51 protein-coding genes (1 of these 51 running past the window's edge) are annotated in these 57,671 nt (G+C 35.2%); 27 read left to right on the top strand and 24 right to left on the bottom strand.

Going from position 1 to position 57,671, the window contains the following annotated elements; translation table 11 throughout:
* Window positions 1–200: 200 nt before the first annotated feature.
* On the bottom strand, window positions 201–629 hold the full coding sequence (locus VB264_RS12600) for a YybH family protein (RefSeq protein WP_323249867.1): 429 nt from the start codon (window positions 627–629) through the stop codon (window positions 201–203).
* Window positions 630–835: 206 nt separating this feature from the next.
* Between VB264_RS12600 and VB264_RS12605 the strand changes: the two genes are divergently transcribed.
* Both VB264_RS12605 and VB264_RS12610 read left to right on the top strand, forming a co-directional pair.
* On the top strand, window positions 836–1,702 hold the full coding sequence (locus tag VB264_RS12605) for a diacylglycerol/lipid kinase family protein (RefSeq protein ID WP_323249869.1): 867 nt from the start codon (window positions 836–838) through the stop codon (window positions 1,700–1,702).
* The gene (locus VB264_RS12610; protein ID WP_323249871.1) at window positions 1,695–2,039 is read left to right on the top strand and encodes a translation initiation factor; all 345 of its coding nucleotides are present in this window, start codon (window positions 1,695–1,697) and stop codon (window positions 2,037–2,039) included. The genes VB264_RS12605 and VB264_RS12610 overlap by 8 nt, the downstream gene beginning before the upstream one ends.
* Here the strand turns inward: VB264_RS12610 and scpA are convergent, their stop codons facing one another.
* Together scpA and VB264_RS12620 are read right to left on the bottom strand one after the other, a co-directional pair.
* Window positions 2,040–4,172, bottom strand: a complete 2,133-nt coding sequence (scpA, locus tag VB264_RS12615; RefSeq protein WP_323249872.1) for a methylmalonyl-CoA mutase — start codon at window positions 4,170–4,172, stop codon at window positions 2,040–2,042.
* A 15-nt stretch (window positions 4,173–4,187) separates the two neighbouring features.
* A complete protein-coding gene (locus VB264_RS12620; protein ID WP_323249874.1) occupies window positions 4,188–5,579 on the bottom strand; it encodes a methylmalonyl-CoA mutase family protein in 1,392 nt (463 codons plus the stop codon).
* A 317-nt stretch (window positions 5,580–5,896) separates the two neighbouring features.
* Here VB264_RS12620 and dnaA point away from each other — a divergent pair, with 317 nt between their 5' ends.
* Both dnaA and VB264_RS12630 read left to right on the top strand, forming a co-directional pair.
* Window positions 5,897–7,339 (top strand): chromosomal replication initiator protein DnaA, encoded by a 1,443-nt coding sequence (gene dnaA, locus VB264_RS12625; RefSeq protein ID WP_309920157.1) that lies wholly within the window; start codon window positions 5,897–5,899, stop codon window positions 7,337–7,339.
* Window positions 7,340–7,465: 126 nt separating this feature from the next.
* Entirely contained in the window at window positions 7,466–7,759 is a 294-nt protein-coding gene (locus tag VB264_RS12630; protein ID WP_323249876.1) for a hypothetical protein, read from the top strand.
* Between the two features lie 37 nt (window positions 7,760–7,796).
* Here VB264_RS12630 and VB264_RS12635 read toward each other — a convergent pair whose 3' ends face one another.
* Both VB264_RS12635 and recA read right to left on the bottom strand, forming a co-directional pair.
* On the bottom strand, window positions 7,797–9,398 hold the full coding sequence (locus VB264_RS12635; protein ID WP_323249878.1) for a DUF3667 domain-containing protein: 1,602 nt from the start codon (window positions 9,396–9,398) through the stop codon (window positions 7,797–7,799).
* A gap of 124 nt (window positions 9,399–9,522) precedes the next feature.
* Entirely contained in the window at window positions 9,523–10,599 is a 1,077-nt protein-coding gene (gene recA, locus VB264_RS12640) for a recombinase RecA (protein WP_323249880.1), read from the bottom strand.
* Between the two features lie 196 nt (window positions 10,600–10,795).
* Here recA and VB264_RS12645 point away from each other — a divergent pair, with 196 nt between their 5' ends.
* Both VB264_RS12645 and VB264_RS12650 read left to right on the top strand, forming a co-directional pair.
* Window positions 10,796–11,917, top strand: coding sequence for a hypothetical protein (locus VB264_RS12645; RefSeq protein ID WP_323249882.1), 1,122 nt, complete (start codon window positions 10,796–10,798; stop codon window positions 11,915–11,917).
* Window positions 11,918–11,983: 66 nt separating this feature from the next.
* Window positions 11,984–12,427 (top strand): DUF4920 domain-containing protein, encoded by a 444-nt coding sequence (locus tag VB264_RS12650; RefSeq protein ID WP_323249884.1) that lies wholly within the window; start codon window positions 11,984–11,986, stop codon window positions 12,425–12,427.
* A 145-nt stretch (window positions 12,428–12,572) separates the two neighbouring features.
* Here the strand turns inward: VB264_RS12650 and VB264_RS12655 are convergent, their stop codons facing one another.
* Together VB264_RS12655 and apaG are read right to left on the bottom strand one after the other, a co-directional pair.
* Window positions 12,573–13,346, bottom strand: coding sequence for an O-methyltransferase (locus VB264_RS12655; protein WP_323249886.1), 774 nt, complete (start codon window positions 13,344–13,346; stop codon window positions 12,573–12,575).
* A 284-nt stretch (window positions 13,347–13,630) separates the two neighbouring features.
* The gene (gene apaG / locus VB264_RS12660; RefSeq protein WP_309920139.1) at window positions 13,631–14,017 is read right to left on the bottom strand and encodes a Co2+/Mg2+ efflux protein ApaG; all 387 of its coding nucleotides are present in this window, start codon (window positions 14,015–14,017) and stop codon (window positions 13,631–13,633) included.
* A 99-nt stretch (window positions 14,018–14,116) separates the two neighbouring features.
* Here apaG and ung point away from each other — a divergent pair, with 99 nt between their 5' ends.
* The 9 genes from ung to VB264_RS12705 all read left to right on the top strand — a co-directional run bounded on the left by ung (window position 14,117) and on the right by VB264_RS12705 (window position 20,757).
* Window positions 14,117–14,782, top strand: a complete 666-nt coding sequence (ung, locus tag VB264_RS12665) for a uracil-DNA glycosylase (protein WP_309920136.1) — start codon at window positions 14,117–14,119, stop codon at window positions 14,780–14,782.
* A 22-nt stretch (window positions 14,783–14,804) separates the two neighbouring features.
* Complete coding sequence (locus VB264_RS12670) at window positions 14,805–15,458, top strand: GDSL-type esterase/lipase family protein (protein ID WP_323249889.1); 654 nt, start codon at window positions 14,805–14,807, stop codon at window positions 15,456–15,458.
* Window positions 15,459–15,766: 308 nt separating this feature from the next.
* Complete coding sequence (locus tag VB264_RS12675; RefSeq protein WP_323249891.1) at window positions 15,767–17,209, top strand: TlpA disulfide reductase family protein; 1,443 nt, start codon at window positions 15,767–15,769, stop codon at window positions 17,207–17,209.
* Window positions 17,210–17,327: 118 nt separating this feature from the next.
* Window positions 17,328–18,029: a uracil-DNA glycosylase family protein gene (locus tag VB264_RS12680; RefSeq protein ID WP_323249893.1), complete on the top strand. Its 702-nt coding sequence runs from the start codon at window positions 17,328–17,330 to the stop codon at window positions 18,027–18,029.
* Window positions 18,030–18,084: 55 nt separating this feature from the next.
* Entirely contained in the window at window positions 18,085–18,705 is a 621-nt protein-coding gene (locus VB264_RS12685) for a hypothetical protein (RefSeq protein WP_323249895.1), read from the top strand.
* 183 nt (window positions 18,706–18,888) lie between these two features.
* Entirely contained in the window at window positions 18,889–19,491 is a 603-nt protein-coding gene (locus VB264_RS12690) for a Crp/Fnr family transcriptional regulator (protein ID WP_323249897.1), read from the top strand.
* A 78-nt stretch (window positions 19,492–19,569) separates the two neighbouring features.
* Window positions 19,570–19,923 (top strand): YciI family protein, encoded by a 354-nt coding sequence (locus VB264_RS12695; RefSeq protein WP_323249898.1) that lies wholly within the window; start codon window positions 19,570–19,572, stop codon window positions 19,921–19,923.
* Window positions 19,924–19,935: 12 nt separating this feature from the next.
* Window positions 19,936–20,352 carry a DoxX family protein gene (locus tag VB264_RS12700; protein WP_323249900.1) on the top strand — a complete coding sequence of 139 codons (417 nt, stop codon included), beginning with the start codon at window positions 19,936–19,938 and terminating at the stop codon, window positions 20,350–20,352.
* Between the two features lie 18 nt (window positions 20,353–20,370).
* Window positions 20,371–20,757, top strand: coding sequence for a VOC family protein (locus tag VB264_RS12705; protein WP_309920116.1), 387 nt, complete (start codon window positions 20,371–20,373; stop codon window positions 20,755–20,757).
* A gap of 84 nt (window positions 20,758–20,841) precedes the next feature.
* Here VB264_RS12705 and VB264_RS12710 read toward each other — a convergent pair whose 3' ends face one another.
* Together VB264_RS12710 and VB264_RS12715 are read right to left on the bottom strand one after the other, a co-directional pair.
* On the bottom strand, window positions 20,842–21,795 hold the full coding sequence (locus VB264_RS12710; RefSeq protein WP_323249902.1) for a 3',5'-cyclic-nucleotide phosphodiesterase: 954 nt from the start codon (window positions 21,793–21,795) through the stop codon (window positions 20,842–20,844).
* 103 nt (window positions 21,796–21,898) lie between these two features.
* Complete coding sequence (locus VB264_RS12715; protein WP_323249904.1) at window positions 21,899–23,122, bottom strand: hypothetical protein; 1,224 nt, start codon at window positions 23,120–23,122, stop codon at window positions 21,899–21,901.
* Window positions 23,123–23,752: 630 nt separating this feature from the next.
* Between VB264_RS12715 and VB264_RS12720 the strand changes: the two genes are divergently transcribed.
* The 3 genes from VB264_RS12720 (at window position 23,753) to VB264_RS12730 (ending at window position 30,880) form a co-directional block, all read left to right on the top strand.
* A complete protein-coding gene (locus VB264_RS12720) occupies window positions 23,753–25,588 on the top strand; it encodes a DEAD/DEAH box helicase (RefSeq protein WP_323249906.1) in 1,836 nt (611 codons plus the stop codon).
* Between the two features lie 671 nt (window positions 25,589–26,259).
* Window positions 26,260–29,367: a SusC/RagA family TonB-linked outer membrane protein gene (locus VB264_RS12725; RefSeq protein WP_323249908.1), complete on the top strand. Its 3,108-nt coding sequence runs from the start codon at window positions 26,260–26,262 to the stop codon at window positions 29,365–29,367.
* 19 nt (window positions 29,368–29,386) lie between these two features.
* Window positions 29,387–30,880 carry a RagB/SusD family nutrient uptake outer membrane protein gene (locus VB264_RS12730; protein WP_323249910.1) on the top strand — a complete coding sequence of 498 codons (1,494 nt, stop codon included), beginning with the start codon at window positions 29,387–29,389 and terminating at the stop codon, window positions 30,878–30,880.
* Between the two features lie 98 nt (window positions 30,881–30,978).
* Here VB264_RS12730 and VB264_RS12735 read toward each other — a convergent pair whose 3' ends face one another.
* The 6 genes from VB264_RS12735 to VB264_RS12760 all read right to left on the bottom strand — a co-directional run bounded on the left by VB264_RS12735 (window position 30,979) and on the right by VB264_RS12760 (window position 36,490).
* The gene (locus VB264_RS12735) at window positions 30,979–32,001 is read right to left on the bottom strand and encodes a nucleoside hydrolase (protein WP_323249912.1); all 1,023 of its coding nucleotides are present in this window, start codon (window positions 31,999–32,001) and stop codon (window positions 30,979–30,981) included.
* Window positions 32,002–32,446: 445 nt separating this feature from the next.
* Entirely contained in the window at window positions 32,447–33,262 is an 816-nt protein-coding gene (locus tag VB264_RS12740; protein WP_323249914.1) for an RpnC/YadD family protein, read from the bottom strand.
* Window positions 33,263–33,455: 193 nt separating this feature from the next.
* Window positions 33,456–33,896, bottom strand: coding sequence for a hypothetical protein (locus VB264_RS12745; protein ID WP_323249916.1), 441 nt, complete (start codon window positions 33,894–33,896; stop codon window positions 33,456–33,458).
* A 227-nt stretch (window positions 33,897–34,123) separates the two neighbouring features.
* Window positions 34,124–35,224 (bottom strand): serine hydrolase domain-containing protein, encoded by a 1,101-nt coding sequence (locus tag VB264_RS12750; RefSeq protein WP_323249918.1) that lies wholly within the window; start codon window positions 35,222–35,224, stop codon window positions 34,124–34,126.
* Between the two features lie 264 nt (window positions 35,225–35,488).
* Complete coding sequence (locus tag VB264_RS12755) at window positions 35,489–35,950, bottom strand: EVE domain-containing protein (protein WP_323249920.1); 462 nt, start codon at window positions 35,948–35,950, stop codon at window positions 35,489–35,491.
* A gap of 114 nt (window positions 35,951–36,064) precedes the next feature.
* Entirely contained in the window at window positions 36,065–36,490 is a 426-nt protein-coding gene (locus tag VB264_RS12760; protein WP_309920083.1) for a response regulator, read from the bottom strand.
* Between the two features lie 182 nt (window positions 36,491–36,672).
* On the opposite strand from VB264_RS12760, the gene VB264_RS12765 reads away from it, so the two are divergent.
* Both VB264_RS12765 and VB264_RS12770 read left to right on the top strand, forming a co-directional pair.
* Window positions 36,673–37,362, top strand: a complete 690-nt coding sequence (locus VB264_RS12765; protein ID WP_323249922.1) for a pseudouridine synthase — start codon at window positions 36,673–36,675, stop codon at window positions 37,360–37,362.
* Window positions 37,363–37,424: 62 nt separating this feature from the next.
* On the top strand, window positions 37,425–39,599 hold the full coding sequence (locus tag VB264_RS12770; RefSeq protein ID WP_323249924.1) for a S9 family peptidase: 2,175 nt from the start codon (window positions 37,425–37,427) through the stop codon (window positions 39,597–39,599).
* Window positions 39,600–39,706: 107 nt separating this feature from the next.
* Here VB264_RS12770 and VB264_RS12775 read toward each other — a convergent pair whose 3' ends face one another.
* A complete protein-coding gene (locus VB264_RS12775; protein WP_323249926.1) occupies window positions 39,707–41,371 on the bottom strand; it encodes a hypothetical protein in 1,665 nt (554 codons plus the stop codon).
* Between the two features lie 284 nt (window positions 41,372–41,655).
* Here VB264_RS12775 and ggt point away from each other — a divergent pair, with 284 nt between their 5' ends.
* Window positions 41,656–43,452 carry a gamma-glutamyltransferase gene (gene ggt, locus VB264_RS12780; protein ID WP_323249928.1) on the top strand — a complete coding sequence of 599 codons (1,797 nt, stop codon included), beginning with the start codon at window positions 41,656–41,658 and terminating at the stop codon, window positions 43,450–43,452.
* Window positions 43,453–43,518: 66 nt separating this feature from the next.
* Here the strand turns inward: ggt and VB264_RS12785 are convergent, their stop codons facing one another.
* From VB264_RS12785 to VB264_RS12820, 8 genes are all read right to left on the bottom strand, one after another.
* Window positions 43,519–44,523 (bottom strand): LLM class flavin-dependent oxidoreductase, encoded by a 1,005-nt coding sequence (locus tag VB264_RS12785; RefSeq protein WP_323249930.1) that lies wholly within the window; start codon window positions 44,521–44,523, stop codon window positions 43,519–43,521.
* Window positions 44,524–45,002: 479 nt separating this feature from the next.
* Complete coding sequence (locus VB264_RS12790; protein WP_323249932.1) at window positions 45,003–45,479, bottom strand: hypothetical protein; 477 nt, start codon at window positions 45,477–45,479, stop codon at window positions 45,003–45,005.
* A 75-nt stretch (window positions 45,480–45,554) separates the two neighbouring features.
* A complete protein-coding gene (locus VB264_RS12795; RefSeq protein ID WP_323249933.1) occupies window positions 45,555–46,940 on the bottom strand; it encodes a sensor histidine kinase in 1,386 nt (461 codons plus the stop codon).
* Window positions 46,937–47,635 (bottom strand): response regulator transcription factor, encoded by a 699-nt coding sequence (locus tag VB264_RS12800; protein ID WP_323249935.1) that lies wholly within the window; start codon window positions 47,633–47,635, stop codon window positions 46,937–46,939. The genes VB264_RS12795 and VB264_RS12800 overlap by 4 nt, the downstream gene beginning before the upstream one ends.
* Before the next feature lie 61 nt (window positions 47,636–47,696).
* The gene (locus tag VB264_RS12805) at window positions 47,697–48,443 is read right to left on the bottom strand and encodes a Dph6-related ATP pyrophosphatase (protein WP_323249936.1); all 747 of its coding nucleotides are present in this window, start codon (window positions 48,441–48,443) and stop codon (window positions 47,697–47,699) included.
* Window positions 48,444–48,494: 51 nt separating this feature from the next.
* The gene (locus VB264_RS12810; RefSeq protein ID WP_323249938.1) at window positions 48,495–49,007 is read right to left on the bottom strand and encodes a hypothetical protein; all 513 of its coding nucleotides are present in this window, start codon (window positions 49,005–49,007) and stop codon (window positions 48,495–48,497) included.
* A 67-nt stretch (window positions 49,008–49,074) separates the two neighbouring features.
* Complete coding sequence (locus VB264_RS12815) at window positions 49,075–49,758, bottom strand: VIT1/CCC1 transporter family protein (RefSeq protein WP_323250009.1); 684 nt, start codon at window positions 49,756–49,758, stop codon at window positions 49,075–49,077.
* A 414-nt stretch (window positions 49,759–50,172) separates the two neighbouring features.
* Complete coding sequence (locus tag VB264_RS12820; RefSeq protein ID WP_323249940.1) at window positions 50,173–51,618, bottom strand: POT-type proton-dependent oligopeptide transporter; 1,446 nt, start codon at window positions 51,616–51,618, stop codon at window positions 50,173–50,175.
* 507 nt (window positions 51,619–52,125) lie between these two features.
* Here VB264_RS12820 and VB264_RS12825 point away from each other — a divergent pair.
* From VB264_RS12825 to lepB (VB264_RS12850), 6 genes are all read left to right on the top strand, one after another.
* Window positions 52,126–52,905, top strand: a complete 780-nt coding sequence (locus tag VB264_RS12825) for a ParA family protein (protein ID WP_309920033.1) — start codon at window positions 52,126–52,128, stop codon at window positions 52,903–52,905.
* A gap of 62 nt (window positions 52,906–52,967) precedes the next feature.
* Window positions 52,968–53,912, top strand: coding sequence for a ParB/RepB/Spo0J family partition protein (locus VB264_RS12830; protein ID WP_309920031.1), 945 nt, complete (start codon window positions 52,968–52,970; stop codon window positions 53,910–53,912).
* Between the two features lie 120 nt (window positions 53,913–54,032).
* Complete coding sequence (locus VB264_RS12835) at window positions 54,033–54,662, top strand: DUF5683 domain-containing protein (RefSeq protein ID WP_323249942.1); 630 nt, start codon at window positions 54,033–54,035, stop codon at window positions 54,660–54,662.
* A gap of 59 nt (window positions 54,663–54,721) precedes the next feature.
* Window positions 54,722–55,438: a 4-hydroxy-tetrahydrodipicolinate reductase gene (gene dapB, locus VB264_RS12840; protein WP_323249944.1), complete on the top strand. Its 717-nt coding sequence runs from the start codon at window positions 54,722–54,724 to the stop codon at window positions 55,436–55,438.
* A 156-nt stretch (window positions 55,439–55,594) separates the two neighbouring features.
* Entirely contained in the window at window positions 55,595–56,767 is a 1,173-nt protein-coding gene (gene lepB, locus VB264_RS12845; protein WP_323249946.1) for a signal peptidase I, read from the top strand.
* A gap of 175 nt (window positions 56,768–56,942) precedes the next feature.
* Window positions 56,943–57,671, top strand: the 5' portion of a protein-coding gene (gene lepB / locus VB264_RS12850) for a signal peptidase I (protein ID WP_323249948.1). The gene runs 471 nt beyond the window's last position; only the first 729 of its 1,200 coding nucleotides appear in the window; the start codon lies at window positions 56,943–56,945; its stop codon lies beyond the right edge, outside the window.

Consider the following 57,671-nt stretch of genomic DNA (forward strand, 5'->3'; position numbering starts at 1 on the left):
AATGATTCACTAAAAATACGTCGTTGACGAATTTTTAAACTTGTACTTTTTTTAGAATCTGATTTCGATTTGCTCATAAATAAGTTGAAATTTATGTCAACCTATTTTAGGCAAGCACAGGTAAACAGTCCGCCGTCGTGATAGCCTTTCAAATTATAAGCCTTAAATGCTTTAAGCTCACTGCTCAAAGCTCATAGCTTTTATGACGAATGGTCAGCAACAATTACCCATTCTCCTTTTATTTTGCGCCAAAGCAAGGTATAATGTCCGCCAATATCTCCTTTTTCAGGGCGAGTTAAATGCCATTTGCCTACAACAAAACAGGCATCTTTCGCTATAAAATTTACCTTAATAATATCAAATTTCAATTGCCCCATCGTGGCTTTATCGGGGTAGTTTTTACGGTAACTTTCTAAGGTTGCTTTGTAGCCATATTTAACGCCACTTTTGCCAATGTACATTAATGAATCTGAAACCCAGTAGCCATGCATGAAGTTTTCAACATCGCCATTGTTCCATGCTTTTGTCTGAGCATCCAAAATGTTTAAAATTATTTCCTTGTCTTTGCCCGTCTGAGCGAACACATTCAGTGATATGAATGTTAATGAAAGTAAGAGTAATTTTTTCATCCCTTAATTTTTGTGTAAATTTGAATAGATATTAAAAATGTTATTCAAATATAATAATATGTTTAAATACTCTTGATGAAGAGTTTGCTTCCTTATGAAATTCAAAGAATTTTACGAAAAATACAAAGATTATTATTTAGTTGACGGAATGATGTATTTATCATTCATCATTATGATAATATTGATGTTTATCTTTTTTAGCTGATATGGTTTGGTTTGTGATGAATCCTAAGTCGGGGACTACTACACCCGCACAAAAAAATAAGATTACTAGTTTAGTAGGAAAACAGGCAAATACAAAGTTGTTTTTTACTGACTATAGTGGGCATGCTACAGAAATTGCCCAACAAGCAGTTAAAGAAGGTATTGTTAAAGTAATAGCTGTTGGTGGAGATGGCACTGTAAACGAAGTAGCACGTGGCTTGGTAGGTTCGCATACGGCTTTAGGTATTGTACCGATTGGTTCAGGCAATGGTTTGGCTAGACATTTAAAAATTCCATTAAAGATAGAAAAGGCTATTAATTTTGCGCTTTCAGCACATTTGTCTGCCATAGATGTATGCTTTTTGAATGAGATTCCTTTCTTTTGTACGGCAGGAGTAGGCTTTGATGCGTATGTAGCCAATGAATTTGCACAGCAAGATTCGCGTGGGCTAAAGACCTATGCAAAGATGTCTTTGAAATCCTTTAGAACATACAAAGCTGAATCGTATCATTTAGAATCGAAAGAAAGCACAGCCATTAAAAATGCTTTTTCGGTTACCTTTGCCAATGCAACACAGTATGGTAACAATGCTTTGATTTCGCCAAAATCTAAAATTGATGATGGTTTAATTGAAATGGTTATCTTAAAGCCCTTTCCATTTGGTGCCGCACCAATCATTGGCGTACGTTTATTCAGAGGAACACTACCAAACTCAAGGTATATTGAAACGGCATCTGACACAGAATTTATCTTGAAGGCAGATGAAAATTTATTGATACATTATGACGGAGAACCTTTGCAGTTATCTACTAATGTGTTGAAAATTACGTTGAAACCCAAAGCTTTAAAAGTAATTGGTTATGTCTAAAAATAAAAAAATACCAGTTGGAGTAGTATTTTCTACCAATCCAGATTTTGATTTTTCCTTTGAAAATGATGCAGAAGTTGAAACTTTAGCACCCAATCAGCAAAATCTAAAAGTCCAGTTAGACAAAAAAGCACGTGCTGGAAAACAAGTAACGCTAATTTCGGGCTTTATTGGCAAAGATGATGACTTAGAAGTATTATCTAAAAAACTCAAGAACCTTTGTGGTTGTGGAGGCTCTGCCAAAGATGGTGAGATTTTGATACAAGGAGATTTTAGAGACAAGATATTAACATTCTTGACTACCTCAGGATATAAAGCTAAAAAAGTAGGAGGGTGATTAGCCCTCCATTAAATCTTTCAAGATTTTCTGTGCTGCAATCGAGATAACCGTACCTGGACCAAAAACGCCAGATACGCCAGCATCATAGAGGAATTGATAATCCTGAGCAGGAATTACGCCACCAGCAATCACCATTATATCTTCACGGCCATATTTTTTCAATGCTTCAATCAACGCAGGAATCAGCGTTTTATGGCCTGCTGCTAAACTAGAAGCACCCACAATATGCACATCGTTTTCAATCGCTTGTTTGGCTACTTCCTCAGGCGTTTGAAAAAGTGGCGTAATATCTACATCAAAACCAAGGTCGGCAAAACTAGTTGCTATTACTTTAGCCCCACGGTCATGCCCATCCTGTCCCATTTTAGCCACCATTATTCTTGGTCGCCTGCCATCCATTTTGGCAAATTCGTTGGCCATTTCTCTGGCTATTCTAAAGTTTTCGTCGTCTGTCACTTCTGCTGAATATACTCCTGAAATAGAGCGAATAATGGCTTTATGTCTGCTAAATACTACTTCTAACGCATCTGAAATTTCCCCTAATGTCGCCCTTAAACGAGCCGCTTCGATAGCTAATTGTAATAAATTTCCCTTGCCAGTTTTAGCCGAATCAGTTAATTTTTCTAAGGCATCCTTAACAGCTAAGGTATTTCTGGTGGCTTTAATGTGGTTTAATCTTTCAATTTGTGAAAGCCTCACTGCCTGATTATCTACATCTCTTACTTCCAGTTTGGTTTCTGTATCAATTTTAAAACGATTCACACCCACAATAACATCTTTTCCTGCGTCAATCCTTGCTTGTTTTCTAGCGGCTGCTTCTTCAATCCTCATTTTGGGTAAGCCCGTTTCAATGGCTTTAGCCATCCCGCCCAATTCCTCTACTTCTTCAATTAGTTTCCAAGCTTTTCTAGCCAACTCTTGCGTTAAATATTCAAGATAATAGGAGCCACCCCAAGGGTCGATTACTTTCGTAATGCTGGTTTCCTGTTGAATGTATAACTGTGTATTACGGGCGATTCTTGCTGAGAAATCAGTCGGCAATGCGATGGCTTCATCTAGTGAATTGGTATGCAAACTTTGCGTATGCCCTAATGTGGCAGCCATCGCTTCAATACAAGTACGCGCAACGTTATTGAATGGGTCTTGTTCAGTAAGCGACCAGCCAGAGGTTTGGCAGTGTGTTCTGAGCATCAAAGATTTATCATTCTTAGGGTTAAATTTCTTGACTATTTTTGCCCACAGCAGTCTGCCCGCACGCATTTTAGCGATTTCCATAAAATGATTCATGCCTATCGCCCAAAAGAACGATAACCTTGGCGCAAAATTGTCAATGTCCAATCCTGCCTGAATACCAGTTTTTAAATATTCTAGTCCATCCGCTAAGGTATAAGCCAATTCTAAATCTGCTGTAGCTCCTGCCTCTTGCATATGGTAGCCAGAAATAGAAATAGAGTTGAATTTAGGCATATTTTTGGCGGTAAAAGCAAAAATATCAGCAATGATACGCATAGAAGGAATAGGCGGATAAATGTAGGTATTCCGCACCATAAATTCCTTTAAAATATCATTCTGAATAGTACCAGACAGCTTTTCTGGCGATACGCCTTGCTCTTCGGCTGCAACAATATAAAATGCCATAATGGGTAAAACAGCCCCATTCATCGTCATCGAAACCGACATTTCGTCTAAGGGAATCTGATTGAAGAGTATTTTCATATCTTCCACAGAATCGATGGCTACCCCTGCTTTCCCGACGTCTCCTGTCACTCTCGGATGGTCTGAATCATAACCACGATGAGTTGCCAAATCAAATGCGACAGAAAGCCCTTTTTGTCCAGCCGCTAAATTCTTGCGGTAGAAAGCATTCGATTCCTCAGCCGTTGAAAAACCAGCATATTGGCGGATTGTCCAAGGTTGTTGGGTGTACATTGTAGCATACGGCCCTCTCAGAAAAGGAGATAAGCCTGCCCCAAAACCAAGATGTTCGGACTCTTTTACATCTTCAGCATTAAAGTAAGGTTTGATAAAAATACCTTCTGACGACCGCCACTTCTGCGTAGAAATAGTACTCGTCTTTTCTTCGTCCTGACTTTGATTATCCAACGATATTTTTGATAGATTCGGTCTCATGGCTTTGCTTCGTTACTATACTTCAAAAATGGCTGATAGATGTAAATTCGGGAGTAAGACTAAATTACTATCATGATTAGGCGAACTCGTTGCCTTTTTTTGAAAAGGCTTTTCATCAAACCTGAATTTATTTACACCCACCATTATATATTTGTTTTGTGCTAATTCCGCTTGTTTTCTCAGGTGTTCAAGGCTGATTTGCTCTTGGATAAATCCTTTTTTGAAAGCTTCCATAATGCCACCCATTTCTTCTACCTCTTGAAGGAGCTTAAAAGCTTCATCGGCTATTTCTTTGGTAAGTACCTCAATGAAATAACTACCTGCCGAAGGGTCAATTACTTTATCAAAATAGCTTTCTTCCTTCAATATAATAGAAATGTTGCGTGCTATTCTATCACCAAAATCGTCAGCATCTTCATCTTCGCTATCATAAGGCAATATGCTGATGGCATCGCACCCACCAATAATGGCAGACATGGCTTCGGTAGTAGTTCTTAATAAGTTGGTTTGTGGGGTGATTGACGCATGATAATAGGAAGATGTTTGACAGTGAAACGAAGTCGAGTTAGTCAAAGACGCATCAACGTCATAGCCTTCTATTACTATTTTTTTCCACAAGAATTTAAACGCCCTAAGCTTGGCAATTTCAACAAAATAATTGGTGCCTACAGATACGGAAAATTCAATATTTTTAAGAATATCTTGTATCGCTACCCCTTCTTGGCTAAGCTTATCTAGCACTTCAATAGCTTGAGCTAACGAGAAAGCCAAGTCTTGAACAGCATTTGCACCAGCATTATGGTAATGATGACTAGATAAATTAATGGCTTTAAATTGAGGATAATCTTGTACTTTTCTAAGAAGTTCTGCGGTGTTTTTCCAGTGATTTTCATCCCAATTGCCCGTATACATCCATCTTTCAAAGGGATTATTTACGATGCCCCCTTTTAATTGATAGGGTGCAACCTTTTGTAACTCATTTACTAAATTAGATGCTTGATTTTTTACTTTAAAAAAAAAGGGTGTGTCAGATAGTTTGATATTGTGTAACAATTTCTTAATTTCAACATCAGAAAGTAACACGTCGCTTAAGTCAATCAGAAAAGAATCAACACCCGATTTTAACAGTTTGAGTATCAATGAATTAGTCTCTTTCTCTGATGAATATCTAACCATTTCCCGATATTGCCAATTGAAGTTAACTCTTTGGTTTTGAGCTTGTTGTATGTGTTTTGTAGATTGAAAGTCAATATCTTCAGAAGCATAGTAAGGTTCTATGTGAATATTTTTGTCGATATCCCAAATCATTGTTTCGTCGAAGTTTTTACCTTTTAATTCTTTGACGGCCTGTTGTTTCCATTGCTGTTTTGTATGAGCATGAAATTCATTAAAAAGTTTATTCGCCATATAATTATTTTCTGAAATATTTGACTTTTCAAAGTTAACGAAATTTATGAATTTTGACTTTTCAAAACAAAAAAACAAGGAAAGTTACCAAATATGCTGGTGTTATTGTACTTTACCATGATGTAAGGCTTCCATATTAAATTAATATTTATTTTAAGTGAGAATGAAACGAAATTGATTTTTCTCTCCAAGAAAATTCACTAATTTTGCCATCCTTTTGAGGGAATCAAATATAGATTTTCAGTTAGATAGCTAATCATTTGAAAATCAAATATTTAATAAAGTGCTTTTTCTAAGAGCCGCCAATATAGCTTACTATGCATTCAACATCTCAACTTCAAGCAAGGCAAGTTTGGTCAAAGTGCCTTGAGATTATACATAATGATATCAACGAACAAAGTTTTAAAACTTGGTTTGAACCTATTATACCCCTGAATGTAAGTAATCAAACTCTTTCGATACAGGTACCAAGCCAATTTTTTTATGAATGGCTTGAGGAAAACTATATCCATGTACTTCGTAAGGCGATAGATTATACCTTAGGGAAAAACGGAATGCTTGAATACTCGATTATCGTTGATAAAGGAGACAAGAAAAACCCTCCCATCGCTTATAATATTCCGAATCAAAAACCAACAGTTCCAGTTCCTGCTCAGCGTAAACCAGAACCTACTTTGTATGAAAGTCCATTTCAATTAAAAGATTTGGATTCGTTAGAATTAGATTCTTATTTAAATGAACATTATACCTTCGATAATTTCGTAGAAGGAGATTGTAATCGTTTGGGGCGTTCGGCGGGCTTAGCAGTAGCACAGAGACCCGGTGTTACGTCTTTCAATCCATTAATGATTTATGGAAGTGTAGGGTTGGGTAAAACACACTTGATTCAAGCGATTGGTAATTATATCAAAAATACACAGACAAATAAGTTTGTACTATACGTTACTTCAGAAAAATTCTGTAATCAGTTTATCAATGCCATTAAAAATAATACGCTACAAGCATTTACAAATTTTTATATGCAGGTAGATTGTTTGATTATTGATGATGTGCAGTTTTTGGCAGGGAAAGAAAAAACACAAGAATCGTTCTTCCATATTTTCAACCATTTACATCAGTCGGGTAAACAAATCATCATGTCGTCTGATAGGGCTCCTAGAGAATTAGCTGGTATGCAAGATCGTTTGTTATCACGTTTTAAATGGGGATTGACGGCCGATGTGCAACAGCCTGATTTTGAAACGAGGATTGCTATTTTACAGAAGAAGTTACAAGCTGACGGTATTTATATTGAGGATAAAGTAATAGAATACTTGGCTCATAGTATCGATACCAACGTTCGTGAAATGGAAGGCGTTATCGTTTCATTAATGGCTCACGCTTCGCTGAACCGTAAGGAAATAGACATGGATTTGGCTAGGACTACGCTCAAGAATATTGTAGTTGATAATGAAAAAGAAGTGACAGTAGATTCTATTTTGGATGCTGTGACAAGCCATTTTGATGTAAATATGTCGGATTTGAAAAGTAAAAGCCGCAAGAAAGAAACGGTTTTCCCTCGACAAATTGCCATGTATTTGATGAAGGAATTTACCAATTTACCTTTAAAGTCAATCGGTTATCATTTTGGAGGCAGAGACCATAGTACGGTAATCCATGCAGTTCAAACCATTAGCATTATGCTAGAGACGGATAAGGAGGTAGAGAAGACCATGCAGAAATTATATAAATATTTCAACCGAGTAAGAGTTAAAAACTAGGTATAAAGTCAAGAAAAGCCCGAAGGAAAAAGTAATATTTCTTCGGGCTTTTTTTGTGTATTGCCTTGTAAAATTGATTTCAACTCGTATTTTTGTTTTACTATTCAGCTCTTCAAGTATAATCTTATGAAAAAAAAGATACTCTTTACCCTCTTATTAATAAGTACATTTTGTGTGAAATCTTTTGCAGAAGATATTGACCCAATTGAACTTATGCCAATGAAACATACAAACGTGGTGATAGATAACCCGAAAGGGAAACTAAAAATCAAGTTTGTCTTTAATGATTATAGAGATACTGGCGATACAACCAAACCCAAAAGTTTGTTTGCGAAGCTTAAAAACATTGTAAACGGACTATTAGATGCCTCTGACAACCCACCTTTTAAAGTACGGGTAGTAAGAGAAAAGAAAAATTAAAAGGGCTGAGTTTCAAGAACTCAACCCTTTTAATTTTTTATGATAAAGCAAATTTGATAGCGCCCGTAATACTCAGTATAGTGAAGAAAGAAATCATGTATAAGAAAAATAAGATAAACGATTTAAAGATAGTTTTCATTATTCTTTGTCGATAAACTACTTTCAAGGCTACTATAAAATAGAGGGCAAAGCCAAACATTGTTGCCGTAAGGGCTTGACGCCAATAGCCTAAAAAAATACCAGCCCCTACAAAAATAACAATCATCAGAAACATCACACTATGGATATGTATCGAAAAGATAAGGTGTTCATAATAATAGCGTGTATGCCCTTCATTGATGCGTGGTATTCCTTGATATTTCCTTGTTTTTCTGAATCGAATCAGGTACAAAATCCAATCCCATAGATAACGCAGAATCCTGAAAGGATAAGTAAAAAAGCTATGGGTACGGGTACTATAAATGATTTTTAATAAATAAGCTACAATAGGCATCAGGATAAACATCATTACCGAAAATACCCCGATACCAAAATGAGTGATTTCTCTGATAGCTTCCTCAGCATCATTTTCAAAGGCTAACTCATAGTGTGTAACATTTCTTAAAAAGCCTCTTTCAAGTGGTTTTAGTCCCATGATGTTTAAATCACGTCCTCTTTTCTGTCTAATAGAAAGCAAACTATCCAATTCTCTATCAGACATCTTCAGCAGCCTTTCTTTATAAGCTTTATTTTCAAGGTTGCCATCACTTCCTTGAATAGTAATGATAGTATCTTGAAAATAATTAATCTGAATCTTTGCATTATTCTTTAAGGAATGTAGCCTCAAGGTATATCTTAATTGATTTTTTGTACCGATAGTTTCCGTAAAATATTCACTCATTTCATTACTTACATCGGTTAGTTCTTCGGTATTAATACTATCTAAAACTATTTGTTTCTGAATTGCAATCAGCCTCTGGCGTTGTTTTGTTTCCGGTAAATTTTTGATTAAAGTTCTTAATGTATCGTCTTCATGGATATTCATTTCATCCAAAATTTCACCAGCATCAAGATCAACAAAATCTATCCAACCATTCGTTTGTTTTTTTATTTCGTTCGTTTGTTCTTTTAAATCCTCAATATCACTTTTTATTTCTTCATAATCTTGTTGTGCTTCATACAAACCGTTGGTATCATTGGATGATTTGATGGCTTTTAGCTTTTGAGAAGCCTCTTTTAGTTTTTTCTTATTTTCTTTTTCTTCTTTACTTTTAGTAGTAGATACTTTATCCACAAAGCCATTCAACGAACCATTTTGTCCTTGTTCTATAGCTTCGTCAGCCATAATGCCTAAGAACAAAAAGAACACAGCAGAAGCTAGAAAATACAGACGGATAGGAGGAATGTAGCGTCCTCTACGTCCTTCAAGAAAATCTTTAGTGATTTTACCTGGATAGAGAAAAATAGACCGTAGTGTATTAAATAATTTAGTGTCGAGATGAGTAAACCCTTCGACTACTTCAAATAATAAGTGACCGATGGGTACTTTTAAATCATGGTTTTCTTGGCCACAATTTGGACAAAAATTATCTTCAGGTCTTAATAATGTATGACAATTATGACAAATTTCTACTTTCCTACGTTTTTTGTGTTCAGACATTCTTATGGGGTATTACGAAGCCAGATTTAGATTTTCTTTTGAAAGTAATAAAAAAAAGGTGAAAATCATTTGATTTTCACCTTTTTAATGCAAAAAACTATTTAGTTTTTGCTAAAAGCCTAATTTATTCTAATTCGCCATCATCAGCAATGTTAGGCTCTTTCGTATCAAGCAAGGCTTTCTCGTCACCTTTAATTTTTTCCTTGATTTTGTTTTCAAGTTCTTCTAACAAATCTGGATTGTCTTTCAACATATCTTTCACGCCGTCACGTCCTTGACCTAAGCGGTTAGTACCATAGCTAAACCATGAACCTGATTTTTTCACCACTTCCATGTCAACCGCCAAATCTAATACTTCACCAGCCTTAGAAATACCTTCGCCATACATGATGTCGAACTCAACGACCTTGAAAGGAGGAGCTACTTTGTTTTTAACAACCTTTACACGAGTACGGTTGCCGATTACATTGTCGCCATCTTTGATTTGACCAATTCTACGAATATCCAAACGTACAGATGCATAGAATTTCAAGGCATTACCACCCGTAGTTGTTTCAGGGCTACCAAACATTACGCCGATTTTATCACGCAATTGGTTGATAAAAATACAGCAACAGCCAGTTCTATTGATAACACCCGTTAATTTACGCAAAGCCTGAGACATCAAACGAGCTTGAAGACCCATCTTGGAATCACCCATATCGCCTTCAAGTTCAGCCTTAGGAACAAGGGCTGCTACTGAGTCAATCACACAAATATCAATCGCACCAGATGAAATCAATTGTTCAGCAATTTCTAACGCTTGTTCACCGCTATCTGGCTGTGAAATCAATAAATTAGCTGTATCAATACCCAATTTTTCAGCATATCCTTTGTCAAAAGCGTGTTCAGCATCAATAAAAGCTGCCAAACCACCTGCTTTTTGTGCTTCTGCAATACAGTGCATTGTTAGGGTAGTTTTACCTGAAGATTCTGGTCCGTAGATTTCGATTACTCTTCCACGTGGTACGCCCCCTACACCAAGGGCTAAATCAAGCCCTAATGAACCTGTTGAAATGACAGGAACATCAAGTACTTTACTATCTGACAAACGCATTACTGTACCTTTGCCGTAAGCTTTGTCTAATTTTTCAAGCGTTGTTTGTAATGCTTTTAATTTTTCGTTGGCAGGATTTGTTGCCTCCGCTTGTTGTTTTGCCATGATGGATTTTAGGTTAAATTTTGGTTTTAATTCGGGAAATCAAGCTGCTCATTGAAATTTTATTAAAAACAATGTGCCATAGGGAATCAATGAAAAGATTTTAGTGTCATTGATAAGTAGAACTCAATACCCGAATTCAAAATTTTTATTGGTGAAATTACCAATTTTTCAGCAATTTAAAGTACTTTACAAGCAAATGTTCAGACGATTTTTTCAAATAACTTTAGCCCTCTTTTTGTTTACAGCTCAGTATACCTTTGCTCAGTTAAACAATACTCGCTTGGAGACTTTCCAGCACATTGATTCCACCAAAAACCAACAGCTTTATTTTCAATTCAATAGCTTCAGTTTTCTGAAGAATAATGAATATTTTGGAAAAATTGCAGATGGTTATACACTCTTTGGGAATCAATTTTCGCCCAAACTTATTTACCAACCCGCACCCAATGTTAGCATAGAAGCTGGGGTATATGCTTGGAAAGATTTTGGCAATGATAAATTCACGGCAGTTCAGCCAATTTTTACTATCAGGGTTCAAAAAGATTCTTCCCAATTTTTATTTGGCAATTTGGATGGACAGCTAAATCATCATTTGGTTGAACCGATGATGAATTTTGAACGGGTGATTCTGAACCGACAAGAATTAGGTATCCAATATACCAAACGTACTTCAAAGACTTTTTTTGATAGCTGGATTGACTGGCAACAAATGATTTACAAGGGCTCTGATTTTCAAGAGAAAATCTTTGCAGGGTTTTCTTGGAACAAGCGCTTAATTCAACGAAAAAACTTTAGCCTATCTCTTCCTGTTCAATTAACTTTATTGCATCATGGTGGGCAAATAACGAGCGATAAAGATACTAATCAAGTAGTAACCTATACGAATGTAGCCCTTGGCGTAGAAGCTGCATTGAAAACCAACGGTTTTATTCAAAGCATAAAAACACAGAACTATTGGCTAGGTTATCGTCAAAATTCGGGTTTTAGTCCATACTTCTCAGATGGCACTGGTATTTATTTGAATATATTAGCGGAAACAAAGGTGATGAATTTGATGCTGAGCTATTGGCAGTCAAATGGTTATAGTTCAGAAATGGGAGGGGATTTGTACCAGTCTGTTGGAAGAATTTACAGAAACCCCAATCAATTGGAAAAAGAACGAAAGCTATTATTCTTTAGGTTTATGAAAGATTGGAAGCTGATTGATAACCTATGGCTAACATTCAGGTTTGAGCCTTATCTGGATTTAAACAATCATTCTTTTGAACATTCCGAAGGTTTATTTTTAACCTATCGCCAAGGTTTTAAACTTAAATAGTAAAAGTAAAATAAACTTTATTCTTTAATTTTGTACTATTCATTAAACACATATAAAACTAAGAAAATGAAAAAGTTAATACTTGTATTATCATTAATGGCAGGAGCATTTACCATTAATGCACAAAGTAAATTTGGAGAAGAAATTACGGAAGAAGGTGCTATATCAACAGCTGAATTATTAAAGAAAGCGAATGATAATGAACAGATTACAGCCAAAGTGTCGGGTGTTGTAGAGTCTGTTTGTCAAGCAAAAGGATGTTGGATGAAAGTAAAGTTAGACGATGGACAAACAATGCGTGTAACCTTTAAAGATTATGGCTTTTTTGTACCCAAAGATATAGCTGGCAAAACAGTGGTGATAGATGGAACCGCCAAAGTAAAAACTACTTCGGTCATTGATTTGAAACATTATGCCGAAGATGCAGGAAAAAGTAAAAATGAAATTGCTAAAATCAAGAAACCAGAAAAAGCATTAGGCTTTGTAGCTACAGGTGTAATTGTCAAGTAAGAGTTTTTTTTGAGTTGTGAGTGTTGAATTGTGAGTGATGAGTTTAAAGTGTTGATATCCAATACTTTCAAAAGCAATCACTAAATCGCTCAATCACTCAATAACAAAAAAGTCTCTGAGAAAATTTTCTCAGAGACTTTTTTTGTTAGAACCTTAATATAAAATCTTGTTTAGGCTGGTTTTTTCTGAAAAAGACTAAGCCAATAAAAAACAAGTCTATTGTAATCATCACACTCGGATTTGCCTTGATGTATTGCCAAGCTTCCTGCATTTCTTCTGACCAATGTATGTCATCAAATATAAAAAGCGAAGATTCGTGGGCTTTTTCTAAACATATTTCAAAATACTTCACTGTGGGTTCATAGCGATGATTGGCATCAAAGAAAGCAAAATCAAGTCTCTCAATTTTTGCGATTTGTTTCGTTAGCGTTTCATCCAAATTCCCCACGACAATTTCTATATTATTGGCTTCTAATGCATCGAAATTCTCTTGGGCAATTTTTGCGGTAGTTGGGCATCCCTCAAACGTAACTATTTTAGCATCTTGTTTGGCTTTAGACTCATACACAGTAGTGACACCTAATGAAGTTCCTAAATCGAAAATTACCTTTGGCTCAAAATGTTGAATAAGCCTGAAAATTAATTTGCCAAATTTTGAGGGCTTTTCGGCACTTTTGGCAATTTGCTTAATTTGCCTAGATGTTGATTTGTGTATTTTAGACCCTGCCCCAAAATCTGTAATTTCAATAACCCTTGCATTTTTCAACAAACGTTTTCGCAAATCCTCAATAGCTGTGAAATATGGTGACTTAAACTTTTTAGCGAGAATAATTTGTGTGTAAAGTTGAAAAACAAAGGGCGAATGAATAGCGTGCTCGTTTTTTGAAGCAAGTAAATATTGAAAATATCTTTTAAACAAAATAAAGTGAGTTATGAATGAGTAATTTTTGACTAGAAATAGTTCTTATCTTATAAGAAGGTATTATTAAAACTTTGCATTAATCCTGCGTCAGCATTTAATGAAATTCCACTGTTTGAGCGGAGCGAGACGGGGCGCCGTTGCGATTGGAATTTCTTGATTTTCTTTTGCGGTCCGCCCCTGCGGTTACTTTTCTTGTATCAAGACAAGAAAAGTAAGGTCTTACAGAAGAAAGAATCATTCTTTTTGGGATATTACAATAAATAAAACATTAAAAGAATATCTCAATTCATTCTAAAAGGAGCAACCATCGTAAAGTCAGGAATGACAACATTGAAAAATTTGCCATCAAAAATACGCTCCATCTGATAAGTACCTGCCATTTTGCCAAGCGAAGTATTTAAATTACATCCACTTGTATATTCATAAGATTGACCAGGTTCTAAAGTAGGTTGTTGCCCTACTACACCTTCGCCCTCTACCTCGCGCACAAGTCCGTTAGCATCATGAATATACCAATGACGACGCAAAAGTTTTACAGTATAATCGCTTCCATTATGAATTTTGATATGATATGAAAAAACAAAATTTCCTTGAAATGGATTAGAATATTCAGGTTGAAAGTGGGTCAAAACGCTTACCTTTACACCATTTGTGATAGCTGAGACCATTTTTTTAATTAGTTTTTTTACAATATATTTTACCGAAAATTACATTACATTGTCTGAAAAATCAACGTAATTGAGAAATTTATTAAAACCCATTGAATAATGAACGTGAAAATTGAAGATTCTTGGAAAGAAAAATTAAACCCAGAATTTGAAAAACCTTATTTTAAAACCTTGGTTGACTTTGTTAAAAACGAGTATAGCATCGGAACAGTATATCCACCCGGAAAACTTATTTTCAATGCTTTTGATAAATGCTCTTTTGAGAACACAAAAGTAGTCATCCTAGGGCAAGATCCTTATCATGGAGCAGGACAGGCAATGGGGCTTTCTTTCTCTGTGAATGATGGCATACCTGCACCTCCGTCACTGATTAATATTTTTAAAGAAATAAAAGACGATTTAGGCATCCCAGTCCCAAAATCTGGTAATTTAGAACGCTGGGCAAATCAAGGAGTATTGTTGTTGAATGCTACGCTCACAGTGCGAGCTTCAGAGGCAGGGTCGCACCAAAGAAAAGGCTGGGAAGTTTTTACCGATGCTGTCATCAGGTGTATTTCAGAAGAAAAAGAAGGCGTAGTGTTTATGCTATGGGGAAAGTATGCACAGGATAAAGGGGCAATCATAAATGCTTCAAAACACTTAGTTTTAAAATCTAAACATCCTTCGCCAATGGCCGCCAATTCGGGTGGTTGGTTTGGGAATAAGCATTTTTCACAAGCCAACGAATATTTACAAAGCAAAGGATTGACCGGTATTCAATGGTAATTAAACTAAAAAATTATCTCAAATGAAAAAAGTATTGTTAATTGCCGCAATTTTAGTGAGTCAGTTTTGTTTGGCACAAAATAAATTTGAAAATGAAATCAAAGCTTTTGAAAAAAGCGATTCAATTTCAATGCCAGCTCCCAAGCAAATATTATTGGTTGGAAGTTCTTCCCTTCGCTTATGGACTACCTACAAAGAAGATTTAAAAGACTATGCCGTTATTAACCGAGGTTTTGGTGGGTCTGTGATGAGTGATGCCAACGAGTATTTTGATAGAATTGTGGCTAAATATCAACCCAAACACATTTTAGTGTATGAAGGTGATAACGACTTAGCATCTGGAAAAAGTCCAGAAACAGTGTTTGAAGACTTTAAAATATTTGTTGAGAAAGCAAAGAAGCAATTGCCAAAAGCTACTATTGCGTATATTTCAATTCGCCCAAGTATTGCTAGAGTAAAAATAGTAGACCAACAAAAAAAGGCAAATCAATTGATAGAAGACTATTGCAAAACAACTAAAAAACTTCATTTTATCGACGTACAAAAGCACTATTATTTGCCTAATGGTGAGCTGATGCAAGATGTTTTCGTAGCCGACAACCTACATTTGAATGCAAAAGGCTACCAAATTTGGACAGCAGCGATTAGAAAATACTTGGCAAAACATGTGAAGTGAGCATAGCTGTAAGATTTGAGCCGTAAGATTGGAGCTTTGCTGATTACTCACAAGTTTATAATTAATTGAAAATCAGTATATTAATCCCTAGTGAGGGACTTAAGTCCCTCGCTAGGGATGAGGTCTTCAAGGCTTGGTTTTAAACCAATTTAAGCCCATTTTAACCAATTATATCAATAATCCCATCTCCATTTCAACTTTTTGAAAGATGTGGGTAATCAGTAGGATTTGAGCTGTTCACAAGTGCGGTTTAAAGTGTTTACTGCCTTATTTGCACTGTAACGACGTTTATTTTTAATGTGATAATTATGAAATATTTCCTTTCAATGCTTTTGCTCATAGTAGCACAATTTGCTTTTGGGCAACATGTAACTATTTCGGGAAAAGTAGATAATGCCAAGGGCGATACGCTTACATTAGTGTATGATGCTTTGATGTTAGGGGTTAAACCATCAATACAAAAAACAGCTTTGACTGGTGAAAACCGTTTTCAGTTTAAGCTAACTGTTCCACAAAATGCGGTAGTAGCATTGAAAGTAAAGGAGCAGTACATTGAGTTGTTTGTAGGAAAAGGGAATCAGATTGAACTTGAATTCGATGCCCAAGATGTGAATAAACCCATCACATTGAAAGGAGATAAGGCATTAGAAAATAATTTTCTAACTAAATTTTATCAGCAATTCAAGACTGACTTTACACCTTCGTTAATGCTGAAAAAAGTAATGCAAGTCCCTGTAGATGAACTTGAAATGAATTTGTTTGAATCAAAAAAAGCACAATCTGACTATTATAAGACATTTCCAGACCAAGCCAAATTTTCGGAAGAATTCAAGCAATACATTGAAAATCAGATTCGATGGAATTATTGGACTTATATATTAGCATATCCTATTGAAAGAGGAAATGCTAATCAAGCGCAAGCACAGGTTTTATCATTGCCAAGTACTTTGTTGGAGGGATTAGATGAAAAAAAGATTCAGGATGAAACAGCCCTGCTTTCATCTTCTTACCGTAGCTTTTTGATTTATTATGTGACTTACTTTAATACCAAAGCTCATGGCTTTCAGAAATATGCTGATGTAAACAAGTCTATGGAGGACAAGCATCTTTTTGCCAGAGAACATTTGCCTGTAAAAGCATATCAATTTTATTTAGCTTACTTATTGAACAGTCAGTGTCAATATTGCTTGCCTTCCGTTGTCCGAAACACCTTTGCTGCGTTAACAGCAACACCTAATTCAGAGCAATATGCCAATTTGATAAAAGAAAAATGTGGCGAAGTAATGAGCAAAAAAGACGAGGTAGTAAAGGCTAAAGAGGAGGATAGTAAATGGTTTAAAGCAATTACTCCAGATGGCAAAGAATTATCATTGGCAAGTTTAAAAGGGAAAGTGGTTTACTTAGATTTTTGGGCATCTTGGTGTGGTCCTTGTCGTAAAGAGTTCCCTTTTTCAAAACAGTTGCAAGAAAAATTAAGTGAGAAACAACGCAAAGAAGTAGTTTTCTTATACATTTCTATCGACGAAGAAGAACAGAACTGGCGTAAAGCAATGAAAGATTTAGATATTGAAAATCAGAAAAATATCTATTCAAAAGGAGGGTGGGAGTCTGGTGCAGCAAAGTTTTTTAAGCTAGAATCTATCCCAAGGTATATGCTGATGGATAAAAAAGGTAATATCGTAGATAGTGATGCCAAACGCCCAAGCGACCCTAAAATTTTGTCGGATATTTTGAAGTTGGTGGGGGAGTAGGAAATTATGAATAGGGTATAATTGAGTAACTTTAAATATTAGTTATTAAGATTGTTTGAAACAATATGAGAATAAGAAAGAGTTAATCTTAAAATTATAAAACTTAAATACACATATTATGAATTTAAATATTGAAGAAAACTACCCTCAAGCTATTCAGAAATGGAAAGAAGAAATAGCAGACACTTATGATAGTTTTGCTAAGAATAAAGATTTTGATCTTGACCTTGACTTTTATGTATTCCAATCTTCGGTACAGTTTGCACCACCTTTATTAATGATTGGTGCTAATCCTGGAGAGGGAAAATCATATAGTGAATTTAATAAATCTAACAATAGAGACAGAAGAACTGCAAATGATTTGGGTTATGATAGCAATCAATTTTTAGCGAATCAACAATGGCATTCAAGGTCTTTATGTAATCTTTTTTCTGGAGAAAAGCTTTTGCCAATGTTTGAAAATGCTGTTATCACTAATGTTGCTTATTTTAATACGTCTAATTTTGTTGAATTAAAAAGAAGAAAAAGTGCGCGTGAAGCAATTAATTTTAGCAGAAAGTGTAATAAGGAATTAATCAATATTTTACAACCTAAGAATATCATTCTTCTGGGAAAAGTTCCATTAGATGAATTGAGGATTTTCTTCGATGAACCAGAAATACCAATATTAAAGACAAGAGATGAAAAGACTATATTAATAAGGCAAACTTCAATAAATGGCATTCCAACATTTTGTATTCATCATCCTTCAAGAAATACAGAATTTAATACTGGTGAAAATTTGGAAATTAAAAAGAAGAAACTTGAGCAGATACTATAAAATTGTTAATATCAATTAAGGAACAAATTCTAACAGTTTCTAAATCAAAGATTGTATGCTAAAAAGATATTCAGTTCTCATTGGAATAGTCATATCCTTAACATTTATTCTGATAGCTACATTTAACTATCCGGGTGGTTCGCTATTTGACAAAAACTCCATTGGTTTTAACTGGAAAAGTAATTTCATTAGTAATCTTTTTGGGGAGAAAGCTGTGAATGGTTTAGATAACCCTGCTCGTTTTTGGGCCAGTATAGGAATGATTTTTCTTTCGGCAAGTTTTGCGATATTTTTCATTGAATTCTCAAAGAAAATACCGAACAAGGGTGCCGCTAACGTCATTAAATACTGTGGAGCTATCGGTATGGTATTTACTTTTTTAATAGCGACTCCCTTGCACGATACAATGATTACTATCGCAAGTACAATGTTTCTTATCAGTATCTTTTACATTACTGTTTTCGTTTTCAAATCGAAGTTACATTTATTCAAAGTTCTGTGTGTTATTTGTCTTCTTGTTTTTTACAGTACGCTGTACCTTTATGGATCTGGTACTTTCCTGATTTTTTTACCAATCATGCAAAAACTAAACTTTGCCATTACGATAATATTAATTGTAGGATTAGAATATTTTACCAAGAAAGAAGATTTTGACCATATCAAAGTGGGTAAATAAATACGGTAACATTACTCATGGCATTACTTGCAAAGTAATGCCATGAGTAATGTTACGAAAGAATATACGCTTACATTCCTTTCTACGGGTTAATAGGTTCTCGGTAAAAGCAATTTGCTTTAAAAACCAATAATTGAAAAAGTTAATATTAAATTTAAAAACATATAATTCCCCAATTTGGTTATGAGCATAATCCTCAAAAGCAAATTAATTGTGATTATCAATATTCTTCGCGAGCATATCATAGAAAGGCTTGGGAATAACGTTCCCCGATTGGATGAAGTACTTCAGTGCTTCAAACCCTTAAAAATTAAACGTAACGAACAGATTTTAAGTCAAGGAGAAATCTGTAAATATGTTTATTTTGTGGCAGAGGGTTGTTTACAAGTATATGTTTATGACCGTGAGTCCAATGAAAATACCCGTGATATTATCACTGAAAACAATTGGTGTTCGGAATTAATGAGTTTTGGAAGCCAGTCCCCAGCTACCGAAAACATAAGGGCAGTAGAACCGTGTAGTCTTTTAGCCATTGATAGGCAGAGTTTCCAGTTATTAGTTGAAACTGTGCCACAATTTGATAAAGTGTATAAACAAATCTTAGAGGCATCTTACGCCAATTCAGTGTATAGAATTAACACCTTTGTTTCATTAACGGCTCTGGAAAGAATAAAGTGGTTAATGGAATACCGCCCCAAATTAATGACCCGTCTTTCAAGTAAACTCATTGCTTCTTATTTAGGCATTTCTCAGGAAACTTTTAGTAGATTAAAAGCAAAACTCTAAAACGTTGACATTTGTCAATGTTCATGGTGCTTGAATTGTAGAATTTTGTTTCATCATTCACAATTTAATAACAGACCAATGAAAGAGTACTTACTTTTATTCCGAAATATCAGTGGTGATAATGCCTATATCACTACTCCCCAAGATATGGCAGAAGATATGCCTGCTTGGCAAGCTTGGATTGGCAATATTGCTATGCAAGGCAAGTTGGTATCAACCCAGCCAATAGAATATTATGGACAGGTTGTTAGTAAGCAAGGTATTAGCGAAGGGCCAGACAAAACTGAGCGTAATTTGCTGGTAGCGGGTTACCTTATTTGTAAAGCCGAAACCCTTCAAGAGGTACAAGAGTGGAGTAAAACCTGCCCTATGCTAAAATATGAAAATGGCAGTGTCGAAATTCGTCCTATTATTCCTTTTCCAACCATCTAAACTTGCAATACCATGGAAAAATTTCTAAATTTAGGTCGTTGGATATTCCCCATTTCCTTTTTGATGTATGTTGGGTTACATTTCGGAAAACCTGACGTCGGGGCAGCTTTTGTGCCAGATTATTTACCTTTCCCTTACTTTTTAAATTACTTTACTGCTTTTTGTATTCTTGCCTTTATTATCAGTGCTTTAATTGGTAAATATGATAAACTAGCCTATACTCTGATGGCAGTTTATGTAATATTAATGGCCATTTTGGTGCATTTGCCCCGAGCGATGGGTCAGGAACTTGGTACAGAAATGATGGCTGAAAACCTTAACAGAGAGAAAGAACTAGAAATGGTGAATTTCTTTCGTAATATCATGGTGACGGGTGCTTTGTTGGGTTTTGCTAAATATGTGGCTAAAGACAATAGGATTATTAATTAAACCTTTAATACTGTTAACATGGAAAAATTAAGTGCCACAACCAATGCTTTGAATTGGTTTGAAATCCCCATTATTGATGTGGAAAGAGCAAAAAAGTTTTATGAAACAATCTTTGATATAGAGATGATTCCCCTCGAAATGATGAGTATGCAAATGCTAATGTTCCCCTCGCAAAGTCCGAAGTCTGGTGGTGCATTGGTAAAAAGCCCTTATCATACTCCGAGTACAACCGGTGCTCTTATTTACTTGAATGCCAACCCCGACTTACAATTGGTGTTAGATAAAATAGAAAGTGCCGGAGGTACTGTTACCATGCCCAAAACCAACATCGACCCCGAAACAGGTAATATGGCTTTCTTTATCGATACAGAGGGCAATCTGGTTGGCTTACACTCTGGTCAATAGATTCTGTCGAGTACTTTTCAAAAATAAAACCCTGTGTGATAGCATTTGACATCACACAGGGTTTTGAATAAACTTAACATCAATTTACAATTCAAAACGTTTTCCTTGTTGTGGGAAAATAAGCTTTAATCCTAACGTATTTTGTTCAGTTAATTGTTTTTTGATTTTTGCTTCATTGATTGCTGGGGGTTTTAAATGTGTAATAATCACTTTAAAACCTTTCAGGGCTTCTTTTCCTGTTAAATCACTCAGTTTATTCATTTCTTTCATAATCCAATTTGGCGTAAGGTGCCCAAACAGTGATTTGTCAGGCTGCTCATTAGGGAATGATACTTCAATAAAAATACCTCTCAATTGCTTCTGTTGAATTAGTGGGGCGATTTCTTTCCAGAGTAAAGCCAATTTGTTGCTTTTTTCAACTTCATCTGGGCCAGTATCACCAAGATATAAGGCATAATCGTTCTGATTCCTAATTAAAAAAGCCGTGCTTTCATAAGGGTTAACATGGCTTAAAGATAAAGCCTTTACTGTCATAGAAGTATTGGTGATATTGCTTTCCTCACCAACTTTTAACGTTTGAAAATGGTATTTTTTGATTAGGAATCCTTTGCCTTCATCACCAAAATTAGCCCAAGTTTGGTCATTAAAATAATGATTCTGCATCATTTGCATACATTTGTCGGTGGCATAAACAGTTTTGGAAGAATCCCCTGGAGAATTAATAATCAAGCCAGAAACGTGGTCGAGGTGGGCATGTGAAATAAAATAACCTTTGATGTATTTTCTTAATACTTCCGTAGCAGATACTTTAAATACTTTGTTTTGTATAGCTTTCTCTATACCCGCATACACAGTGCCAGCATCCAGACAAACATAGTCGTTGGTAGCAATAGGGGCGAGCATATAAGCCGAAAGATTTCTTTCATCTGTTCCGCCTTTTACACCTAAAGGAACTACTTGAAAAGCCGAAGGCTGTTTTTGCTGAGCAAAGAGGTTGGCAGATAATAAAAGTAAAATAAATAATGAACGATAAGACATATCTGATGGAGTTGATGGTTTGTCGAAAATATGAGCAATCAGTGCATAAAAATACCTCCTTCTTTTGAGAAAGAGGTATCTTGTAGATAAAGATTTAAAAAAATTAAAGTATCTTATAAATATCTACTGATTCAATTTTATCCTTCAATTCTTTGATATTGATACTCGACTTAATAGCCGAATCTTTCTTTTTCTTTTTCGCCCCCAGTTCTTTTATTAAATCATCATAAACCATCTGTGCTGGGCGGTCGCCTACAGCTTCGATGATGTTATTGGTTTTAGCAATATTAATAGCTTGCTTTACTTGGTCGAAATAGCGGTTTTCCAACTCAAAATATTGGTCATGAATACCAATAAAACGATTGCACAGACTTTGTAAATAATCTAAATTATTGTTTACATGTCTAACATCCAGTTCTGTTTGAAGCATATCTGCTAAATTTATTTTGCCATCTTTTTGGGTGTACTTGCTTTCAATATCAGCTACTCTTTTCTTTACATAGTCTGTATTAAATTCACCCACCATATAATTGAAGTAATCGTCCAGCGATTCATCATTTCTAATGTCTCTCGGATTATAACCAACCTTTTGGACGTCCTTCTTAAATTTTTCAAGTAAATCTAATTGAAGCGCTTCCAGCAAAGTAACTGTTTGGGAACTTGAATTGGTATTGGTTAAATTGGCTTTATCTAAAGCATTATAAAAACCCGTATAGCGTTGAAGCTCCTTTTCAAATTCACGGATTTTATCAAAATTTACCTTTTTGTCTTGCACGCCAGCCGCATAAGCTACATTCACCGCTGCGGTTGAAAGATTAACCGCCTGCGAAGCATAAGGAATTAGGCCTACGATTGGGCTATCCTTTAAACTCTTTAATACAGTCATGAAACGTTCGTTCTTTTCTTTTTTAGTGAAAATGGCTTTGTTTTGTGCCGTCTTCATAATTACTTCTTCAAAAGAAAACCCTAATGGACCTTTTTCAACCGAGCTAAGTTTTTTGATATAACCTTGATAATCTTGATTGATTACCTGTGATTTTAAATCGATAATATCATCACTTAGAATTTTATATACCTCCGCACTTTTCACCAAGTTAGTTCTAATTTTCTCCCATTTGGTTTTATCACTGAGCGATTGATTCTTAGAAATGTCCGACAGTGAACGACTTTGCATTTCTAAACGGCTTTTTAGGTTTTCGTTTTCGCCTTGAAGCTTACCTATCGTACCTTGGATATTTATAAATACAGAATCTGAGAAAACTTGCGAAAAACCCGTATTAATACAAATTAAATAGCCGAATAAACTTAATAAGATTGATTTTTTCATGGAATAATACAAATTGTTATTTTAGATATAACGCTTACATCTATTTAAATATTGGTTAAAGTTTTCACAAATTTTACATAAATCTGTTTGGTTCTGCAATAATTTTTGAAAAGGGAATATTAACACCAGCGATTTTTATAAATTTCTTCGGTATTTACAATTTATTAATTTTTGAAAAAAGGGCTTTTTATGGAAGATAGGTCATATTTATGCGAAATAATGGTAGACGGGAAATTTATTTTCTAAAAAAAATGCAAGAAACGCTTGCATATAAAAAACATTGGCGTACCTTTGTGAAAAATTAATACAAAAAACATCCGCACGTCTCTGTGTACGTTTCGTTGGATACGAAACAATTCTTCTCAGGAACTTTTACAGTTCTAAGTCGGTCTCCCAGAGCTTTAACGGATGTTCGGGCATCATTAAAGCAATTATTTCAAATCAATTACAAATTATTAGTCTCAGGAACGAGTGGAGCATCAGGTCGATGCCCTCAATCTTCTTCATGTCGTTTGATAGGCTATACAAACAAAGGCAACGAAATCTTTGAATACCACATATCCCAAAGAAATTGGTTTTATCCTATTTCTTATTGATAGTGCACGTCTTTGAAATCGTTTTAGAAAAATCATGAGTGAAATCACAAGATTAAGATTCGATGAGCTTTCCGTGTCGGAAGACATCAAAAATGCAGTAAAGGACATGGGGTTCGAAACTGCTTCACCAATCCAATCAGAAGCAATTCCTTATTTATTAGAAGGTCGTGATGTAATCGGACAAGCACAAACAGGTACAGGTAAGACTGCGGCGTTTGGTATCCCGATGATTGACAAAGTTATCGCTTTCGATAAATACGTACAAGGTTTAGTACTTTGCCCAACACGTGAGTTGGCTGTTCAAGTAACTGAAGAAATTAAAAAATTATCAAAATACAAAAAAGGCGTTTGGGTAACTACCGTTTTCGGTGGTGATTCAATCGAACGTCAAATCAAGTCATTAAAAGCAGGTGCAAACATCGTTGTTGGTACGCCAGGACGTGTTATCGATTTAATCGAAAGACGTGCTTTGAAACTTGAAAATGTTAAAATGGCTGTTCTTGACGAAGCAGATGAAATGCTAGACATGGGCTTCCGTGAAGATATCGAAAGTATCTTACAAGAAACTAACGAAGACCGTCAAACAGTTTTCTTCTCAGCTACGATGTCTAAGCCTATCATGGCCTTGACTTCTCGCTACCAGAACAATCCTAAATTAGTGAAAGTAGTGAAAAACGAAATTACTAATGCTAACATCGAACAATTATACTTTGATGTAAAAGGAAAAGCTAAGTTAGAAGTAATGACTCGTTTGATGGATTTACATGCTGTTAAATTAGCCTTAGTGTTCTGTAATCAGAAGAAAAAAGTTGACGAAGTTGTAGAAGAATTAGTATTACGTGGTTATGCGGCAGAAGGTCTTCATGGAGATTTACGCCAAGCACAACGTACAAATGTAATGGCTAAATTCCGTTCAGGCGTAGTAACTATCTTAGTAGCTACAGACGTTGCTGCACGTGGTATTGACGTAAGTGATGTGGATGCTGTATTCAACTATGACATTCCATTAGATGAAGAATATTATGTACACCGTATCGGTCGTACTGGTCGTGCTGGTAAATCAGGTAAAGCATTTACTTTGGTAGTAGGTTCAGAACGCAACCGTTTACGTGACATCATGAATTATACTAAAGTTAAAATTGACAAAGGTGTAATTCCATCGTTCTCGGATGTTGTTGGTGTGAAAAAAGGAATGTTTATCGAACGTCTTCAAAATACTATCCAAGCGGGTGATTTAGAATTGTTCGGTGATGTATATGCATCTTTAGAACATTCAGGATTTACTGCTGAGCAAATCATTGCTGCTTTAGTTAAAATGAACATGGGTGTTGCTAAAAACGAATTCGCTGACGAAAACTTAGACGGAGAAGCAGAACGCAATGCACGCAGAAACGAACGTGGTGGAAGTGGTGACCGTTTCGGAAGCAGAGATGCTGGTCGTGGTGGAAATCGTGAATCAGGAAATCGTTTTGGAAACAGAGAAGGTGGTAGCAGCACTGGCCGTTTTGATCGTGGTAATTCACGTGATGACCGTTCAGGTGGTCGTTCAAATGACCGTCAGCCTCGTTCTTTTGAAGACCGTGGTCCTCGTACAGACAAAGCTGGTAAGCCATACCGCCAAGATGCCAACATGGTAAGAATGTTTGTTAACATTGGTTTTGACGAAAAGATTTCTCCTGCTAATATCGTAGGTGCTTTCGCTGGAGAGTCAGGAATTCCTGGAAATACTTTAGGACAAATCAACATCTTTGATAAATATTCATTCGTTGATGTTCCGAAAGAATATGCAACTACCGTTTTGAACCGTATGGAAGGTGCTTCTATTAAAGGCAAAAGAGTAAATGTTGAGATTGCTAAACCAAGCAATTAATCTTAACAAAAATAATATAAAATGCCCCTATGAGTCTTCATAGGGGCATTTTGCATTTGAAACTGTTTAAACTTTCTGTTTCTGAGGTGAAAGTATTGTATTTTTGAATTGATTTTTTCAAAATTTGCGAAGCATAGCATCGCTATGTTGAGTAAATTTTGGAACAAGCTATTCTAAAAGACTTAGTTTAACCCGAAAGGGAAAGTTTAAACAGCTTCTTTATATCAATTAGGTTTTAGCAAGTATTTTAGTAGACTAGAATGTTAAATTACTCAGTGCCTATTTTTTTGAAATCGTATTTTTAGGATTTGATTGAACAAAATAGGATATAATTACCTATAATTATTTGAATGGGGTTATAAAATATTATTTGGTAATAAGTACTAATTGCCATAAGATGAATGGCTATTCTAGTGATATTCTGGTTAAGTATTCTGTGAAATTAAAATTGAGTAGAATATTGCTTTAAATTATTATTGCTAAAAACGCAATAAATTTGTATTTAATTATTTTTTTATTGGATTTATTAATGTTTTTTTAACTTGTGTTAAAAAAACTATTGTTTTAACAATTGTTACTGCATATTTTCACATATCGAAAATGTTAACAAAATATTAACATTTCAATTAATGTAAGTATAAACCATCAACTAACTTAAAATCCTTTATTGCATGAAGAAGAGACTTCTACTTACCATGCTGTTAGTCTTCAGTGCGAGCATACTTTTTGCTCAGAACAAGATTACAGGAAAAGTCACTACGTCCGAAAATGGCTCAGAGCTGCCAGGTGTAAGCGTATCTGTCAAAGGTTCAACTCGTGGAACCACTACCAATGCAAATGGCGTGTTCACAATCAATGCTTCACCTAGTGAAACCCTTGTATTTACTTTTGTAGGTTTTAAATCTACATCAGTTAAAGTAGGAAAATTAGGCACAATTAATGTTCAATTAGATTTAGATATTTCTGAATTGAATGAAGTTGTAGTAGTTGGTTACGGTACTCAAAGCAAAAAAGTAATTACAGGTGCTGTAACTTCAGTTTCTGGAAAGCAGATTGCTTCACAGCCAGTACAATCATTTGACCAAGGTTTACAAGGACGTGTATCTGGGGTAAACATCACTACACCAAACGGTGTATTGAACAATGCTCCTGTCATTCGTGTACGTGGTACGTCTTCAATCAACCAAAGCTCATCTCCATTAATCGTAATTGATGGAATGCCTATCAACTCTGGTGATGTATCTGCTGGTGGTTATACTGTAAACAACCCACTTGGTGATATTAACCCATCTGATATTGAATCAGTTGAGATTTTGAAAGATGCTTCTGCTACTGCTATTTATGGTTCAAGAGCTGCGGCTGGGGTAATGTTGGTTACAACCAAAAAAGGAAAAGAAGGCAAAGCTAAGTTAACTTATGATACTTGGGTGGGTTCTACTCAGGCTTTCAGAAAGTTTAAAATGTTAGACGCCCAGCAGTTCATGGACATCAAGAACGAAGCGGCTAAAAACGCAGGTTTGGCTAATCAATTTTTCCCTTCATACAATGCTGACGGTAGTTTAGTAAATACTAATTGGTATGACTATGTTTATCAAACAGGTGTTTCACAAAGCCATAACTTAAGCTTGAATGGTGGAAATAAGGATACAAAGTATTCGTTTTCAGTGGGTTATACAGACCAAGATGGTATGATTAAGAAAAATACTTTTAGTCGTATGACTGGCCGTATGAATGTTTCGCATAAATTGAACGATTTTATCACGATAGGTTCAAATATTACTTATGCAAACAGCTTTAACCAATCGCCTAACACAGGAACAACAGGTGCGTTCTCAACAGGTGGTTTAGGTCGTTTACCATTAGTATTGGCTCCAAATATTGCTCCTTACAATGCTGATGGTTCATACAACATCAACAAAGCAGGTAACAACATGGGCTTAGGTAATAACTTACAAGGTCCTGGTGGATATTATAACCCACTTCCCGATTTGGACTTAAGCAAGTTTACTTCAGAAAACGCACACTTAATTGCTAATGTTTTTGCTGATGTTAAATTGTACAAAGGCTTGGTATTCAGAACATCTTATGGTATGGATAATACGCAAGTGGAAGATATTAGCTTTAGTAACCCTGTTCATGGTGAAGGTGGCGGAAGTAATGGTATTGCTACAAACTATTATACAAGCATCAAACAGTGGAACTGGCAAAATTATTTAACGTATGATTTTGGTGTTGGTAAAAACAATGCAACGATTGTTGTAGGTACTGAAGCTCAAAAATTCACAGTTAACCGTTGGGGAGCTACAAGAAACAACGTATCTGACCCATTCTTTACTAGTTTCCAAGGAAGTTTCGTGAACAACGTAGCGGGAGGTAGCAATTATCAAACTCAAAATGGTTTACTTTCTTATTTTGGACGTTTGAACTACGATTACGACAAAAAATATATCGCTTCATTCACATTGCGTCGTGATGGTTACTCTGCTTATGCTACTGGTAACAAATGGGGTAACTTCCCTGGTGCATCTTTAGGATGGCGTTTATCAGAAGAGGAATTCTGGAAAGGATCTTCATTGGCTAATACAGTTAATGAATTAAAATTACGTTCTAGCTGGGGCCGTGTAGGTAACACAGGTGTAAGTGACTTTGCTTCTTTAAGTTTATTTAGTTCTGGTTTATATGGTTCTTCTCCAACTTGGGTTTTTGCTCAAGCAGGTAATCCAAACCTTAGATGGGAACAAAGTACTAAGTTGGATCTCGGTTTAAGCTATGGTTTGTTCAATGACAGAATTACTGGGGAAATCAACTACTACAAAAATGATATTTCTGATTTAGTATTGGCTGAACCACAAGCACCTTCTCGTGGGGTACCTAATAACTCTATTAACACCAACGTAGGGTCAATGGTTAATAAAGGTTGGGAATTTACATTGAATGCCCTAGTGTTAGAAAAGAAAGGATTTTCTTGGAATGCTAACTTCAATATCTCGACAAACTCAAACGAAGTATTAGCCTTAGCAAACAACAATGCTGATATCATTGCTCAAACGGGTGGTTTAGAAAGCTCAAACATCGTTCGTGTTGGCTATCCTGTTGGTAGTATTTTCGTAGTAGAAACAAGAGGCGTTAACCCTAAAAATGGACAACGTATTTTTGTAAATGCTGCTGGTAAAGAAGTACAATATTCACATCCAGGAAAATGGACTTATGTAGCTGATGGAACAACTGCTCCTTCTATTACTGGTTCAGACCGTAAGGTATGGGGTACTGCTTTCCCTACATTCTTTGGTGGTTTAGACAATACTTTCAAATACAAATCATTTGATTTAGGAGTATTCTTACAATTCTCAGGAGGTAATTATATCTACAATGGTACAAAAGCGGGTCTTCGTGATCAACGTGCTTGGAACAACCATACTGACATCTTGAATCGTTGGCAAAAAGAAGGAGATATCACTAACATTCCACGTTTAGTATTTGGTGATAATATCTCAAACGGTTCTTCTACGCCAATCTCTGAAAACGTTGAAAAAGGAGACTTTATCCGTATGCGTAATATCTCTTTGGGATATACTTTCAAGAAAGGTTTATTGGAAAAGGCTAAAATCTCAAGCGCTAGATTATATGCTCAAGTACAAAATGCTTTTATCATTACAGGATATACTGGTGCTGACCCAGAAATTTCAACAAACCGTAACTCGAACATTGCTCCAGGTGTTGACCGTAACTCTACGCCACAAGCACGTACTTACACAGTTGGTTTATCAGTTAGTTTCTAATTTTAAAATTGATTTTAAGATGAAAAAAAATATAAATATTACTTTTAAAACTATAGGGAGAACTGTCAAACTATCGATGGCTTCCCTCATCATGCTGACAACAATGTTGTCGTGTGAAAAAGAATTGCTAGAAGTAGCGCCCATTACATCATTGTCAGATTTAGATGCCTTTGCAACACCCGATCGTGTTTTGGCTCAGGTAAATGGTTTGTATTCAAGTACTAAGAACGGACAATTATATGGTGGTCGTTATTATGTCTATAATGATGTACGTGGCGAAGAGTTTTTGAACGTAACATCAAATGGTGTTACTGCATTACAAACTTGGAACCATACGAATAACTCATCATCAAATGAGCCTACCAATATGTGGAATGCCGCATATTTGGCGATAAACCGTGCGAATTTATTTGCAGAAGGCTTAGATAAAAACGCAGGTGTTGTTGATGCTACTTTGGCTACGCAATATAAAGCTGAAGCAAGATTCTTGAGAGCTTTGATTTATTATGCTTTGGTAAATACGTATGCTCAACCTTATACGAAAGATAATGGTGCTAGTTTAGGAGTACCTTTACGTTTGATTGGCGAGGTAGGTAGCGGTAACAACAATTTGAAAAGAAGTACAGTTGCCGAAGTATATACTCAGATTCTTGCCGATTTGAACTATGCAGAACAAAACCTTCCTTCAACGTATTCAACAGCATTGTTAAATACTACACGTGCACACAAAAACAGTGCAATTGCCATGAAAGTGCGTGTAAATTTGACAATAGGCAAATGGGCTGACGTGGTTACAGAATCAAATAAGATTGTTTCCACGAGTGCTCCTTTCAAAGCTTCAACTGGCGTTGCCAATGCTTTACAAGCGTCTGTAGCTTCTGTATTTGCAGCACCATATACTACGGTTGAATCTATCTTCTCATTCCCAATGGGCGATAACGATTTACCAGGTACTCAAAATGGTTTGGCTAGTTATTACTTACCTTTAATTGGTATTGGTGATTTCTCTTTGAATCCTGCTGGTATCTTGGCTAGTTCAGCTTTCTCAACAACGGATGCTAGACGTGTTAATTTTGTAAGAAATGATTTTGCAAGTGACTTGGGTCGTTTCCGTTTAACAAAATATCCAACTGGTCCTGTTCACAAAGATTTTGTACCAGTCTTGCGTTATGCTGAGGTTTTATTAAACTTGGCTGAAGCTAAAGCTAGATTAGGTGGTGCAAGTGTTGATGCTTCGGCATTGGCTTTATTAAATGCTGTAAGAGGTCGTTCTACGGCAGCTTATACTGCTGCTGATTTTGCGAATGGAACAGCGCTAGTAAATGCTATTTTAACAGAAAGAAGAATAGAATTCTTAGGTGAAGGTTTCCGTTCAATTGATTTGCAACGTAATAATTTACCACTTCCTGCAAAGGCTAATATTGCTGCAATTCCAGTAACGTCTCCAGCTTATATCTGGCCAATTCCACAGTCAGAAATCAACGTTAATAAAGATTGTGTTCCTAACCCATAATTATTAATGTAGCTTTTACTAAAAAGGGTCAGTTGAAATATTTCAACTGACCCTTTTTAGTAAAAGCTATTCATATTAAACTTTCGAAAATAAAGCAATCAATAAGGATTCATTAACGCTAGTTTTGCAAAAAAGTCTTCAAACATTAAATGAGTATCTAAGTGATTATAAACCCGAATCGGTCGTCCTTTATGATTATATTCGTAAGCCCCAAACTTATTGATTTTGGGAGCCAGCTTCACAACATAGCTACTTGATGAAGGGTCTGCTTCAAAAGATGATTGAAGAGCTGTTAATAAGACTAAAGGGCTATCTCCTAAAACATAAGTTTCGCCAAGATTATAATAAGGTTGGATTCTCTTCATCAAATTTTCTAACACAGTAGTCAAATAATTCCCCACTTTTCCTGTTGGTTTCACCTTTACCAGAAGTTGAGAGTAAGAAACGATACACTGCCGATAGGCATTTCTTGGTATTTGCCACAAAGCAATATTTGATTTATTGAATACAACCGCCCCAGCCGAAATGTCTATTTTAAGGTTGTATTCAGGGGTAGAAAAATTAGGCGGAGGTAATGCCAAATCGTTATATTCAGGGCCACCAATCCAAATTAATGTTAACTTATTGGCTATTTGAGGATTAGTTAATACAGCCGAAGCAATCTCCGTTAAACCCGCTCCGCAAAGTACATACAAAGGCAATTTAGTATCAGTACGTAAAGCTTCTTGGATAATAAAATTTACAGCCTCACTTTTCACAGGAGTACTGTCATTCACCATAGCAGTATTTGAACCCGCAAAGACAGGGATATTATTTTTGATAGCCATTACTTGTAATAATTCCTTTGCTTTGTTAGCAGCATTATCAGCTTGTGTTTTAGAAGGGTCGAAGCCATCATTAACACTCAAGTGAGAGCCAATAATACCTCTTATTTCCACCGAGGGAGAAAGTAATAAATGTGCAAGCTGAAACAACCCATCAGGGTCGCCACTGAAATCATTATCGACGATAACACGCATTCTTGGAATGACCGTATTGTTATTGGAGATATTCTGTGAGAATAACGTAACAGGACCTATTAATACAAGCATTAATAGTAAAAGCATGTGTTTTTTAAGCATTGTTTTTCATGGTTTAACAGATTGATTAGAAAGCCAAATTTACATTGGTTTTCTTTCTACAAAGTAAATTCATGAAAAGATTTTTGTTGTTTATTGTGTTTGATGGTGTTTTTATTTGGGGTCGCTAAGACTAACAAAACGTACTTCTACAACTAAGTAATTTGCTATTTATCATTTACGGGGCACGACACTTTGGAGATAACTCCAACTTGGGCGAAATATCAGTCTATTTTGGGGGTCTGTTGTAGCATTACTGCCAGTGTAAAAATATTTATGAAGAAGTAAGTGGATTAGAAATCACAAAAGCCGATGAAAGTACGCCAGCCTAAAATAGTACAACAGTTTGATTACTTCTGTTAGCCACTTTTTCATAAATGCAAAGTTAGTGCTGTCGCTTTTGTTCGCCAGTCAAGAGACCATAAGCGAAAAAAGACCAACACAGCGTCTATTTTGCAGAAAGTTGTCGCTGAACAGACTTCACGAAGTCCACAGCAACACCAGCCACTTTTGCGATTTTGTCAAGCGATAAGTCAGTTTCAGTCAAAAGATTTTTGATAAACTTAATTTGTTCTCTTTCTTGTCCACGAAGATAAAGAACATCTCTTTCTTCTTTGATGTATTCTGCGATGCTGTCCATAGCGTTTTTTAAATTTAATTCTAAGTTACGAAGTTGAGCTAAAACTCGCAACTGATTAAAGTATCTATTTAACGAAAAATCTCCTTTGGTAGTTTCTTTCACACGAATAAGTATCTGTTTTAGAGCATTTTCGGGGTTCTCACCTTTGAAATTTGCCAAAATACCTAAAATAATTTCTTCGGGTTTGTTCGAGTTGAGGAAAATATGATAGTCAACTGTTGAAAGTGAAACAAGAGGATAGCTAAACTTTAAATGTTCTCTATCAAGTTCGGTTGGCATTTTCGGGTTGTCCGACCCAAGAAAAATCACAAACTGCTTTACAGGTATTTTGTATTTTCGTTCAAGCATAAAGTGATATTCGCCCATGCGATAAATCATTTCAGGCTCATCTTTAACTTGAAACTCAATTTGAAGCACAAAAGTGTTGCCTTTGATATCAGTTAACTTTTTAAGTACATCGGGCTTTCGCTCTTTGGTGTGTTGAATGTCATCAGGTAGTTCTTCCACAGAAACAGCCGTAATTTTAAGTATATTTTGCATGATACTAGAAATTACGGCTTCAATATTCTCTTTGAAAATCTTGTCATATTGACTTGATTGTTGTTTTTTCTTTTTTGCTTGCATGAAGTAAAGTTATTGAAAATCAAGCTATACGTCAAAATACAATTAAGCACAGGTTTTAAAAACCTCCCTAAAGACAATTGTTAAAAGCAAAATTTACCCCACCCTCTATTAGCGTTTGTTTTTCGCCTTTGTTGGTGATTTTCACAAACAATGAGTAAATAGCTGTCATATTGTAACTCTAATAAAGGCTAAATCATTTAATTTTAAAAGCCTTCAAAATTATAAATAATTTACTAGTCAAACTATCTCTTAGAAGTATAATCGAGTCCTCTGAAATAGATTTTACGAGATAAAAATGAGAATCCAGTTTAATCTTATTATCTAAAACTGTGTACTCCTTTGAATGAATTACATCTGATTCAGGGGTGATATAAATTGAATCAGCAGAGAAATGACTATACCTTTCTAAGATATTATTCTCCCCGAAAAATAATAAACCACTTGGAATGGAATCTTTCGAATTTTTTGGGGTATGATATGTTTCCTGTAAATTACCATCTATATCTGTTCGATAAACTTCATCCCAAAATTTACCTTCACTTCCATTTGTTAAAATAGTTTCAATAGTATCCTTTTTTTTACAGGAAGAAACTATTAGTGTTAGCAGAACAATTCTAAATAGGAGTTTTGACATTTTATAAAAGTTTATAATCAATTTTACTCTACCCGATGATTTTTATAAATTATTGATAATAAATGAGATTGACTCTTACGAATCGTAGAAGTTTCAATCCCCAATTATCAAATTTTTGCCTTTGTTGGTATTTTTTACCAACAAAGAGTAAATTCGCTCTTCTGTCATTAGGTTTGTCGCTTACGCACCCCTCGTTGGAGTTACCTAAAACGAGGACGAAATGTATTTTATTTTAGGGCCAATGATTGTAAAATAAATTGAAAAACATTCTGTGACCTATAGCCACCGTAACCTTGTCCATATGCACTTGAAGTTAGGCATACTACTAAATTTTGACTAGGCACTATAAATAAATTATTACCGCCATTACCTGATGCGTATATGTATTCTATTTTGTGTCCCTTTATTTCTTTTGAACCAAGAAACCAAAAATAGCTGTAGCCACTTGCAAATGGATCTTCTTTTGAAACTTCTATTTTTTTCTGGAATAACTCATTTATCCAAGATGAGCTAATAATTTGTTTTTCTTGATATTTTCCTTTGTTTAAAACGAGTAGCCCAATTTTAGCAAAATCTATCGTTGAGAGATAAAGGTTTCCCATTGGAACAGTTTTTCCATTAGGTGCCGTATACCAGTAAAATTCTCTAATTCCAAGGGGTTTGAAAAGATTATCATTTGCGAAGTTAGACAATTTCTGCCCACTTACTTCTTCAATTATTGCACCGATTAACATAGGGCATACATCATTGTATACATACTTTTCTCCTGGCTTAAAAACCATTGGTAATGAAGTTGTGAAGTTTACCCAGTCTTTTTTTGTCAGCCAATTGGCTGTATTGCCGGGGGAGTCAGAGTTATCATCTGCACTTAGTCCAGATGACATTGTTAGTAAATTTTTTATCTTAATATCTAAATGTCCTTCTTTTGCAGGTGAAATATATTTTGCCTTGGTGAAAAAGCTGTAAACGCTTTGGTCTGTATTCTTTATTAGTCCTTTATTAATTGCAATTCCGAGCAATAAAGATGTAATACTTTTTCCTGCTGACCGAATATCATTTATTGTTTCCCTCCAATAAGTATTAAAATATTCTTCTACAACTAACTTATTGTCTTTTATAATAACCATTCCTCTAAAGTCATTTGGTGGTGTTGAATTAATAAGTTTAACAAGATTAGAGATACTGTCACTTACAATACCCACAGAATTAAAAGCAGTTTTTGGAAGTTCGGGAATTGGTTGCTTTAATTTGTCGGAAAAGTCATTTTGTCCAAAACAATATGCGGTTGTCAAAATTAAAATTACCAAATTAAAAGCCCTATTTTTCATAACTTCTATTTTTTGTAAGGATGAGGCACAACACGTAAATACAGCCATAATCACGTTTTTTCTTAAAAGTAAATATTTGGAAAAAACAAACCAACTATCCCCTTAATTAATTTATAAGCAATTAATTGTCAAATAATTATATTTTTATAGCTAATCAAAACAACTGACTATTTTTCAATCATTAATAACCACGATTTTCTGTATTTTAATCAACTGAAAAGGCTTCTTTGATAGCGAGGGTTTAAGTTACAAAGTAAATTAGCATTAAGTCAGTGTGACACTTGCACTAGTTGGGACATATTCATTTTCTAACATTTGTGAAGCAATTAAATCAAAATCATGTTTATTGATTTCTAAAAAGCCAAATCTGAGCGGATATCCCCACGACTTTTTATTTTGAATAAATTGTAAATCATTAATGAGTGGTAAGATAGAAACGGCTTTGCTCTCAAAGAAATGTATATTTCGCCTAAATGGACAAAATTCTGGTGACATCTGATATTGATAGACCTCTTCATCTTTTACTTGCCCAATGGCTGTAAACTCTTGGCATTTATCATCTTGCCCCATGATGAGTTTTCCTGAATAATAAATGATATAATCATAAGGTCTCATTCTTCTAAGAGGGGAAGACTTTCCGTGACAAGCTTGGGCAATACCTTCAGCAATGCCATTTTGAACGTGGTCTTTAGAAGCCACTATTATCCAATATTTCGTTTCAGCCATTTTAGTATTATTTTGTTGTCATAAATATAATGTACACGACTATAAAAAGCGACAAAAAAAAGATTTTGAAATGTTCACTTATAAATGTTAAACGAGCCAGGATTAAAAGGGTATTTACTTAATATAATTGGGAGATTCGCATTCTAACCAATATTCTACAATTATTTTTATGGTACTTTTTAATTTTTCAAAAGTATTAGGCTTAACAAAAAATCCTTGGACTGACTTTGAATAAGCATCAACAACGTACTTTTGTTCGGCACTTGTAGTAAAGAATAAGTATGGAATACATTTTATTCTTAAATCTTCGTTTGTATTAATTTTCTCTCTTAATTCTATGCCGTTTAATTTGGGCATATTTATATCTGAAAGGATAAGGAAAGGTTCTAGTGAGGTCTTAATCAAGTAGTCAAGCGCTTTTTCACCTTCTTTAAAATAGATAATTTCGTTTTTGAAATTAAGTTCTTTAAAAATTTCATCTAAAATCTCTTGATCGTCGATATCGTCTTCTATCACTATTATTGGTCCAGTTTTGTTCATGTTTTGGTTTTATATTTTTTTAAAAGCATTAAATCAGACCTTCTTATTCTAAGTCTTGCAATAAGTAAAATGTAATCGTTAAATACAATTAATATTGAAAGTTAAATGATGTTTTACAAAATCATCTTATAACCCATATCAAAAAATCTACAGTATATTGCAAATAAAATATTAATCCCCAAATGACTTTCAGAAATCGTCTTCAATATTTACTCGTTAAACGTCTCCAAATTTCTAACAAAATGGCTTTGTCGCTGATTCAATCTGGGGCGATTATGGTCAATGGTTTGGTGGTTAATGATAATGTCATTATCAACCTTGAAGATGAAGTCGTTTATAATAATCAACTTATCAAAGAAGGTAAAAAAATGATTTATCTAGCCTTCTATAAACCCAGAGGCATAGAAACGACATTGAATACCAGTATTCCTGAAAATCTGAAAGAGATTTTGCCTTTTGAAGACGCTTTGTTCCCAGTAGGCAGACTAGATAAAGAGTCAGAAGGCTTATTATTATTGACCAATGATGGTCGCTTGTTTGATAAAACACTTCGCAAAGAACACCAAACCGAAAAAGAGTATTTGGTGACGGTCGATAAAGTAATTAATGAAGAATTTATTACTAGAATGTCAAGCGGTATACAAATCATGGGCAAAATGACATTGCCTTGTCAGGTAGAAAAAATTACTGATTTCAGTTTTAAGATTATTTTAGTGCAAGGGCTGAATCGACAAATCAGGAGAATGTGCTATCAATTGCATTACGAAGTATTAGAACTTATCAGAACCCGAATAGGGAATGTATTATTAGAAAACCTAATGCCCAGCACATACAGGCATTTATCAATGACAGAAATTCAACAGGAAGTTTAGCCAATGATAGGTATAAGCAAAATGTTTTGCTATTTTCGTCTTTCATTCATCAATTATAAATCATGAACAAAAAAAACTTTACTAAACTATTATTAACCCTGATACTTATTCCAGCAGGATTGTTTGCTCAGGGCATTAATTGGGATACTGATGGTACTTCGTATACTGCATTAGAAGGTAGTCAAATCTCAAGAGTAAGTCTTCCCTCTTTACAAAAAACAGTTATTGTTACATCAGATTTATTGATTCCTAAAGGGCAGACCTCTGCTTTATCAATCAAAAGCTATACCTTTTCAGATGATGCTAAAAAGGTATTGATTTTTACCAACAGCAAAAAAGTATGGCGTTATGAAACACGTGGCGATTATTGGGTATTAGACATTGCCACCAAACAACTTAAGCAATTAGGAAAAGGCATGCCTGTATCATCTTTGATGTTTGCGAAGTTTTCGCCTGATGGGTCAAAAGTTGCTTATGTTTCAAAACATAATATTTATGTAGAAGACCTTGTAACCAATAAAATTAAAGCATTGACCAAGGATGGAACTACGAAACTAATCAATGGTACTTTCGACTGGGTTTATGAAGAAGAATTTGATTGTAGAGACGGTTTCCGTTGGAGTCCAGATAGCAAATCTATTGCCTATTGGCAGATTGATGCTAATACCATTCGTGATTATTTCATGTTGAATACCACAGACTCTATCTATTCGCAAGTAATTCCTGTAGAATATCCAAAAGTAGGAGAGAAGCCTTCGGCTTGTAAAGTAGGTGTTGTAGATATTGCTACCGCTAAAACGATTTGGATGAAAGTGCCGGGGGAATCAACCAACAACTATATTCCTAAAATGGAATGGGCTGGTAATTCATCTGAAATCATTATCCAACAATTGCCACGTAAGCAAAACGAAACAAAATTGATGCTTTGTAATGCTAAAACGGGCGTAGCCAAAACTTTTTATAGTGAATCTGATAAAGCTTGGGTAAATGTAAATAACCGTGCAGGAGAGGCGGTAGGCTGGGATTGGTTGAAAAATGGAAAAGATTTTATCTGGCAATCGGAAAAAGATGGCTGGAATCACTTATATATTGTTGGAAAAGACGGTAAAGAAAAGTTGATAACTGCGGGTGATTTTGATGTAATTAGTTTCTTAGCATTCAATGAAGAAACAAATGTAATTTACTTCACAGCTTCACCAGAAAATGCTACGCAACAATATTTATATAGAACTACGTTAGATGGAAAAGGAAAAGCAGAGAGAGTTTCACCTTTGAACCAAGCAGGAACACACAGTTATAATGTTTCGCCAACGGGTAAGTTCGCTCAACATCGTTTTACTAGCTCGACAGTTAGTCCCGTGAGTGAAATGATTACGCTGCCCGACCATAAGCCTTTTAACGAAGCAGAAGGTGTTGATGCGAAAATAGCCAAGCAAAAACCAAGAAAAAACAAGGTTGAATTTTTAAAAATCAAGACCGAAGATAACATCACTGTGGATGCATGGATGGTAAAACCTTATGATTTTGATTCTACTAAAAAGTATCCAATTGTATTTATGGTTTATACAGAACCTGCTTCGGCAACGGTAAAAGATACTTATTCGGCAGGCTCAAATGGTTTATACGTTGGTGATATGGCAAAAGATGGTTATATCTATGTATCAGTTGATGGAAGAGGAACACCGTCTCCTAAAGGTCGTGAGTGGAGAAAGGCAATTTATCGTAAAATTGGACAAATCAATATCCGCGACCAAGCAATGGCAGCGAAGGAGTTATTGAAAAATAAATACATCGACCCTACAAGAGTAGCTGTTCATGGTTGGAGTGGCGGAGGGTCAACTACGTTAAATTTATTATTTCAATACCCAGAAATTTATCAAACAGGTATTGCAGTAGCGGCGGTAGCTAATCAGCTTTCTTATGATAACATTTATCAGGAAAGATATATGGGTATTCCTCAAGAAAATCGTGAGGATTTTGTGAATGGTTCTCCGATTACTTATGCTAAAAACTTGAAAGGGAATTTATTATACATTCATGGAACAGGCGATGATAATGTACATTATCAAAATGCTGAAATGTTAGTGAATGAATTAATTAAGTACAACAAACAGTTTCAATTTATGGCATATCCAAATCGTTCGCATGGCATTTATGAAGGCGAAGGAACAAGAATGCACTTGAATACTTTGTACACTAATTACTTGAAACAATATTGCCCACCAGGAGGAAGATAATAATAGCTGTGAGTGATGAGCTTTGAGCATTCAGCTGTATTTCAAACAAAAACACCCGATAGTTTAAAACCTATCGGGTGTTTTTGTTTGAATCCTTTTTAACAATGCTACAACACAGAACCTTTTATTCCTTCCAACAACCCCTTCCAAAGCGTATAGAAAAAAGGCTTGTCAGGTATCCTCAGATAATTGATAATAGCAACTCTTGGAGGTTTCTTTCCTGTTGGATTACTTTTTTTGATGACAAATGTATTGGCTATAAAAGATAGTAATTTCCGTTTTTTAAAGACACCGTCTTCGGGAGGAAATTTATAAATCATTACTTTTAAGTCTTGATAGAGCATCGTAGTAGAACCCTTCAATCCGAATTTATTCCCATGCATATCAAAAGCAAAATAACTAAGATATCCTTCCTGAGTTTTAGCCATTACTAAAGCTTCGGTTACCTGATTTACAGTGGCTAATTGCATATTAAGTACTTTGCCACTACAACTAAAATCTCCTTGTTTATCTGATACATTGAAGCGAAAAGAAAAATGAACATTTGCTTTATTCATCAATTTAGATTTCAAAAAAACCATGCAATTGGGATTTTTCGCTAAGGGGACAGAATCATTCGTGAAGTTATGTACATAACCATTAGCTTTGTCAAAAATCACGTTGCCTACTAAATTTGTTTGAGGATTATATTCAGAATACGTTATTTTAAAACGACTTAATTTTATCGTATCAATTAAAAATTTAAGTTGCCATTTCCTAAAAGCTTCATGAGGGAAAGGGCGATAATCCATTTTCTTATGTGGTTTGAAAAGACGCGTGTCTGTAAATACATTTATCTGTCCATTGTTAATACCGAGGTTCTTAGCATAGATTTTTTTCTCCTCAAAAAGCTTGTATAAATCTATAGAATCTAGTTTGATATTTTTACAAATTATACTGATTCTATCATCCCCATCAGTTTTATTGCCATAGGCAATTTCCTTATACTGAGGTTCATATTCCAAGTGTTCGAGCGATAATGATTTTGATTTTGTAGAGAATAATAATTCCTTAATTTTAAATTTATTCAATGAATCCTCTGTCAGTATTTCTAGTTTATCTAACTTGAAGACACACTCTTTCATATAATAAAAACGACTTTTATCACGATGAGACATTGAGTCTATCAATAAGTCGGTGAGTTCAATATTTAAATGTTCAACCTTGCTGGTACTAGGCGTTTTCTTTTCAGAACGATTAATAAAAGTAAAATTGATATTATCTAAACTTACCTTTTCTACAGAAAATGATTTTACAAATTTTGAAAGTATCGTATAGAATGGCGTAATTGTCTTGAAAGAATTATAATATTGCCTGTGATGGTTAATCTGAATAACGGGTTCTTTAATGCTGATTGATTGTAAGTGTAACTTTGAAGAAAAAATAATTTTCCAAGGATTAATCCCTGTTAAATGAATTTCTTCTACTTGAGCTTGATAAATATTATCAGGCATTTTTTTTGCCAAATCCAGTTGTTTATACAAAGTAGTATCTGCTTGCCAACGCACGCCCAAAATGCGAGCATCACCACCAGTAATATTATACTGAATATCTTTGAAATCAATGTGATATAAACTATCAGTACTTTTTAATACTGCATATTGAATACGTTTTGATAATAAAGGCTTTAATCCCCATAGCCCTACGATGGTAGCTATTGCTAAAAATGCAAGTAATGTATAAAGACTAATAATTAGTCCTTTTTTGAAGCGATTTTTTGGATTTTGTGTCATAGAATTAATGGTAAAGAGTCAACTACTAAAAGACCTAAATTTCTATGCCAGTAGATAGTAAAATAGCGGTATTACAATAAAATAAATGTTAGTTTGTCCAACATACTCAAGATAAGGCGATTTACTAGTCAATTTTCATCCTTTTGATGAAGAAAAAGTTTTGATATATTTAAAATAAATAATGGAAAATAAGTAGCATTAAAAGAGTATTATCACTCAGCATTCAAATATTTTAATTGTTTAAATAACGTGAATTCTGTAAATTGAAATAAAAAATCAACAAAATGAGGTCAAAACATTTACTTACTTTATCAATCTGCTTAATAGGTTTAGGGGCTTGTAAAACTACACAACCCAACCAACAAAATACTTCTCTTCAAAAACCAGTTGAAAATCAAGGCTTTTATCAATTCAGTAACGAAGACCCCAATGCCTCGCCTTTCTTTGCTAGAAAGGCATCTGTATATGCCAAAAACGGAATGGTAACGGCTACTCATCCAGTTGCGTCACAAGTGGGCGTGGACATTCTGAAACAAGGAGGGAATGCTATCGATGCGGCAGTAGCTACGCAGTTTGCTTTGGCAGTGGTTCACCCAGCAGCAGGCAATATCGGGGGCGGAGGTTTTCTGGTTTATCGTGATAAAGACGGCAAAACCTATACGTTGGATTATCGCGAAAAAGCACCTGAGCATGCTAGCAGGGATATGTATTTAGATGAAAACAAGAATGTAAAGGCGGGTCAGCCTAGTTGGCAGGGGCATTTAGCGAGTGGTACACCCGGTTCGGTAGATGGTTTAGAACAAGCCCATAAACGTTTTGGAAAGCTTACTTGGAAGCAAGTATTGCAACCAGCGATTGATTTAGCTGAAAAAGGCGTCAAATTGACTACACGCGAAGCTAGAGGATTAAATAATGTGAAAGCTGATTTGCTAAAGTTTAATCCGACAAAAAAGTATTTCATGAAAGAAGATACTGCAAAGTGGGTTGAAGGAGAAATACTCATTCAAAAGGATTTGGCAAAAACACTTAAATTGATACAGGCGCAAGGAAGAAAAGGCTTTTATGAAGGCGAAACGGCTAAATTATTATTAGCTGAAATGAATCGGGGAGGAGGAATTATTACTCAAAAAGATTTAGATAGTTATCATTCAGCTTGGCGTGAACCTGTAGTTGGCAATTATAAAAACCTAAAAGTGATTTCGATGCCACCACCCTCTAGCGGAGGAATCGCTTTATTACAACTCCTAAAATTTGTTGAGCCATATCCTCTTCAAAAATGGGGTTGGCATAGCGACTCTACCACACAGGTAATGATTGAAGCTGAACGTCGGGTATATGCTGATCGTTCAAAGTGGTTGGGTGACCCTGATTTTGTAAAAGTACCTCAGAAGGAATTATTGGAGGCCGAATATTTAAAGAAACGCTGGCAGGATTTTCAGTTTGCTCAAGCAACTGACAGCAAAATGGTAAAAGGAGGAGATATTACAGGGTATGAAAGTCCTGAAACTACTCACTCATCTTTTGTCGATAAAGAAGGAAATGCAGTATCCATTACTACTACCTTGAATGGCTCTTATGGAAGCAAAGTAGTTGTAGACGGAGCAGGCTTTTTAATGAATGATGAAATGGATGATTTTTCTATCAAGCCGGGCGTTCCAAATGTGTATGGATTGATTGGAAATGAAGCTAATGCCATTGCTGCTAACAAAAGAATGCTATCATCTATGACGCCAACGATTGTTGAAAAGGATGGAAAACTTTTAATGGTCTTAGGCACTCCGGGTGGCTCAACTATTATTACTTCGGTTTTTCAAGTGTTTTTAAATGTTGTGGAACACCAAATGTCTATGCAACAGGCGGTTGATGCTCTTCGTTTCCATCACCAATGGACGCCCGATAGAACTACTTTTGAAGAGGGTGCTTTTACAGAAAAAACCTTGATAAGAATGCGTGAAAAGGGATATAAGTTAGATTCTCAGAAAAATACTATTGGTAGGATGGATTGTATTTTGGTATTGCCTGACGGTATTTATGAAGGCGGAGCAGACGTAAGAGCAGATGATACAGCGGTGGGTTATTGAGCGGGAATATTCATCACTAGTGAGGGACTTAAGTCCCTCACTAGTGATGAATGACCTTTATTAATTTTATTCCGCTAAACCAAAAGCTTCTGCAAGTAACTCAAAAGAATGTAGCCTATCTTCTTTATTATCTGTTAATGTTGATACCATTATTTCATCAATATCAAATTTATTAGCTAACTGCGTTAGTTTCTCTTTTACCTCATCTTTTGTGCCTGATATTATTCTGGCACTATTGGCTTTAATTCTAGCAGTTTCTGCCATAGAAAAATCATAATTCTTCATTTCTTCGTAACTAACAAATTGGTCAAACAAACCTTGTTCAAATTTAACTAGCGTATAATCATGAAAGTGTCGCATTTGTCTAGCTTTTTCTTCTGTATCCGCACAAATCACTGACAAGGCTATTAGTTCTTTGGGTTGATTAAATTGCGATGAAGGAGTAAAGCTTTTGCGATAATGTTCGACAATATCTGGATTTACATGACCATTGATAAACTTGGCCACTGCCAAACCCATTCCAAACTGAGAGGCAATACCACTACTGCCACCACTTGAACTTAAAATCCATTGCATAGGAATAGTTGAGGCCTGTGGAATAGCTAACAACCTTCCTTTTGAAGTACCAGCACTATCAGTAAAAAAATGTTGGAGATGGCTCAATTGCCTTAAATAACTTTCTTCTTTAAAATCATTAGAAGGATTCAACAAAGAAGCTGTGATAGTATCTCCACCCGGAGCTCGCCCCATGCCTAGGTCTATACGTCCTGGGAATAATGTTTCAAGCATCCTGAAATTTTCTGCCACTTTCAACGCACTATGATTGGGTAACATTATTCCTCCAGAACCAATTCTAATACGATTCGTTTCGTCTGCGAGTTTTACCATCAATACTTCGGGCGTCGAACCCGCAATAAAAGTTGAATTATGATGTTCGGAAACCCAAAAACGATGATAACCTAATCGCTCGGCTAGTTGAACTGTTTCAATGGTTTCTTGAATGGCATGAAGGGCTGTACTGTGTGGGTGTATGATTGATTGGTCTAATATACTTAATTTAATCTTTTTCATTTGAGCTGAAGTTTATTCTTGTCATTTCTGTGTTATCAGATAATAACGAATTTGTCCAACCATTGATTCAACTATCTTTTTAATTAATAAGCTTCTGGCTGTAATCTCATCTTTAAATGTCTTCATACTTATTCTCATAATTATTATGACAGGGATAAAGGCTCTGGGCAAGGTCGTAAAAGCAACAAAGCCCCCCTTTTCATTCATTAAAAAAAACTAGATGCCAAAAGGACAAAAAACACCCCAAAAACACTTAATGGTTTAGCTGTTATTGCGATAGGATGTATTGTTCATTTGATAGTTCTTTAAATCCTTAAAAGAAAAAACACACTTAGAAAGCGTGTTTTTTGACTGTAATTACATATTGTTTGTATGTTGGTAATAATATTGGATTGCTTGTATGAGACTACTGTGGCGGACAGTATTCCCCATCAAGCCTATTATAATAGCTACGACAGGATAGTTTAATAATGGGTTTGTTAATTAAATAAAGAGATTAGTTGTTCATAAGGTGCTTTCTCAAAGTCATGCTCAATGGTTACTTCAATAACATTGTAGTTTGATTTTTTGAGGAGAGGAGTAGGGTCAAAAGCGTTTTTTGTTTGTTTTAGCTGGTAGTTTTTAGCGATATAAATTTCATCCACATGGTTTGCTTCAAGGAAGTTCCTCATGGCATTAGTGTTATACCCATGAAATAATTCTATATTGATGTATTTAATTTTACCCTCAAATCTATTACGAATTATTTCTAGTGCTTCCTTAAACTCGTTGGTCATGTATGACGATACTATCTTTTTTGGAGTATAAAATAATAATTCTGTGATAGAATCATTCAGATATTCAGCATGTAATAGTATTACCTCAATAGTATCTTCACTATAAGGTTCCAACGCAATTTTCAGCGTATTGAGCGATGCAACACGAAAATCAATCGGAATTAAAATAGTTTTTTTCATCACTTATCTTTTAGATGTTGTGACAAAACTATTTTGAGGAGATTATAAACTTTTAAGAATGAGATTAGAATTCGATTAGAGAAGATATGAGTCTTCCATGAGAGGGATTTTGATTTGAACTTTTGTTCCAACATTTACTTGCGAGCTAACGATTAAGTTACCTTTGTGCAAGTGAATGATGTTTCTGGTGAGGGGCAATCCGATGCCATAACCTTCAAACAAGGTAGTATTGGATGCTCGAAAGAATGGGTCATATATAAAGGCAAGTTCAGCCTCGGGGATACCAATGCCTTGGTCTTCAACCATGATAATTACTTGCGAATTGCTTGATGCAATATGAACAGTTACGGGTTTGTTGTTAGAATATTTGCAAGCATTATTCAAGATGTTAGCAAACGCAAGGTGTAATAATTGTTGATTGCCCCTTACTTTTAGTTTTTTGGGGTCTTCGGGCAAGAGACGTAAATCAACAAGAATTTTGTTATTAGGGTTTAGCTTATCAATCAAGCTTTTACTCACCCATATTATTTCATCGATACGAACTTTCTCAAAAGTTATTGTTTTGCCTTTATACCCCGTTTGCGCTAAGAAAAGTAAAGATTTCGTAATTTCATTTAACCGTTCGGCTTGTTGAAGGATATTTTTGAGTGCAGTAGAATATTCTTCAGAAGTTCGAGGCTTTAATAAAGAAAAATCTGCTTCGCCGATAATGGTAGTGAGGGGAGTGCCAAGTTCGTGTGAGGCGTTACTGATAAAATTCTTTTGTGTTTCAAAAGCCGTTTCAATACGGTTGAGTAGTTCGTTGAAAGTATTAGTTAATTCGCTAATTTCTATGCTTTTATTGATGTTGTTTTCAAGGCGAAGATGGATGTTTTCAGTGCTGATTTGTTTTACCTTATCCGTGATTTCTTTGATGGGGTCGAAGATATGTTTTGAAAAATAAAACGAAAAGATAACCACAATCAAAATCACCATTGAAATTCCTGCAATCAATACAGACCTTAGAAAAATCAAATGGTTCAATGTATAATAATTTTCAGCAGAAACAATGACAAAGTATAGTTTATCGCCTTTTCTATATTGCGAACCAGCAATGAATAAATTTCCTTCTTTTTCCTTGTAAGTATCTGCTTTAGAAAGCGAATTCAAAAAATGAATTGGCAAGGTATATTTATTAGCAATTTGTTCAAAATCAGCATTAGGTGTAATTTTAATTAGGTATTCTTTCTCATTTTCAAGCTTCTCTAAATGTTGATTTCTTAAATTTTTTAAATATTTAGAATTGGGCGTTCCAGAATTTAAACTGTATTGAGCAGATATCCTAACACGAGCTTCGAGCCTTTTATAAAAATCAACATAAGAATATTTATCCAAAAAATAGTAAATAGAGAGACCAAACACAACAACGATTGTGCTACTCAACAGCCCTAATATGATTGCTAATTTGGTTTGTGTTTTCATTTTTCTTTGAGTACATAACCCATTCCCACAACGGTATGAATGAGCTTATGTTCGAAATCGCCATCAATTTTTTTCCTAAGGTAATTAATATACACATCCACCACATTAGTACCCATATTAAAGTTGATATCCCAAGCACTTTCCAAGATGTCTATTCTTGAAAGTACTTTGCCTTTATTTTTTATCAAAACCAGCAGTAAACGATATTCTGTTGCAGTTAAGGATATTTTCTGATCACCTCGGGCTACTGTTTTGGCATCATCGTCAATGATTAAGTCTCCGATAGTGTATGTGACTCTTGCCTTTTCGTCTGGAATATTATCGATATAAGAAGTCCTTCTTAGAAGTGCATTGATTCGGGCAAATAATTCGATGAATTTAAAAGGCTTTACCAGATAGTCGTCGGCTCCAGTGTTTAAACCCAAGGCAATGTTTTCAGAAGTGCCAAGGGCAGTCAGAAAAAGAATTGGTGTTTTGATATGGCGTGAACGTAATTCTCTGCATACTTCGATTCCATTTTTATCGGGCAACATAATGTCTAAGATGATGAGATCAAAAGAAGATTCAGCAGCCATGCTAAGAGCTGTATTACCATTTAGGGCAACAGATACTTCAAAGTTTGCTTCGTCTAAGCCTTTTTTCAAAAAGTCAACAACGTTTATTTCATCCTCTACTAAAAGTATTTTTTTATTCATAATACATTATAGCTTGCGCTTGCATGTTCTTGCTTGATTATCAGTAGCCTTTGCTTGCTTATCATGTTATTGATAATAAATCACAATACCAGAAACCGTTATCAAATGGATTGTCTTGGTTAGCATCGTCACAATCATAGCTGTCATTGTCTTTTGGCTTTGATGGCGTATATTTTCGATACACGATTTCTCCTTTTTTAAACGCAATGGGTTGGCTGAAAATTGGTCCATCAAATACAAAAGTATGAAACTCTCCGTTCTCTCCACAAGGGTCAACATTATCTGGTAAATCGTTTAAAAAACTTTCATCTATAATTCTGCCTACAAAGCGTTTATCCAGATACTTATCATTGACACATGTAGTGATGGTTTTAAACCCTACATCCAGAAATTCCTTGATAATATCTTTGGTAGGTATTTTCCATAAAGGAAAAACACCTTTTAAGGCTATTTCAGATAATTTGTTTTCTCGGTATAAACGTAAATCTTCTAAAAAAATATCCCCAAAGATAGAGGCTGTTGCTCCTTGATTCTTTAAATCTGTCAAAGTCGCTTTCATGACATCCTCATATATTTCCATCGTAGGCATCTCGGGTAGATACATTTTTACGAGGGAAATACCAATACTTTTAGCCTGTTGTATCAATAATTCTTCTCGAACGCCATGCATTGATATTCTACGGTACTCTTCATTGATACTGGTCAGTAAACAATTAACGTCATATTCTTGTGACTGTAAGATTTTGTATAAACTCAAAGCAGAATCTTTACCTCCACTCCAATTAAAAATTGCTTGCTGTTTTATCATGCTGTAAAAATAGATTTTTGTTGGGAATTACTTTGAACAATGGTCAATAAGCTAAGGCAGATTATTCCAATCAAGTTTGGGATTTTCAAGTAATGATTGCAAATATTGTCTATTACTACTTATGATAGGTCCATAGTCTCTTGCCGAGGGTATATCTAATTCAAATAGATAATCACATTCTTTAGTAAGTAGTTGATACCGTGTTTTGCCCTTTATTCTATCAATAGTAAGATATTCTTTTGGGATTTTGTTCATTTGAATTAGGTGAATGCCATTGTCTTTTTCGATAGTAGGTAGCAATTTTATAAAATCTTTAGTGGGTAATATATAGTCGAAAGAAATATTTCTTGCTAATACTTGAACATTACTTTGATTGTCAAAAAGAGGTAGATTGTGCTGTTCCCAAGTAAAATGACTACTTAAAGAATGATTACTGACCCAAACATAATGATAGTTTGTATCTAATGTATATTTTATAAAAGAAGATGTAGCAAAATCTAAAATAATTTGAAACTGTCCGGGATAAATTTCTTTGATTGTATTGATATTATCTAGCCAACTCATAAGGTATTGTTATTAAATAATATGGTTGATGTATAGTAAGAAACCTCTAATCACGCGCTTCATTTAATCAACCTCCAAACATCTTTGCCACAAAGAAAGCAGCACCAGCGGCAGCGGCTCCAATTAGAGTTACTTTTATAGCTCCTGTCAATGGGTTTTGCCCTGTTACTTTGCTTTTGAAATAGCCAAATATAAATAAGGTGATTAGTGTGACAACCATAGAATACAATAATCCTTGATGTGCATTCTCCACAACAAAGTAAGGTGAAAGCGGAATGATTCCGCCAACAATGTAAGCTAAACCGATTGTCAAGGCTGAGTTTCTAGCGCGATAAATATCTGGTTTTTCTAACCCTAATTCAAATTTCATCATAAAATCTACCCATTTCTTTTTGTCTTTTGAAAGTGCTTCAACAATAAGGTTTTGGGCGTTTTCATCTAAACCATAATCTGCAAAAACTTCCTTGACTTCTTCCTTTTCTCGTTCGGGCATCAGTTCTACTTCCTCGTATTCACGTTTTAGTTCAGCGTCATAGTGCTCAACTTCGGTTTGCCCCGCCAAATAACCGCCTAAGCCCATAGCGATTGATCCTGCTACAATTTCAGCAATACCAGCCGTGGTAATAATAGCAGTATTAGCAACAGCACCAGATAAGCCTGCTGCCAAGGCGAAAGGAACCGTTAGTCCGTCAGACATTCCAATAACGATATCTTTAATAAAATCAGAGCTTTCCAGATGCTGTTCTTCCATGTTTTCTTTAGTAAGGGTTATATATTGCAAGGTAGTTTTTTTGCTTTAAAGTTCATGAAGTTGCCTGTAAATAAAAAAGAAGAACCTCAGGGATAAAACTGATAGTTCTTCTTTTTTGCATATTGACTTTAAGGTTCTGGGACTAAAAGACACAGGATTTAAGACTAAAAGACATTAGACACAAGATTTTAGATTAAAAGACATAAGATTTAAGACTTTTTTAAATAGACTTTCAATAAATCGTGCTGCTAAATTCTTATGTCTAAATTCTTGTGTCTAACGTCTTGTATCTAACGTCTTGTATCTAGGGACTTGTATCTAACGTCTTGTATCTAGCGTCTTGTGTCTAACGTCTTGTGTCTAACGTCTTGTATCTAGCATCTTGTATCTAGCGTCTTTAAGTCTTTTTGAAATTTATTCCGCTACCCCTACATACCGTGTTTCCTTCATTTTAGATGCGATAGAGATATAAATCAAGAATGAGATAAACATCAATCCTGCGAAAAACCAAAAATACTTGGCACCATCTAGTTGAGCAAAGAAGCCTTTGTTTGCAATGTTTTCATTGATAAGAGAAACTGCTAAATTACCAATAGAAACAGTTGAATAGAAAATAGCCGTCATCGTAGACTTCATTGATTTTGGCGAATTGGTATAAGCATATTCTAAACCTGTAATAGAAACCAAGATTTCGCCCCAAGCTAAAATTAAATAAGCTAATACTTGCCACCAAACAGAAGGCTTACCACCACCATCAATACTTTCTTGAATTAATGCGATAATAACAAAAGACAAAGCTGTTAAGAAGAACCCAACGCCTAAACGACGTAGTGGTGTAGTTTTGATACCTAGTTTTTCAAAGAAAGGATAGATAAAATAGGTGAAAATCGGAATAAAACTTACTAAAAAGAAAGGGTTGAATACTTGAACTTGTTCAGATAAGAAAGTAAAACCAAAGCCAGAGTTTAAATCTAATTTTTGTGCTTGTAAAACCCATTCAGATAAATTTTGATCCCACAGCGCCCAGAAAATTGGAATAAAGGCAAATACAATAATTAAGCGATAAACTGCCTTTACGTCATCAACTTTTTGTGGGTCATAACTTGCTTTGGCGACATCTAGCCAATGGTCACCCTTCTGTTTCTTGCCCATATTTACTAAGGCATTGAAAGAAATAAATAAGAAATTATTTCTATTTATCCCCATTGGAGGCACTTTTACATATTTATTTCTACCAGAAAAAAATATGATAGTAGCCAGTACCATTAATATTCCTGGTACGCCAAAAGCCCAAGCTGCTCCATATTTTGCATAAATAATTGGGATACAAAGGTTAGATACTACCGAACCTGAATTGATGGAGAAGTAAAACCACCCATATACTTTAGACATTAAATGTTCATTAGTCTTGTCGAACTGGTCACCCACATTAGCAGATACATTGGATTTGATGCCCCCAGCACCAGAAGCAATGACAATCATACCTAATGAAAACAATGCAAGGTTAGTATCAAACATCGCTAACATTAAATGTCCAATACAGTATAATACAGATACATATAAAATCACTTTATATTTTCCAAAAAACCAATCAGCTGCTATACCTCCCAAAATGGGCATGATGTATGCCAAGGCAACAAACATGTGCACTTTTTGATTAGATTGGGCCTCGGCAGTTTGTTGAAGAAGTGGATTGAAAGTAGGGTTGAAAAATTGTGCAATCAAAAAAGTAGGAAGAATAGAACGCATCCCATAAAAACTAAATCGTTCGGCGGCTTCATTTCCGATAATGTAGGGAACAGCTTTGGGATAGCTATTTGATTTCTGAACCACCTCGGTTTCAATGGATTTTGATGTCATAAAATAAATGTGTTAATAAAGTATGTGAATGAAATGTAAAGAAAATGTTAAAATTAAACTTAATAAAATTACGCTAAAATACATTCTCTGAGTTTTAGAAACAATTTTGGCTACTTAATGAAAAGATTGTTAAATATACAATTTTTGTACTTTACTGCTAATTATATTTAAAAATCTTCACTTTTATTGTCTTAATCTAATTTTTAACCAAATAAAAATAATCATTTTAACTTATAAAACTAACACAAGTATTGATAGTTAATACTGAATCGCGTTAGTACAAATCCTTATAAATTACTATTCGTGAAACATTTTGTGGAACACTCTTTGCTTATGTGGTGAGAAAGGACGATATTTGAAGTCTGTTATTTGAGGTACTGGGAATTGAGAATTAACTTTTAGTAATAAAGAGGTAAGAATTATCAAAAATACTTTTTATAGCTTCTTTTCACTATTTATAATTTAATAACCTAGCTTAAAAAAGACTGTAACTCAGAAAAATCCAAGATGGGGAAAATAATTGCCATAGCCAACCAAAAAGGAGGAGTTGGAAAAACGACAACCACTATTAACTTGGCGGCAAGTTTAGCCGCTCTCGAATTCAGAACACTCATTGTTGATGCTGACCCGCAGGCGAACTCTACCTCTGGTTTAGGATTCAACCCCAAGGAAATCGAAAATTCAATTTATGAATGTATGGTCGATGGAGTAAATGTACAAGATATTATCATTGCTACAGATTTACCGTATCTCCATATTATTCCTTCTCATATCGATTTGGTGGGTGCCGAAATAGAAATGATTAACCTTCGTGACCGTGAACAAAAAATGAAGGAGTCGTTAGGGGTAATTCTCGATAATTACGACTTTATCATTATCGACTGTTCGCCATCGCTCGGTTTAATTACGATTAATGCCCTCACTGCCGCAGACTCAGTGATTATTCCTGTACAGTGCGAGTATTTTGCTTTGGAAGGTCTTGGTAAATTATTGAATACCGTTAAAATCATTCAATCTCGTTTGAATACCAATTTAGCGATTGAAGGTATTTTATTGACGATGTATGATTTAAGAGTACGTTTGTCAAACCAAGTAGTTGCCGAAGTAACAGCCCATTTTCATAATATGGTATTCAATACCATCATTCCTAGAAACATTCGTCTTTCAGAATCGCCAAGCTTTGGTGTACCAGCCATTGCACATGACTCAGAAAGCAAAGGGGCAATTAGTTACCTAAACCTTGCTCGTGAGGTTTTGGCAAAAAATGGATATGTCACCCAAGAGTAGATTTTTCTTCATAAGTTGATGTTTATTTCAGAAGAATCTATTCTTTTTTTATAGTAGAAGAAATGAGTAAAGTAGAAATTCCAGCAGTAAAAAAACGTGTCGGACTTGGTAGAGGCTTAGGAGCTTTACTTCAAGATTCTGACGAGGTAAATAACACGCAGAGCCGTCACCAACCAGCTACGCCAATCGAACGCCCTACTCGTTTAGAGCAAATTAGTTCGATGAATGAAATATCGGTTGATTTGATTGAAACAAACCCTTATCAGCCAAGAACACATTTTGACGAAGAGGCCTTGAACGAATTAGCAGATTCAATCAGAGTACAAGGTATTATTCAGCCAATTACTGTTCGACAGATTGCACCTAATAAGTTTCAATTAATTTCTGGGGAACGTCGTTTACAAGCTTCAAAAAGAGCAGGCTTGAAAAGCATTCCAGCTTATGTAAGAACTGCCGACGACCAACAGATGCTAGAAATGGCATTGATTGAAAACATTCAGCGTGAAAACCTGAATGCCATTGAAATTGCTTTAAGTTACCAGCGATTGATTACAGAATGTTCTTTAAAACAAGAAGAACTAGGAGATAGGGTAGGGAAGAACCGCACAACAGTTAATAACTATATCCGCTTACTGAAATTGCCAGATGTTATCCAAGTAGCACTCAGAGATACTAAAATATCAATGGGACATGCACGTGCCATCATCAATATCCCTGATAGAGAACAACAATTAGATATCTTTCAGAAAACGATTGCAGATGATTGGTCTGTTAGAAAAGTAGAAGAGGCTGTTCGGGAATTAGCCAATGCATCTTTAGTGAACACAGCTAAAAAGGCTATTGGAGGAGGAGTAAAGCAAGAAATCAGGAGTTTACAGTTTCGTTTACAAGCTTATTTTGGGGCTAAAGTAACGGTAAAAGCGGATGATAAAGGCAAAGGAGAAATTAAAATTCCATTTACTTCTCAGGAAGAACTTGATAAAATATTATTGGCTATAAAAGCTTAGTTGAGAATCCAGTCCTTCTACATTTCAAAAGAGGACTGGATTTTTCTCTTAAAAAATCTTAATTACCCTTCACCAGACGGAATATTAGCGGTAATTTTGCGTTGAAGTTCAAAAACTAAAATGAAGAAATTACTATTTGGCTTATTTTTTTTTCTTGGTTTGTTGCTTGAAAACGAAGCACAAGTTTTGAAAGGAGGTAACGTAGGAAGTCTAAAAGACTCAGTAGAAACTGCAATTGCTAAGAAAGATTCGGTAAAAAAACCTTATAAAATCATTCCTAGAGTTTCCACTATCCGTTCGGCGATGGTACCGGGATGGGGGCAAATTTATAACAGACAATATTGGAAATTGCCTTTGGTATATGGCGGATTTGCTGTAAATATTTACTTTATTGTAACGAATCATGCTAGATATGCGTATTATAAACAGCAATATATTGATAACTTCCAAGTAACTACGCCACCATCCAGCGCTAAAATTACGTTATATGGAGACAATAGTGGAGTACAAAGAGAATACACTTCTGCGCAACTCAATACGATTGTAAATGGTTATCGTAGGAACAGAGATGGCTCATATCTGATTTTAGCCGTGGTGTGGGCTGCTAATATCATTGATGCCAACGTGACTGCCCACTTAAAAACCTTTGATTTGACGGATGATATTTCACTGAAAATTCAGCCGACACTTACAAGTCCCGATATGATGAATGCGGTGTATGGTGCCAAAATTACTTTTGCTTTTAAGTAATAAAATTTAATAATAAATCCCGTTTGGGAATATTCAATTATACAATCAAACTTTTAATTATGAATATTGTTTTACTCGGTTATGGAAAAATGGGAAAGGTTATTGAGAAAATTGCCTTAGACCGAGGTCATCAGATAGTTGCTCGAATTGACATTACTAACCGTCATGAGTTTGAAGCTTTAAGTCCTTCACAAATTGATGCTGTCATTGAATTTAGTCACCCTTCTTCTGCTTTTGAAAATGTTAAAGCATGTTTAAATAAAGGTGTTCCTGTAGTATGTGGTACAACTGGCTGGCTCGAAAATAAACCAGCAGTTGAAGCCTTAGCCATTGAAAAAGACGGTGCTTTCTTTTGGTCGTCCAATTATTCTATTGGAGTAAATATTTTCTTTCAATTGAATAAAATGTTGGCAAGACTTATGAAACCACAGAAACAATATTCTGTCTCGACAACAGAAATCCATCATACGGAAAAGAAAGATTCTCCATCTGGAACAGCTATTACGATTGCTGAAGGATTGATAGAAAACCTCGAAGGCAAAAGCAAATGGATAAATAATGAAAATCCTGCTGATGACGAAATCGCTATTTGGTCGGCACGCGAAGGAAAAGTGCCGGGAACGCACATTGTAAAATATATTTCAGATATTGATCAAATAGAAATCTCGCACGTTGCTCATGGTCGTGAAGGTTTTGCTTTAGGTGCTGTCATCGCCGCAGAATGGATTGTTGGCAAGAAAGGCGTTTTTGGAATGAGTGATTTGTTGGCTTTTTAGCTTTTTTTAGCTTTGAGCTATCAGCCGTGAGCAATCAGCTAAAAAACTCAAAGCTTAATGCTCATAGCTCATAGCTCATAGCTCATAGCTAAATTGTAATTCTATTATAAACTATACGATAATAACCCTAGGAAAATTATTTCCAACATATATAAAATGTCAGAAAAAAAACAAATTAAACAAAAATCAGCTTTTCGCGAATGGATTGATTCTGTAGTATTTGCAGTAGTAGCGGCCACATTAATACGTTTCTTCTTTTTTGAAGCCTATACAATTCCTACACCATCAATGGAAAGTTCACTGATGGTTGGTGATTTCCTTTTTGTAAGTAAATTACATTATGGCGTTCGTACACCCAAAACACCTCTTCAAGTACCTTTAACACATCAGAAAATATGGGGAACAGATATTCCTTCTTATTTACGTTGGTTAGATTTACCTATCAAGCGTCTTCCTGGATTCTCTGATGTAAAACAAGGTGATGCCGTAGTGTTTAATGTACCTAACTACTCGCCTGACGGAGATGCCCCAGTTGATTTAAGAACTTATTATATCAAACGTTGTATAGGAACTCCCGGTAAAACCTTAGAAATTCGTGATACACAGGTATATATCGACGGTAAACCAATGGAAAATCCGCCGAAATTGCAGCATGAATATATCTTAAAAGTAAAAGAGCAATTAACGGAAGAGTTCTTTGAAGAACATAATATCTATAACGGTATTGATGCTACAGGACAGTCGAATGCTAACTGGATGGAAGTAAACTTGACTGCTCAAGATTCTTTAATAGGTGGTTTACACGACTATATCGTAAATACTTATCAAGGAAATATCGATGAGTTCAAGAAAATGAAATCATTTGTAAGCGTAGATTTATTAAAAGCAGCAAAAAATACACCTGACGGACAAGATGGCATGACCAACGACGATGGTGCTACGCCAATGTTTGGTAGTTCGTATATCTGGAATAGAGATAACTATGGGCCTTTATTGATTCCTAGCAAAGGCTTAACTATCAAGCTAGACTCGGGTAATGTAGATAAATACAAATACATTATTAAATACTACGAGGATAACAAAAATGTAGTGATTGATGGTCATAGAATTATGATTGATGGCAAAACAATCACTTCATATACATTTAAGCAGGATTATTACTTTATGATGGGTGATAACCGTCATCATTCAGCGGATTCACGTTATTGGGGCTTTGTGCCTTCTGACCACATAGTTGGTAAGGCGGTATTTATTTGGATGTCATTAGACCCAAATAAGAACTTCTTGAGTAAAATTCGTTGGAACAGAATCTTTAGATTTGTTAACTAGTAGGATTAAGCCCACTATCAAAACGTGTAAATGATACTTTTATTCATTTACACGTTTTTTGTTTTATAGCAAGTCTATCCATCCATAGATAATTGATAAAATTCTTTTCAATTACTGTAATTGATTAAATATTTTTCCGACTAACGATTAGAAACATATTTTCAAGACAGATAAAATGACAGAGAAAAAAGAACCTATAACAAAATCGCCTTTTCGTGAATGGATTGATTCCGTAGTATTTGCAGTAGTAGCGGCAACATTAATACGTTTCTTCTTTTTTGAAGCTTACACGATTCCTACCCCTTCTATGGAGAGTTCTATGATGGTGGGGGATTACTTATTTGTAAGCAAGCTACATTATGGCGTGCGTACGCCTAAAACGCCCCTTCAAGTACCCTTGACACATCAGAAAATATGGGGAACAAATATTCCATCATATTTATCATGGATAGATTTACCAATCAAACGTTTACCGGGATTTTCAGAAGTAAAGCAAGGAGACGCAGTAGTATTTAATGTACCCAATTTTACGCCCGATGGCGATGCTCCCATTGATTTAAGAACGTATTATATCAAACGCTGTATCGGCACACCTGGCAAAACCATTGAAATACGTGATACACAAGTATATATTGATGGAAAACCGATGGAAAATCCTGTAAAAATGCAACAAAAATACCTGCTTTATGCCAAGCAAGATTTGCAAACGTTAAGTGCAGAGGAGGCAAGTGTTTTTGAAGAAATGGGCATTACAAATGGTGTTGATGCTGCTGGAGACCCTAATGACAATTTTACTATTCCTTATACGATGGATGAGATTCAAAATATTGATGCTACTAAAAGTAATTTTAAGTACGTTATCAATACATCTCAAGCAAACGTAGATGCATTAAAGCAAAAACCT

Source organism: Arcicella aquatica, from assembly GCF_034928825.1.
GTDB classification, from domain to species: domain Bacteria; phylum Bacteroidota; class Bacteroidia; order Cytophagales; family Spirosomataceae; genus Arcicella; species Arcicella aquatica.

What these genes read in the sequence shown, in the direction of transcription:
- VB264_RS12695 (WP_323249898.1), top strand. Translation starts at nt 19,570, where the DNA reads ATGAAAGAGTACTTACTTTTATTCCGAAATATCAGTGGTGATAATGCC.
- VB264_RS12790 (WP_323249932.1), bottom strand. Translation starts at nt 45,479, where the DNA reads ATGAAAAAAACTATTTTAATTCCGATTGATTTTCGTGTTGCATCGCTC.
- VB264_RS12605 (WP_323249869.1), top strand. Translation starts at nt 836, where the DNA reads ATGGTTTGGTTTGTGATGAATCCTAAGTCGGGGACTACTACACCCGCA.
- VB264_RS12820 (WP_323249940.1), bottom strand. Translation starts at nt 51,618, where the DNA reads ATGACATCAAAATCCATTGAAACCGAGGTGGTTCAGAAATCAAATAGC.
- VB264_RS12715 (WP_323249904.1), bottom strand. Translation starts at nt 23,122, where the DNA reads ATGAAAAAATCAATCTTATTAAGTTTATTCGGCTATTTAATTTGTATT.
- VB264_RS12650 (WP_323249884.1), top strand. Translation starts at nt 11,984, where the DNA reads ATGAAAAAGTTAATACTTGTATTATCATTAATGGCAGGAGCATTTACC.
- VB264_RS12670 (WP_323249889.1), top strand. Translation starts at nt 14,805, where the DNA reads ATGAAAAAAGTATTGTTAATTGCCGCAATTTTAGTGAGTCAGTTTTGT.
- recA (WP_323249880.1), bottom strand. Translation starts at nt 10,599, where the DNA reads ATGGCAAAACAACAAGCGGAGGCAACAAATCCTGCCAACGAAAAATTA.
- ggt (WP_323249928.1), top strand. Translation starts at nt 41,656, where the DNA reads ATGAGGTCAAAACATTTACTTACTTTATCAATCTGCTTAATAGGTTTA.
- VB264_RS12705 (WP_309920116.1), top strand. Translation starts at nt 20,371, where the DNA reads ATGGAAAAATTAAGTGCCACAACCAATGCTTTGAATTGGTTTGAAATC.
- VB264_RS12745 (WP_323249916.1), bottom strand. Translation starts at nt 33,896, where the DNA reads ATGTCAAAACTCCTATTTAGAATTGTTCTGCTAACACTAATAGTTTCT.
- VB264_RS12700 (WP_323249900.1), top strand. Translation starts at nt 19,936, where the DNA reads ATGGAAAAATTTCTAAATTTAGGTCGTTGGATATTCCCCATTTCCTTT.
- VB264_RS12685 (WP_323249895.1), top strand. Translation starts at nt 18,085, where the DNA reads ATGCTAAAAAGATATTCAGTTCTCATTGGAATAGTCATATCCTTAACA.
- VB264_RS12645 (WP_323249882.1), top strand. Translation starts at nt 10,796, where the DNA reads ATGTTCAGACGATTTTTTCAAATAACTTTAGCCCTCTTTTTGTTTACA.
- VB264_RS12740 (WP_323249914.1), bottom strand. Translation starts at nt 33,262, where the DNA reads ATGCAAGCAAAAAAGAAAAAACAACAATCAAGTCAATATGACAAGATT.
- VB264_RS12620 (WP_323249874.1), bottom strand. Translation starts at nt 5,579, where the DNA reads ATGGCGAATAAACTTTTTAATGAATTTCATGCTCATACAAAACAGCAA.
- VB264_RS12770 (WP_323249924.1), top strand. Translation starts at nt 37,425, where the DNA reads ATGAACAAAAAAAACTTTACTAAACTATTATTAACCCTGATACTTATT.
- ung (WP_309920136.1), top strand. Translation starts at nt 14,117, where the DNA reads ATGAACGTGAAAATTGAAGATTCTTGGAAAGAAAAATTAAACCCAGAA.
- VB264_RS12600 (WP_323249867.1), bottom strand. Translation starts at nt 629, where the DNA reads ATGAAAAAATTACTCTTACTTTCATTAACATTCATATCACTGAATGTG.
- VB264_RS12785 (WP_323249930.1), bottom strand. Translation starts at nt 44,523, where the DNA reads ATGAAAAAGATTAAATTAAGTATATTAGACCAATCAATCATACACCCA.
- VB264_RS12795 (WP_323249933.1), bottom strand. Translation starts at nt 46,940, where the DNA reads ATGAAAACACAAACCAAATTAGCAATCATATTAGGGCTGTTGAGTAGC.
- VB264_RS12815 (WP_323250009.1), bottom strand. Translation starts at nt 49,758, where the DNA reads ATGGAAGAACAGCATCTGGAAAGCTCTGATTTTATTAAAGATATCGTT.
- apaG (WP_309920139.1), bottom strand. Translation starts at nt 14,017, where the DNA reads ATGGTCTCAGCTATCACAAATGGTGTAAAGGTAAGCGTTTTGACCCAC.
- VB264_RS12610 (WP_323249871.1), top strand. Translation starts at nt 1,695, where the DNA reads ATGTCTAAAAATAAAAAAATACCAGTTGGAGTAGTATTTTCTACCAAT.
- VB264_RS12710 (WP_323249902.1), bottom strand. Translation starts at nt 21,795, where the DNA reads ATGTCTTATCGTTCATTATTTATTTTACTTTTATTATCTGCCAACCTC.
- VB264_RS12835 (WP_323249942.1), top strand. Translation starts at nt 54,033, where the DNA reads ATGAAGAAATTACTATTTGGCTTATTTTTTTTTCTTGGTTTGTTGCTT.
- VB264_RS12805 (WP_323249936.1), bottom strand. Translation starts at nt 48,443, where the DNA reads ATGATAAAACAGCAAGCAATTTTTAATTGGAGTGGAGGTAAAGATTCT.
- dapB (WP_323249944.1), top strand. Translation starts at nt 54,722, where the DNA reads ATGAATATTGTTTTACTCGGTTATGGAAAAATGGGAAAGGTTATTGAG.
- dnaA (WP_309920157.1), top strand. Translation starts at nt 5,897, where the DNA reads ATGCATTCAACATCTCAACTTCAAGCAAGGCAAGTTTGGTCAAAGTGC.
- VB264_RS12750 (WP_323249918.1), bottom strand. Translation starts at nt 35,224, where the DNA reads ATGAAAAATAGGGCTTTTAATTTGGTAATTTTAATTTTGACAACCGCA.
- VB264_RS12730 (WP_323249910.1), top strand. Translation starts at nt 29,387, where the DNA reads ATGAAAAAAAATATAAATATTACTTTTAAAACTATAGGGAGAACTGTC.
- VB264_RS12830 (WP_309920031.1), top strand. Translation starts at nt 52,968, where the DNA reads ATGAGTAAAGTAGAAATTCCAGCAGTAAAAAAACGTGTCGGACTTGGT.
- VB264_RS12675 (WP_323249891.1), top strand. Translation starts at nt 15,767, where the DNA reads ATGAAATATTTCCTTTCAATGCTTTTGCTCATAGTAGCACAATTTGCT.
- VB264_RS12810 (WP_323249938.1), bottom strand. Translation starts at nt 49,007, where the DNA reads ATGAGTTGGCTAGATAATATCAATACAATCAAAGAAATTTATCCCGGA.
- VB264_RS12760 (WP_309920083.1), bottom strand. Translation starts at nt 36,490, where the DNA reads ATGAACAAAACTGGACCAATAATAGTGATAGAAGACGATATCGACGAT.
- VB264_RS12635 (WP_323249878.1), bottom strand. Translation starts at nt 9,398, where the DNA reads ATGTCTGAACACAAAAAACGTAGGAAAGTAGAAATTTGTCATAATTGT.
- VB264_RS12775 (WP_323249926.1), bottom strand. Translation starts at nt 41,371, where the DNA reads ATGACACAAAATCCAAAAAATCGCTTCAAAAAAGGACTAATTATTAGT.
- VB264_RS12755 (WP_323249920.1), bottom strand. Translation starts at nt 35,950, where the DNA reads ATGGCTGAAACGAAATATTGGATAATAGTGGCTTCTAAAGACCACGTT.
- VB264_RS12765 (WP_323249922.1), top strand. Translation starts at nt 36,673, where the DNA reads ATGACTTTCAGAAATCGTCTTCAATATTTACTCGTTAAACGTCTCCAA.
- VB264_RS12690 (WP_323249897.1), top strand. Translation starts at nt 18,889, where the DNA reads ATGAGCATAATCCTCAAAAGCAAATTAATTGTGATTATCAATATTCTT.
- scpA (WP_323249872.1), bottom strand. Translation starts at nt 4,172, where the DNA reads ATGAGACCGAATCTATCAAAAATATCGTTGGATAATCAAAGTCAGGAC.
- VB264_RS12720 (WP_323249906.1), top strand. Translation starts at nt 23,753, where the DNA reads ATGAGTGAAATCACAAGATTAAGATTCGATGAGCTTTCCGTGTCGGAA.
- VB264_RS12680 (WP_323249893.1), top strand. Translation starts at nt 17,328, where the DNA reads ATGAATTTAAATATTGAAGAAAACTACCCTCAAGCTATTCAGAAATGG.
- VB264_RS12630 (WP_323249876.1), top strand. Translation starts at nt 7,466, where the DNA reads ATGAAAAAAAAGATACTCTTTACCCTCTTATTAATAAGTACATTTTGT.
- VB264_RS12725 (WP_323249908.1), top strand. Translation starts at nt 26,260, where the DNA reads ATGAAGAAGAGACTTCTACTTACCATGCTGTTAGTCTTCAGTGCGAGC.
- lepB (WP_323249946.1), top strand. Translation starts at nt 55,595, where the DNA reads ATGTCAGAAAAAAAACAAATTAAACAAAAATCAGCTTTTCGCGAATGG.
- VB264_RS12800 (WP_323249935.1), bottom strand. Translation starts at nt 47,635, where the DNA reads ATGAATAAAAAAATACTTTTAGTAGAGGATGAAATAAACGTTGTTGAC.
- VB264_RS12735 (WP_323249912.1), bottom strand. Translation starts at nt 32,001, where the DNA reads ATGCTTAAAAAACACATGCTTTTACTATTAATGCTTGTATTAATAGGT.
- VB264_RS12825 (WP_309920033.1), top strand. Translation starts at nt 52,126, where the DNA reads ATGGGGAAAATAATTGCCATAGCCAACCAAAAAGGAGGAGTTGGAAAA.